The organism is Streptomyces sp. NPDC001985 (assembly GCF_040296845.1).
In the GTDB taxonomy this organism is placed as follows: Bacteria; Actinomycetota; Actinomycetes; order Streptomycetales; family Streptomycetaceae; genus Streptomyces.
On sequence record NZ_JBEOYB010000003.1, the window covers coordinates 114,552 to 172,222 of the forward strand.

Genomic DNA, 57,671 nt, shown 5'->3' on the forward strand with positions numbered 1-57,671 from the left:
CGCCGCGATCTCCTGATGCGCGGTCACCTTGAGGGAGCACACCTGCACACCCGGTGTGGCGAAAGGCTCGTATGTCGTCAAGGAATCTCCAAGTGAAGAGAAAGGCGCAGAGCCGGTCCACAACCAGCAGAGGGACCAGGCATTTTGGCCTTTGAGGCTACCAGCAGACAAAGCAGAAAAGGATCTTCGGACGCAGTCGCCTCGACCCCGCGCCCGCAAGGCCACTGGCCGATGACCGCGCGGATCGCGGCCGAACTTGACTCCGCCATCCAGCAAATGGTTTCCGTGACACCGGCAGGGGTGGTTGCCGTATCGTCGGGGCATGCGAATAGGCCGGCTCTTATCGACGGCGGCGGTTCTGGGCGGTCTGCTGGTGAGCGGGTGCACCTCCTCGGACGGGGCGCCGACCCCGGCTGCCTCCGAGGACGAGTTCGAACCCTCCTACATGCAGCGAATCATGGACTCCCAACTGGACCGGAGAGTCTCCGCACTGAGGGACGGCGTGGTCCACCGCCCCAGGCCGGACCGGCCCCTGGGGATCGCGCCCTGCCGACTGGTGGAGCGGGACCGCGACGCGCGCGTCACCGACAAGGGAGCGGCCACACGCAAACCGGTGTCCGTACCCGCCCTGTACGAACTGCGGTCGCAGCGGCTCGACCCCGGATTCACCGTCAGCATCTACCTCCTGCCCCGCCGGGCCGACAAGGCCGAACTGCTCACCGAGGTGCTGACCGCGGCCCGCGACTGCGGCCCCCGCAGCGTCCACCCCCCGGCATCCACCCTCTCCCGCTCCCAGGCTCCGGTCACCACCGCCGCGCGCACCACCACGGGCAGGCACGGCCCGGGGGTGGCCGTCATCAGTGACGCCCGGTACCGGGCTGCGCCGCCGTCACCCGGGCCCGACTGGAGCACCGGGCCGGACGGCAGGATCGCCCCCGGCTACAGTCCGCCCAACACGCCGAGCAACCCCCTCGCACCGGCCGACGTGTCCCTGGAGTACGGCCAGGCTCTGGTCTACGGCACGAACGGCCGCTTCCTCGTCGAGGTGCTCAAAGTCGCCGGGAGCAGTCCCTCGGACCCGACCCCGGCACCCGGCGAGCAGCCGAGCGCCCCGGCGTACACCGGGGCTCAGGAAATCCTCGACACCCTGCTGACCGGCTTCCAGGGTGTTCCCGAGTAGACACCGGGCCCCGACCGGAGCGACCGATGGCAGGGCAGGGACCTCGTGCCGGTGCCGGGGTCGGACAGGCGCAGCACGCGCACCACGCCGACCATCCGGGCGAGCGCGGCGTCCTCGGCAGCCGGGAGGGCGGGGGCTCGGCGAGCAGCGGCACCGCGACTGCGGGCAGCGCCCGGTCCGCCCAGGCACCGGGGGTGTGGTGGTGGAGATCGACAGGATCGGCGGTGGCGGCCGGCGTGGCGAGCCGGCACCGGCATGTCGGGGGCAGCGCGCTCCGTGACCGCTGCCCCCACCGGCCGGGCACCCGCCCGGGCGCGGCCGAACTGCTGCCGCGAAGGCAGCTGAGGCAGCGAAAGCCGCCGAACCGTGGCGAACAGGGGTTCAGGCCATTCCCGCTCGCAGCGCCGGGGGCTCGACGGCGCTGTTGAGCGCCATGTGCGGACGGCCGCCGGGGTGGAGCCGGTCGCGTGTCGCCGTGGTTGACGGAGGTGTGGTGAAGGCGCGGCCCGGCGGCGGGCGTGTCCGGGCGGAGCCGTCGGTGCGGGCGGGTGGCGGTGCTTGTCCGATGAAGTGATGAGGTATGCGCCATTCCCTGAGCGTTCGACCGGCTTTGGTGTTCTGTTCGATATTTCGGTGGGGCAGGGCTGTGGTCTGCTGTGCCGGGCCTGTCGTGACCGCGTCTCCGCCGCCCCTGGGGCGACTTGGCCTCTCCCACCCGGCACATGCTCCTCCCGCCCGCCCCGCCCCTGGTACAGGGGCGGCCTGTCCGAGGACGGATGGCCCATGACCACGGCTGATCAGAGTCTGGTGAAGATCTACAGCGACCGCGTCTACACGCACACGACGATGGTGCGCCACCAGGGCACGGTGCTCTCCTTCGCACTCGACGACCGGCGCAGAATCGTCTACACGGTCCTGGACCTCTCCTCCTTCGACGAGGAGAAGGGGGAGCTGGACGCGGCGTACTGGTCGGAGAACCCGGTCGAGTTGCCGTTCCCCACAGAGGTGGTGAAGGTCGGCTACGCGGTCGTGGGGGCGACCGTGATGCCGGTGGTGAAGAAGGGCGGCCGGGCCGAGGCGAAGGCGGACGAGGCCCTGGAGCCGGCAGAGACCGACACGTTTCTGTCCTCGACCGCGCGTCTCACGGCGCCCGGCGCGCCGTTCCAGGTCCTCTCCGACGGCTCCCATGTCGTCGTGCTGCGACAGGCGATCGGCCGGGATCACACGGACGCCGTATTCCCTCTCAAGCAAGGGTCCGGTTCCACGGGGGACCGTTCCCGGGTGGATGTGCAGACGGCGGGCGGCGCGCAGGTCGCGGTGCCGGTGGTGGACGGGACGCTGCTGTGTGACCGGTTCCTGCTGGTCGGGGGCGAGTTGAAGCCGGTGTCGGAGGTGCGTTTCAAGCGGAGCCGGCACAAGACGCTTCCGGCGTCGGAGAAGGACAGTCTGGGCGCGTCCGACATGGACGGCAGGCCGTTCTTCGAGCCGACCCAGGGCTGGACCTGATCCGGAACCTGACCGGCGGCCGGTTCACCGCCGTCCTCGTCCCCACCGCGGTCCAGGGCCGGCAGCGGTGGCAGTTCTTCGCCCACAACAAGGTCACCGGGCGGATCGACGCCTTCAGTATCGAACAGACCCCGGAGGGGCTGTTCAACACCCAGGGCAGCCGCTACTGGACCAGCCCCGACCCGCGGTACCGGGGATCGGTGTACGAGCGGCAGCCCGGGATCTGCCCGTTCACCAGCCTCCCGCTGGTCCCCGTCACCCCCGATGTCCCGCACCCCGAGACCGCGCTCCGGTTCAACGGGTCCTCCCACTATCTGAACATGGGGGACGCGCCCGCGCTGAAGTTCCAGGGCCGCGCCTACGCGGTGGAGGCATGGGTCAGGCCGCGGGGGGCGGGCGGCCCGGTGCTCGCGCGCTGGTCCGGCGCCGCGGGCCAGGGCGGCTTCCAGCTGCGGGTCACCGGCACCGGCCAGGTGGCACTGGACCACAGCGGCGGTACTCTCACCTCTCTCCAGAACATCCCGGCGGACACCTGGGCGCACATCGCCGCCTCCTTCGACGGCACCACCGCGACCCTGTACGTCAACGGTGAGTTCGGCGGCGACAAGCCCCTCCCGAGCAACGGGGACGGTTCGGCGCTGCTGCACATCGGGGCCAAGGCGGGCGGCCCGCACTACAGCGGCGTCATCGACGAGGTGCGGATCTGGAACCGGGCACGCGGCCAGAGCGAGATCGCCGACAGCAGCCGCTACCGGCTGATCGGCAACGAACCGGGGCTGGTGGCCTACTACCGCTTCGACGAGGGCAGCGGCACCACCGCCTACGACCAGACCGACACCGCCGCCCACGCCAACCTGGACAGCGCCCCGCAGTGGGTGACCTCCCAGGCTCCCGTCGGCGAACACCCCGGAGTTCGCCGCGACAGTTTCGCCCTCGGCGGCCGTGACATCGTCTCCGGACTCAGCTCCGCTCTCTACTACCAGCAGGAGGACGCGGTCGCCGACCAGGGAGACGCGCCCAAGCCCGCCAAGCGCAACGCGCGGGTCCTGCTGGCCTGTGCCACCCGCCCCTCCGGCAACGCCACGGCCGATGCCCATGTCGCCGCCGTCGATTTCGGCGTCGGCATCGACGGACGCCTCGCCGACATCCCCGATGTCGTCGCCCTCGCCGAACTCGGCCGCCCCGTCGAGCAGACCAGCGACCTGGTCAGCGCCCAGCAGCAGATCCTCACCGGCCTGGAGCAGCAGGCCATCGCCATCGAGAACGAGATCACCGCCCTGACCTCGGAGAAGGCGACCCTGGAACAGGCGATAACGGCATCCAACAACGCCGCCGCCGGCGACCCGACCCGCTGGATCGTCAGACTCTCCAGCGCCTTCGGTGTCCTGGGTCCCTCGAACGGGGGCCTGACACAGGCGACCCTGATCGGGCCCGTGGGCACCAACGCGCCCCACACCCGATGGCGGCTGGTGCGGGCCGGCACGGCCTCCCGGTACGGCAACCCGACCTACGCGCTGGTGAACGAGAGCGCACCGGGCATGGGTGTGCAGACTGTCTACCGTTCCCACCACGGTGCCGAGTTCCAGCCCCTCAACACCTCCGAAGTGCACCAGCAGTGGTACGTCCGCGGCTCATGGAGCACCAGCGTGCAGCTCCAGAACGCCGGGCAGGACGTCTGGATGGGCATCTTCTCCTTCTGGCAGTTCACCGACGAGGGCACGGCGGTCGGTTACACGGTCGAGAAGGTGGGGGTCGTCCCGGACACGACGCTCCAGGCCAAGGCCGACCGCATCGTCGTGATCGACGGGCTCCTCGCCCAGCGCAACAGCGACCTCGTCGCCAAGCGGGCCGAGATCCCGCCCGCCCGCGAGGAACTGGCCCGCCGTACCGCCGCGCTGCTGGGCGAGGCCGACCTGGTCCTGCCCGTCCCCCACATCGCTGTCGATGTGCGCGGGCTGAGCAGCGCGGGTGCGCTGCTCACATTCGCCCGGACCTCCGCCACGCCGTCGGTGATGGACGGGGCGGCCGGCCGGGTCGCGCTCTACTTCCAGGGGTCCAATGGCCAGTTCTTCGCCGCCTATCTCGACACCGGCACGCTGCGGGGCGCGCAGCAGCTGACCGGTGGCGGGCAGACCGTGCTGCTGACCGCCCGGGACCCCGGTGTGGACCTGAGCCCGAGGACCACGAGCATCACCGTCACCGATCACACGGTGAACGGGGCCGCGGTCGCGGAGCTGTGCGATCTGACGGTCACGAGGGGCGCGGAGAGCGAATCATTCCGCGGGCTGCCCCGCGCGGCGGGGGAGCTCGCCGCGGTCGTCAACGGGGCGCCCTCGGAGGGCGTCCCCGTGGGGACGGTGGCCTCGGTCCAGGGCGGTACGGTCACCTTCGCCGCAGGCGTCCCGGTCGCGCTGCCCGCCGCCGGATATCTGCGGATCGGGGGCGCCTGCCACCGGGTGACCAGCGCCGTGGAGCCGGGTGCGACCACGGTGACCGTGTTCCCCGCTCCGGCGGCAGGCGGCACGGCGGGGGCGGCGGGGGCCCTGGTCCGCTACGACATCTCCCTGGCCACGGCCTCCCGCCCCGGCGCCTCACTCGCCGGGGGGTCCCGGTGGATCACTGTCGGAGCGGCCGGCGCCGATCTTCCCGTACCCAACGGCACGGCGGCACCGCGGGCCTCAGGGTACGGCTCCAGGTGGCGGGGGGACTCCCCGGGCCGGGCCTTCGACTTCGACGGCATCGCTCAGCGCCTCACCCTGCCGGACAGCCGGCTGGACCAGGTCGCCACCCCGGCCGGAGACCTGACCGCCGAAGCGTGGATCAACCCCGGCAGGGCACCCGGCGCCCGGGCCCGGCTCCTGCATCTCCACCGGGGACAGACCAAGGCGGCGCTCGCCCTGGTCCCCGGAGACCCCGTACGGGGCGGGATACTGCTGGACGGCACCAACGACGACATCGCGATCCGGGATCTGGACCCCACGCAGACGGCCTTCACCATCGAGTGCTGGCTCCAGCGCACCACCGGCCGTACCGTCGTCGACACCATCGTCGCGAGCAGGTGGACCGGTCTGTCCGTGGGCTTCACCCCGGAGGGGAAGTTCAGCTTCACCGTGGGTTACGGGAGCACCGCGCAGACCCTCACCACCAGCGGTGCCTACACCGACGGCAACTGGCACCACTGGGCGGTCACCTTCGACCGCGCCACCCTGGCGCAGGTCATCCACCGCGATGGCATCGAGGTCGCCCGCCGCACCGCCACCACACTGCCCACGGGCTCGGACTATCTCATCATCGGACGCACCGATGAAGGTTCACCGTACAAGTACTTCTCCGGCGCCCTGGCGGAGTTCCGCACCTGGAGTACGGCCCGCACCGCGGCCGACATCCACGCCGACCGCTTCCGCCGCGTCACCGCAGGCGAGACGGGGCTCAGCGGGGCCTATCTGTACGAGAAGAACCGGCTGGGTATCCCCTATGCCGACGGACAGCCGCTGTTCACCGACATCAGCGGCCAGAACCGCCACGGCGAGGTCGACGGCGAGCCCGCCGCAGCCGACTCCGCACTCACGACCTACCGTGTGCAGGCCGCCGTCGGGGACAAGGCGCGCACCGGACGGGAGAGCTACCCGAGCGGGGAGTGGGCGCATCTGGCGGCGGTGTACGAGCAGTCGTGGGCGCTGCGGTTCGACGGCGCGGCCTGGGCGGAGACTCCCGACGCCGATCAGCTGGACATCACGGATGATCTGACCGTCGAGGTCTTCGTCCATATCGACTCGACCGCCACCCGCCAGGGCCTGGTGTCCAAGGGCCGTCTCGGGGAGGGTACGGACGCCGGCGTCCCCTACCAGCTCTCGCTGCTGGCCGGAGGGAGGCTGGAGTTCGCCTTCGAGGAGCCGGGCCCGGTCGTCAGACGCTTCACCACGGCCACCGCGATCAGCGCGGGGTTCCACCGGATCGGAGTCGTCCGCAAGGCCGGAAGCACGACCCAGGAGGTGAAGGGCAAGCGCACCTTCCCCGTCACCGACGCGTCCGGTAACACCGCGAACCAGGAGTTCGACGTCGTGGAACGGGTCGATGTCGCGGAATGGCAGGACATCCGGGTCGTCGTCGACGGTACCGAACTCGCCCTCGGCACCTCCACACCCCTGCCGGGAGTCACTCTCCCCGAGAGCGGCCGGTACACCGGCCCCGGCCCCCGGGGCAACAGCGGGGCGCTGGAGATCGGGCGCGCCCGCGACGGCGCCGCCGTCCACGGTCTGACCGGCACGATCGGCGAGGTGCGGATCTGGGGCAAGGCCCGGGAGAACAATCAGCTCGGCACTCCCGTCCTGCCCCGCGACGAGGGGCTCGTCGCCCGCTGGACGTTCGAGGAGAACGAGGGCAACACGACCGCCGACCCCGTCGGCGGCCATGACCTCAAACTGCGCCGGGCCCGCTGGGCCCCCGACCCCGACCCGCTCGCGAGCCGCTTCCTCCTCCACCGCAACGGCCGGACCATCCCCGCCGACGTCCCCGTCACCAACCCCCTCACCGACTGGGGCGATGACCAGTTCACCCTGGGCGCCCGGAAGAACAGCGGTACCTTCGGCGACTTCTACACCGGCACTCTCGAAGAGGTACGGCTCTGGCGCACCGCCCGCGCCCCCGAGCAGATCCTCGACAGCCTCTTCACCCGTCTCAAGGGCGACAAGCAGGACCTGCTCGGCTACTGGCCCTTCGACTCCGACTCCACCACCGCCACCACCGATGCCGTCGCGGACCTGTCACTGCGCGGCAACCACCTCGATCCCGGCACGGACGCCACCCGCCCCCGGATCGTCCTGTCCACCGCACCGGTCTCCGCCGACACCGCCGCCGTCCGCTCCGCCCTCGCCGGCGTCCGCACCTTCTTCCAGGAACGCGTTTCCAGCCCGCCGGCCGCCGCGGAGTACGCCGATCTCCAGTACACCCCCGACGGTCAGGCACAGGGTGTCCTCAAACGCGCCTACACGCACACCACCGACGGCGCGTGGCACTTGATCACCGGCTACAAGGTCGGTGACCTGATCACCGAGTGGGTCAGCCAGGTCCAGTTCGATCCCCAGCTCATCGGCTACATCGAGGGCGCGCCCCCGGTCCCCTCGGAGAACCTCACCGGCAAGAGCGACCCCGCCGGAGCCTCCAGCGTCACCTTCAAGGAAGCCGACAAGGTCACCTCCGTCCTCGGCTCCGCCGGCACCGGCCGCTTCGATATGTCCTTCAAGGCAGCGGTCAAGGCCAACGCCAAATGGGGCGCCATGTCGGTCACCGCGCCACTCGGCCTCGGTGTCTCCAACCCGATCGTCTCCATCGAGGTCAAGGGCAGCGTCACCAACGCCACCGACTACGCCAGCACCTGGACGAATGAGGTCACCGTCTCCCAGGCCACCACCGTCGACCGCAACACCACCGCCGCCCTCACCGGCTACTGGGAATCCCCGGCCGGCATCCGCAACACCACCGTCGGCAGGCGCTACCTCCCCGACAACAAGGGCTACGCCCTGGTCCAGTCCGAGACCGCCGACGTCTACGCCCTGCGCCTCGCGCACACCGGCGCCCTGGTCGCCTACCGGATGCTCCCCAACCCGGACATCCCCAAGGACTGGAACATCATCACCTTCCCCATCAACCCCCAGTACACCAAGCAGGGCACTCTCGACGGCGCGATCGGCCTCACCGACCAGGGCGGCAAGATCCTCGACGAGGCCTACCCCACCGCCGCCCAGTACGGCGAATACAGCTACTTCAAACCCCGCGAGGCGTACGCCATCAAACGCCGCATCCTGCGCGAGCGCCAGGAACTGGAGAACTTCTACGCAAGCGTCTCCACCGGCGTCGGCGACCCCGACCCCACCGCCGAGCAGGCCGCGAAGATCCTCAAGAACTTCACCGGCATCACCCCCGCCAAGCCCGACGCGAAACCGGACACCGAATCCGCCGGCGCGTTCGCCAACCGCAACATCGCCAACACCTATGTCTGGACCGCCGACGGAGGCTTCTTCTCCGAAACCACCGGCACCATCGACGTCGTCAACGAAACCGTCTCCGGCTCCTACACCTGGACCAACAAGGTCACCGCGTCGCTGGAGATCAACATCCTCATCTCCGGCGCCGGCGTCGGCTATCAGATGGACGCCACCTTCGGCGGCGGCTACTCCCAGACCCGGCGCCGCTCCCAGGAGACCAGCCGCGGCCACAGCCTCGACGTCATCTGCAAGCCGAACCGCGACCTCCAGAAGTACAGGGCCGACGGAACCCCCGAATACCTCAACGACAAACCCGTCCTGGTCCCCGGCAAGGTCGACGCCTACCGCTTCATGACCTTCTACCTCGCCCAGGACACCACCCACTTCGACGACTTCTACAACAAGGTCATCGACCCCACCTGGCTCGCGAACAGCAACGACGCCAACGCCAACGCCCTGCGCCAGGCCCGCCAGAGCGACACCAAACCCCCCTGCTGGCGCATCCTCCACCGCGTCACCTTCCTCTCCCGCGTCCTGCCTCCCGTCACCAGCGACACACCCCCCTCCCTGGCCAGGGACATGCGCACCATCGACATCCCCAGCAACTACGAACTCATCCGCCGCCTCGACCCCTACGTCTCCACCGCCGCCACCACCCTCCCCTCGCTCACCGACGCGACCCGCACCGCGCTCGCCGCCCACCTCCCGGCTCTCGCTCCCCACGCCCAGCAAATCGCCCGGCTTCTCGCCGCCTACTACGGGGTCACCGAATGACCCCGGGCATGTGACGAGGGACCGCGGAGAGCCGGCCCGGCTGTCGTCGGAGGCAGCCGGGCCGTACCGCGTCACCCTCGCACGGCCCCGGGAATCCGTTCGTCCACCGCGGCGTCGTCCGCCGGGCGCTCGTGACGTGACACGGGGAGGGGAGGTGGTCAGTCGCTGCCCGGCAGGAGCCGTTCCAGGTAGATGTCCAGGGCTTCGGCCGCGCTGGCCGGGGGCAGTGCGGTGGGAGCGGTGACCGCGTCGAACATGAGGCCGTCGACCAGGGCGAGCAGCAGCCGGGCGTCCCGGGCCGGATCGAGAACGAGGTGGCCGGAGGACGGGGCGGGGAATGAGGCGAGCGTCCGCCGCAGCTCGTCGTGGATGGCGCCCAGGGTCGCGTTCTGGATGGCGGCAAGCGTGGGCGAGGTCGTCGCGCGCGCGGCGAAGGCGAGGTAGACGCGGCATTCCGCGAGGCGCTGCGCGTCCAGCGGAAGGAGCTGCCGCAGAGCGGCTCCCATCGCCCGCCGGCGCCCCGCGGCGGACTCCAGGCCCGAGATACGGGCGCGTGTGCGGTCCACCACCTGCCGGAAGGCGAAGGCGAGCATCTCGTCCTTGGTCGAGAAGTAGTACTGCACCGCTCCGATGGACACCCCCGCGGCGGAGGCGACCTCCCGCACGCTGACCTGGTCGAGCCCGCGAGTGGCGGCGATACGCAGCAGGGCATCGGCAAGCTTCACCTGACGCGATTCCTTCATAACGACTACAATACAGTCGTATGGGACATAACCGATTCAATCCATCCAGAGCACTCGGACTGCTCACCGCCACCACGATCGCGGCCGTCCTGGTGTGGGCCTGGTGGCTCATCGACCCCAGCGCACCGCGGGGCGCCGTACTGCCCGCCGCCCTCAGCGCCGCTCTCGCGGCCAATATCGCCCTGACACTGTCCAGCGCACGGTTCAAGCGCGCCCTGGTCACCCCCGTACAGCGGTATCTGATCAACCCGCCCATCCGCCTGTTGCTGCGCATCGGGCTGATGCCGCTGGGCTACGCCCTGCTGGAGACCCGCGGGCGTGTCAGCGGCCGGCGCCGCGCCACCCCGGTCGGCAACGGCCGGCGGGGAGACACCTTCTGGATCATCGCCGAACACGGCCAGCGAGCCGGATACGTACGCAACATTGAGAAGAATCCGCAGGTCCGCGTCAGGCTCCGGCAGGGCTGGCACTTCGTCTGGAGAGACGGCACAGCTCATCTGCTCCCCGACGACGACCCCTGCGCCCGGCAACGGCAACTCGGCCGCCACCACCCCCTGCGCGCCCTCAACGCGGTCGTCGTACGTGTCATGGGAACCACCGAACTGATGACCGTCCGCATCGACCTGCACGACACCCCTCGGCGGAGCGCGCTCGACCCGGACGTGCCGGCGGGCCGGAGGCAAGGGGCGTCCGGCCCGGGGCCCACTTCCCGCCCCAGGGCCGCCGTACCGGCCCGGCACGCGCCCGCCGGGTGAACCCATCGGGCAGCCACAGGGTGTTGAGTGCCACGAGTACGCACATCCCGGGGGGCGTCGGGCTCGTCACCTTCCGCCCCGGGAGCGTTCGGCGCTGTCGGGGCCTGACCTGACGCGGTCCACCGCTCTCCCCGAACGCACAGAACACTGTGCTGGTACGAGCCCTCGGCCGGTGCGGGAGCCTCCCGAGCCAGGCCAGAAGTGCAGGCCGACGAGTGGTGTCACCAACCCGCCGCCCCGAGCCGGCGGCGGTCGCCGACTGCGGTCACGCCTCCGCCCAGATGACCGAGCGCCTCGGGGAGGAGCCCGGCCGGACTTCCCTTGACACGGCCCGCGCCGCGAGCTTCCGCACCGGCAGGGCTGTCCGGACGGGGCCGGGGTGGCGCGACGTGCGGTCCGCCCGCCGAGCCGTTCACGAGCCCCGCCGACAGCCGGTCCGGGCCGTCCGTCATCCGCGTCGCCGGGTGCCATCGGCCGGCGGATCGCGGCACCGTGCACAGCGCGGGCCGCAGCCGAATCACTTGAGTGCGTACGCGCACGCGCTGCTCCCCGGAGCGGTGGAACCGGGCGCCGTGCCTTTCTGTGCAGCTGCGGTCTTTGAGGAGTCGTACGACGAGTTTGAGGCTGATCATGCTTTCGGTCAGCAGTTGTCCGCCGCTGGCGATATCGCCGGCGTGGCGCAGTTGGCGCACGCGGTCCTCGATGCGGGCGGCGCGGCGCTCTTGCCGAGGGCGTCGTGCGTCGGTGATCTGGCCGGCCGCGGCCGGGTCGGCGGTCAGCCACGCCCTCGGCGAGGCGGTCAGCAGGACGAAATGCCTTCCGTCCGCGGTCATGATCCTCCATGCTTCCGGCGCAAACGCGGTGTCCGCCGAGCCCATGCCATGGACTTCAGGCGAGGCTGTCGCTGTCCCGCAAACTGACGTGCGTTGCGCAGTACCGTCCGTGCACACTCCACGCATGGGTGCTGACAGTGTCGTATCGCTTCAGGAGAAGGCTCTGCGGTATGTCGCGGCTTCCTGTGGAGGAGAGCCACTCACCGGAGACCTCCGGGTGACGATGCATTTCCATCCCGACCGTCCCGCAGGGGATCGTCCGACTCTGGCCCGGATGGTGGAAGACGGTGCCTACCGGTCGCAGTTCGTGACCGGAACGAGCAACGGTGGTCTCACCGCCCACCCTGGTGGAGACAGGTGGCGTTGGGAGAGTCGCATCTTTGGCGGTGCGTACGACGATGCTCCGGATGACCAGCGCCCTGTATACGGTGCGCTGAACTACCGCCGTGATCCGGTCGGTGGCGCACCGCGGTTCGGCTCTTCGTACTTCAGACTCACCACCGAGACCCTGATGCGCACCACGTTCTGCTACCCCGACAGTTCCACCGAGCCGTCTGACTTCGGCACAGCGGATCGCTGCTCGCTCATCGGGCTGGCTGAGGTGGGCGGGCTGGACGCCCTGGACGGTCACATCGAGGCACAGATTCACGGACGGGTCAGGTTCGGCTGTGACGTCGAGGCGCTGGTGCTGGACCCGAGCTATCGCGGCACAGAGGTTGAGTCCGCGGCTCATCGCCTTCCGTGCCCCATCGAATGGCACCCAGGTTTTCAGCTCAGCGTGGCTGAACTACGACGTCACTCACACTACCGGGGGCAGGAATACGTCGACCTGGGTGCTGAGATCGCCGTTGACGGCCTTCTCAACCCCAGAGTCATCGGGGATGTCGCCCGCGCTGGCCGGTACAACCTTCAGGACCTCAAGAAGGTCTGGCACTGCCTGGCACGTTTCGGAGTACGCACCGCCCGCTGAGCGGCAATGCCCCTTCGGGGCGTGATGAACAGGGTGATCACGCCGAGCGGAGACCTGACAGAGCGTCACTCGACAGCTTCCAGGGCCGCGAGGTGGCCGGCCGGCTGCCCTGGGCTAGTGCCGCCCGCTGATGGGCGGTGCTCCTGTGGATAGGGCGCCGGGCCCGGTGATGGTGGTCGGCGCTCGGGCTTGTCCCGTCGGACTCCTCGCCGTCGAACTGGGAAACCAAGGGTCTGGTTGGTGTGGGCGGCGGTGAGCCACCGCTCGGGGTCCGGCTCGACGGTGACCGGCTCCCACCACGTGAACCCTCGCGGCGAAGGCTTCTCGGCCGGCGGGTGGACCCCCGGGGCGAACCGGTGCCGGGAGACCGTCTCCACAGCCTGACGCCGGCCATCGGCCCGCTCGTCACGCACCACCGCAACAGCCGGCCCGCGCCGAAGCTGTTCGGCACGCTGCTCACGTTCGGTGTCGTCGCCCCCCGCAGGCATCACCTGGCGCCACCCGCGCCCTGACTGCCCACACTTTCCGTGGAATCCGGTTGTCGAGATCATGCATGTGTGAGCAGTTTCCCTGTCCACTCCCGTTGTTCGGCGGTATCCGGGACGGCGAGGCCCCGGGCTTGTTCGAGCCGGTTCCACGCTGTTTCGGGATCGACACCGTTGAGGATGAGGAGTGCTGCGGCGAGGAGGGACGCCCGTCCAATGCCGAAGCGGCAGTGGGTAACGACGTGTGCGCCCTCGCGGAGCCGTTCGGCGAGGGTGCGAAGTGTGGGCAGAACCGTGGCGAGATCGGGGACGGTGCGGTCGGCTATGGGGATCGCGACGAATTGCAGCTCTGCGGCGACTGCTTCCCGCTCTTCCGCCCCGAGCCCGAGTTCGTCGAGTTCGGGCCGAGTGAGCGCGCATACCAGGATGTCAACGCCGGCGGTGCTCAGCGCGTTCATTTCGTCCGCGAGCCAGTCCATGCCCCGGGGCTTGGCCATGGTGCTCAGTTGTCCGAGGCCGGGCAGGGCGACAGTGAACAGGGATGGTCTCATAAATCAGCAGCACTTTCGATCGGTGGTGTCGTTGGATGACCGGACAGTTGGTGGCAGGGGGCGACCGGCGACCACCGCACTGCCGGGACCGGCCTCCCACCGCCCTTCGCGCGCCCCGCAGACGCTGGACGGGCGATACGGTCGTCGGTGTCGCCGGCACGCCGGCGAGCGCATGTACACCAACCATCGCCCCGGCAAGGGCCGCATCCGTGTCGAGATCGACGCGACCGAGATCCCTGAACCGCTCGCCGAACTCGTCCCGCCCGTCTCCCCCTCCGGGCGGTGCAGTTGGCCGAGAGCCTCACTGCCGCGCACCGCCGCTTCTGTGGTGACGGGCGGGAGCCCGGCGCCGGTGACCGGTGGGCAGGATCGGTTTGACGGCGGCCGTCCCGCCGGCTTTCGGCGGCGTGCGCGAGGTGGTCGACCGGCTCCATCACCGCCGCAGGAAGCCGCCGAGCGAACACACCCGTGGCCTGGCTCGCCGACTGCCGCCGGCTCCGCCACCGACACGAACGAGGGTAGAACAGAACCCTGCTTGCGCCGGCATCGCCCGCACCATCGTCAACTGCGGCGGACACGCCGAACAAGAGGACCTCCTTCGTTCGTGGTTTTCCACGATGCCCGGGAATCTCATTGTCTGCCAATCTATGAGTGACGCCGCACTTCTCATCCGGAGTCGGTCGCCGAGAACGGCCGGTTCCGGGCGTGTTCAGAGAGCCACCGCAGGTGCAGAGATCAGGCCGCGTGCGAGAAATCGACAGGAGGGATGGCAAGGCGTGATTCTCGGACGGTGGACCGGCCTGGAGAGTGTCCCCCGCCGTCCGGCAGCGGCCTGCCAGCACGTGTTTCGGCGCACTGGACGTCCGCCGGCACCACGGCATCGCGAGAATGGCATTCCTGCACGGAACGCCGTGCCATTCCCTGAAGCACCGTGGTGAGCGAACTGGGCCGCGCCGATTCCCCCTGCCCAGTCCGCTTGCCTGCCCACCACCCGCAGAGTCGTCGTCCCCGGGCTCCTTTCACCGCCGGTCCGGGAACGACACGTAACTCGCCTTCCACAACGGATGGCTGGGCCCGGTGCCCGACGCCTGTCTCTCGGAGGGCAGCGAATCGGCCGTCAGGAAACGGGGCGCTCACATCACGGCGGTCAAGCTCCTCCGGCACTGTTCAGCATCAATCGTAGCGACCCGAGAACACCAGTCGCCGGCATGTCCGCAGATGCCCACAGGCCCAACAAATCAATACAGTTGGGGCCACACCCGAACGGGCACCACCACACCTGCCCCGCCACCCGGCCATTCCTCGACAGAATGAACCGGAACTACTCACTCAAGAACAGGAAAAAATGCCGGTGAAACCCTTCTTCCGCAGTCATGCGATACGCTTCCTCGCCATACTCACGGCAATCGCAGCTCTCTTGGGCGGTACGCAACTGGTCTCCGCATTACCTGCGCAAGCCGCCACCAGCCATCACTGGAACGTCATGAACTGGAACATCACCAACCTGGGCAATGGGAACAATATCGCGGCCGCGAATCGGTACCGGTCCATGCTGAGCGAGCTGAGGAATCTCTCCGCCCACAATGTTACCAACGGGTTCATGAGAACCATGACCGAAACCGAGCGTTACGCGGAAATACGGGTGATCGACAACAACAACATTTCGGCTCCCCACCGTCTCACGATTTATGTGCGACTCGACAACCTCTACGTCGACGCCTTCACCGCCAACGGCAGCACCTTCGCCTTCAACGACACTCCCGGTTACTTCGCCACGCGATTCTTCAACGCCTACCCCGGCGGGAACACCCTGGTCAGGACCATGCCCTTCTCCGGGGCCTACGGAAGTCTCGATGCCGATCAAAATCGAGCCAACCGAGATTACAGAGGCCCGAGCTTCGGCGCCGCCATCAGCGATCTCCAGAACATGAACTCCAACAACTTCAGCGCTCGCAAGTTCGCCATGGCGGTCCTCATTGGAGCGGTCTCCGAAGCGGCCCGGTTCGGATGGATCGAAAGCCGAATCGCCATGTCAATCAGCCACAACGGAGAACTCGACGGCACTAACCGCTACTACCACATAGGCGGATTCGGCATCAGCCTGCAGAACAACTGGTCCTCCCTGTCCCGACTCGTCTACAGGGAGCTGAACAACACCGAGCATTACCCGGTTCAGATCAACGGCCACAACTACACCTCAACGGGCATGATCCGCCATGGGTCCAGTACGGCGCCCGCGATCGGTCTGCTGGTGACCTACGGCGGAGCCCGCTGAGGCCCGCCGCCCCGTGAGCCGGCGACGGCTCCCGGCGGGCGGGCTCTGCCGAACAGCAGCCTAACGCTCCGCCACAATCCCGGCGAAACCCACGCGCCCAGCCTGTACCAGGCGCGTGGGCCACTGGTATTGCGTGCTCAGTGCCACCGCAGCCAAGCCGTGCACATCACCGTCGGCACCGTGGTCCGAGTCCCGTCACGGTCTGCGCTCCGACCTCGTGTCGCACCTAGAGCTTGCTGATGCGGCGTTCGACGGTGTTGCGGTACTTGCGGGCCTCCCGGTCGAAGACCGGGAGGCCCGCCGACGTCGCTGTCCCGTCGTTTGGGGTTGGCGGTCTGGTCGGGTCGGCGGGCTGTGGGATCACGGCCCGGATCACGCGTCTGCGCGGATGCCCGCGGATCGCGCGGGACGAGTACGCCTTGTCGGACGGCACGACCACAAGCCGGGTTCCGGGCCGGCTCTGCTCCGTTCCCCCCGGATCTCCGCCAGAACCGGAACGTCCGGAACGCCCCCGCCGCCCTCCCGGTTGGTGCCCGTGACGCTGGGGCCTCGGGACGCCGCACACAAGATCATCGCGTGGCCCCGCCCCTTTCGGGCTCACCCCTCAGTACCCCCAGCTGGCGTAGACGGTGACGTTCTCGCCATTGTCCTTGGCTCCGACGCACACGTCACGCCAGTCGAGCAGCCAGCCGCTGGAGCGGCAGCTCTCCTGCTGGAGGCCCATCGCGCGGAGGATTTCCGGACGGGACAGGCCATCCTCGCTGGTGACCGTCGCGGCGCGCCAGCAGCCGCCGGAACCGCAACTGGTCCCTTCGTTGACCAGGGTGATGCCTGGCGGCAATGAGGGGAGCGCCTTGGACGGCGGGGCGTCCGAGCCTTCGCTGATCATCAGCGCGTACAGAAGGCCGACCACGAGGGTGAGGGCGAACTGCATTCCCAGGAAGCCGATCGCGCTGTCGCGGAGGGAGATCCATTTCGGGGAAGGATGGTTCTCGTGCCGTCCTTCCAGTCTGGTGCCGCAGGCGATGAGCAGGGGCGCGAGAGCTGTGAACACGAGATGCGCATCGGGCCTGGGAGCCTCGATCCAGCCCTGCTGGACGCCGATCAGCAGACTGGCTCCGGCGAGCAGTGTGCCGCCGATCGCGAAGCCGACGGGGCGGGTGCGGGCGATCGTCATCCAGACGGCGGCGGGCGCGACGGCGAAGAGTATCCCCAGGATGATCAGCATGTACGGGGGACGTGCGGCCCTGAGCGCCGGGTTCCGGACGGCCTGGGCTCACCTCGGGCCAGCAGGATGCCGGAAGGGGCGGACGGGCGGCGGCGGTTGAGCGGATGCGTCCCTTTCGATGGCACGGACGGTAGGGGCGGTACGTGTGGCGCAGACCCCCGCCGCGCCCGGGACGGCGCGCGCCGCTCCAGCGGCACCGTCCGGTGGGACGGTCCCGCCCCTCGCCGACGCCGGCCCGGCAACCATGTCGGAGCGCGTCGCCCCGGTCCCGCAATCGTTCACCCGCCGGCCCCTGAGCGCACGCGAGAACATCCAGTTGGGCGCTCCCCGGCGAGGAGGCGATCACGCCGCCACGGCCGCCGCCGACAGCGCCGGGGCCCGGCAGCACGCCCAAGCGGCCGTCGCCGCGACCGGGAAGTCGGGCCGTCCGGAGGTCCCGGCGGAAGCGACCCGGGTGTGCGCGACCCCGCTGCGCCGCCGGGGCCGCGCGGTGGCCGCCGTACGGCTGCTGGAGAACACCATCGCCAGTCTCGGCGCCGGGGCCGGAGCGGCGGGCCGTGCCGCGCGATGAGGCGGCGGCAGCCGACTGGGGGAAGAAGACCTGGGCTGACGTGGAAGGACCGTGGCGGCCCTCGTCCGCCTGGCTCGTTGCGAAGGCGGAGCCGGATTCTCGATGACGCTGCCTTCCGCCCGCACCGGCCCGCTGCGGCGTGGGTGAGCAGCGTGCGGGCCGGGTTTCACCGCTGTCGCCGCTGGACGGGCTGGTTCAGGAGTCGGTGGCCCGCCCGGCGGGGCTGAGTCCTTCGACGGCGAGGTGGAAGAGGCGATCGGCCTGGGCCGCGGGGTTGCTGTGGCGCTCGGTGGCCAGTGCGATGCCGGTGGCGAGAGTGAGCAGGTCGTGGAAGGTGACGTCCGGCCTGACCGCCTTGTCGCGGATGGCTCGCTGGAGCAGGAGCGTGCCGGGCGCCTCGATGATGTCGGCGCAGGAGTGCGGGCCGGGCTTGTCGGTGGGTGGCTCGTAGCTGAGGGTGTCGGCGAATCCGCGAGCGGAGACGGCGTAGACGACGACACCGTGGAGCCACTCCAGGAGCGCGGCGCGGCTGTCGTCGGCCCCGCTCAGCCGGTGGGCGTGCTCGCACAAGCCCTCGATGCGCTCCTGGAAGACGGCTTCGAGCAGTGCGCGGCGCGTGGGGAAGTGACGGCGGACGGTGGCCGATCCGACGCCGGCGGTGCGGGCGATCTGCTCCAGGGAGGCATCGGCGCCGTGCGTGGCGACCTCGGCTTCGGCGACGGTGAGGATGCGCTGGTAGTTGCGGCGGGCATCCGATCGCTGACCGGTCATGATCTCCTCATTTGCTCAACGGCGGGCCCCGCCATATCTTACCGGAAGAGAAACGGCGGGCCCCGCCGTTTCTGTACTCCGGCCCGTGAGGAGCAGCAACCATGCCCACCCACAACGGCACTGTCCTGGTCACCGGAGGTACCGGCCGCCAGGGCGGGGCCACCGCCCGCGCGCTTCTGGCCGCCGACGTACCGGTGCGCGCGCTCGTGCGCGACCCCCGCTCGAAGTCCGCCAGGGCCGTCGAGGCGCTTGGCGCACAGCTGGTGAGGGCTGATCTCTCCGACCCGGCCTCCCTCGGCCCGGCCGTCGAGGGAGTCCACGCGGTGTTCTCGGTGCAGATGCCGCCGATGACCGAGACCAGCGTCGACTTCGCGGGAGAGCTCGCGCAGGCCGCCAACCTGATGGACGCGGCGAAAGCGGCGGGAGTGCGGCACTTCGTGCAGTCCTCGACCAGTGGAGTCGGTGCGCACACCCGGGCCCCCGGCTGGGCCGACGGCCGCTGGGCGGCGCTGGAGGGCTACTTCGACACCAAGCAGGCCATCCTGGAGGCGGTGCGGACTGCGGGCTTCCCCCGCTGGACGGTGCTCAAGCCCGCGTTCTTCATGGAGAACCTGCCCCAGCTGGCGCCCAACGGACCCCGTGGCGGCCTGCTGACGGTGCTCAGACCCGACACCGAACTGGCACTGGTGGCCACGCAGGACATCGGCTCGGCCGCCGCGCACGCCATCGGCAGCCCCGACCGGTTCCACGAAGTGGAACTGGAGCTGGCAGGTGATCTGCTCACGATGGCGCGGATCGCGCGGACACTGTCCGCCGCGTGGGGCGTGCCCGTGACCGTGCCCTCCATGAGCCTTGACGATGCCCTTGCGGCGGGCATGCCGAGGTGGGGCGCCGGACATGACTGGAACAACGAGGTCCTCCAGCCCGCCCGGCCCGAGTTCGCCCGAGCGCTGGGCATCTCGCCCACCACATTCGCCGACTGGGCACACGAGCATCTCTCGCCCGTGTCCCACTCGTGACGGATTCCTTGTCGTTCTTGTCGTAGCGGGTGGCCGGGCCGCCGTGCCGGTGGGCCCCGGTCCGTACCGTACGCCGTTCCGGACCGGGGCCCACGGGGTGTCGGGCCTCGCGCCGTTTCCCGTCCCGTCCCGTCGTGTCCTGCTCGCCGGAGGGTTCCGGCAGTTCTTCCTCCCTCCGGCGGTGATGGAGCGATCACACGGCGACCGTGGCGGGCGGTTCTCCCGGCGGCCCCGGACGCTCCTCCGGTACGGACGGGGGCGCGGGAGGCCGTAGGGGGCGCCTTGGTGTGACGAGCGCTGCTCAGTGCCCCATAGGCGCCGCTCACGGCGGCTGACAGCGTCTGCACCCGGGGCGCGCGGCCCCCTTAGCCTGGATCGCCGGGCCCGACCGGCGGGGAGTGTTCCGCCCGCCATCGCGAGAGCCCGGCCCTCGTGCTCACCTCCCAGGGAGTGCCCCATGTTTTCCTCGCGCGTTTCCGCTGTCGCCGTGGCCGCCGCGGTCCTGCTCTCCGGTGCCGGCACCGGCTCCGGCGCGGTGGCGTCGGTGCCGCCCGTCACCCGTTTCCACGACGGCGGATTCGAGTACCCCAGGGCCCCCGCCGGCCTTTTCACCCCGTACTTCCCGGGGGAGGACATCGGGCCGTGGTCCGTGAGCCGGGGCGCGGTCGACCTGATCGGCGCCGGTACCTGGCAGGCCGCCGAGGGCGATCAGTCGGTCGACCTCAACGGCACCGGCGCGGTGAGCCAGACCTTCGCCACGGCTCCCGGCGGCACCTACACCGTCACCTACGCGCTCGCGGGCAACCCGACCGACACCGATCCCGCCGTGAAGACCGGCACCGTCCTCGTCGACGGCCAGAACGTGCAGGACTTCTCCTTCGACGTCACCGGGAAGACTTACACCGCCATGGGATATGTGACCCGCCGGTTCACCTTCGTGGCGGGCGGCCCCACCACGACCCTCGCCTTCACGAGCACCACCGGCGCGGCCGCCCCCAACGGCCCCGTGATCGACGACGTCTGTGTCGAGCCCCGGCCCCCGGCCCCCTGCCCGTCCTGCGCGTCCGCCTGACGGCCCGGAGCCCGTACGCGCCACGGGCGCCGATGTCAGTGGCGGCTGCCACGCTGGACGGCGTGAACGGTGATGGGCAGCCGCTGCGCGGCCGGGTCCACGGCCGCGACCACGACGACCCGAACCCCGGACGGCCGGTGGCCCGGGGAGGTGGACGACGGCACCGCGCTGCCCGCCGAACACTCCCGATGGCCTGGCGGGCGCACCCGGTATCAGCCGCGCCCCGGCGAACCCCGCGCACCCGGCCCGGGGATCAGCCGCCGGCTCCACCACACCGACGACAACCCCCTGACCGGACCGGCGTCGGCGCCCGGGAGGACATCGCCCTCGGCCAACCCCGGCCAGGTGGCGACAGGGCGGTCCTCGAAGCCGCCCGCCACGCGCCGGCGCCGGCACCGTCCGCACGGCCCTCTGGCGCTGCCGAGGCGGGCACGGGGGGCGACCGCCCACCCGCACAGCGGCGACGACCACGGGCATCGCTCCGGGGAACGCGGGAACCCACACGGGTGGGGCAATCGGCGTGCCATGGTCACATGACGGCTTTTTCCCCACCATAGTGACCCCGGTGAGCAGCGAATCGATCGAAGAGTCAGAGCGGCCGGAGGAGTCCCACCGCCCCGACGGCCGGGACACCTCCCCCGACGTGGTGGTCGTGGTCGTCGGCGTCGCGGTCGTCCTCGGCGTCGTCGCCTGGGCGGCCATCGGGAAGGAGTCCTTCGACAGCGCGTCCAGCTCAGCCCTGGACTGGGTGCTGGGCAACTTCGCCTGGTTGTTCGTGATCGCGGCGGACGCCTTCCTCGTCCTGTGCGTCCTGCTCGCCTTCTCCCGCTACGGCCGGGTCAGGCTCGGCACGGACGACAGCGAGCCGGAGTTCACCAATCTCGCGTGGATCGCGATGATGTTCAGCGCGGGCATGGGGATCGGCCTGATGTTCTACGGCGTCGGTGAACCCCTCACCCACTATCTGGCACCGCCCCCGGGCAGCGGAGTGGAGCCGCGCACCGGCGCGGCGGCGGGAACAGGGCTGGAGTACTCGTTCTTCCACTGGACCCTGACCCCGTGGGCGATCTACGGGATCGCGGGCCTCGCGCTCGCCTACGCGAGCTTCCGCAAGGGCCGCGGCAACCGGCTCAGCTCGGTGTTCGTTCCCTTGCTCGGGGAACGCCGGGCCAACGGCCGGCCCGGTCAGCTGATCGATCTGCTGGCGGTGTTCGCGACCGTGTTCGGGACCGCCACGAGCCTGGGGGTGGGCACCCTCCAGGTCGCGAAGGGCCTCAACCTCACCGCGGGCGTGAAGGACTCGACGACCGTGCAACTGCTCATCATCGTCACCCTGTCCGCGGCCTTCGTGATCTCCGCGTTCACCGGACTCCACAAGGGCGTGAAGTGGCTGAGCACCATGAACATCGTCCTCGCGGCGTGTCTGATGCTCTTCGTGTTCGTGCTCGGACCGACCGTCTACATCCTGGACGCGATCCCGGCGAGCATCGGCGGCTATGTCAGCCAGCTGGTCACGATGGCGACCCGGACCGGCGCCTTCACGGACAGCACCTGGCTGGGCTCCTGGACGATCTTCTACTGGGCGTGGTGGCTCTCCTGGGCACCGTTCGTGGGAACCTTCATCGCGCGGATCTCCCGGGGCCGGAGCATCCGGGAGTTTCTGATCGGGGTGCTGCTCGTCCCGAGCGGGGCCACCGTCGTCTGGTTCTGCGTGATGGGCGGCACCGGTATCCGGCTGGACGCGACCGGCGAGGTCGACATGGCCGCGAAGCTCAAGGACGGCGAAGAGGCGTCGCTGTTCGCGATGCTGGACGCGCTGCCGCTGGGGTCGGTCACCTCCTGGGTGGCGATGCTGCTCGTGATGACGTACTTCGTGACCAGCGCTGACTCCGCGTCACTGGTGATGGGGTCGCTGACCAGCAGAGGCGCGCTGACGCCGCGGACCTGGCTCGTGGTCGTCTGGGGTGTACTGATGGCGGCGGTGGCGGCCGTGCTGCTGGTGGCCGGCGGGCTGAACTCGCTCCAGACCGCGACGATCCTGGTGGCGCTGCCCTTCGTGGTGGTCATGCTGCTGCTGTGCTGGGCACTGCTGAAGGAACTGCGCGCGGACCCCGGCGCCGGACCCGCACGCGGCCAAGCGCTGCACGGCGTACGGGAGGCGGTACGGGCGATGGTCGGCGAGGCGATCTCCGAGGCCGGGCCCGGACGGCACCACCGGCTGCGCCGGATCGCCCGCTCCCGTGGACAGGACGGTACCGACCAGGACGAGTGAGGCACCCGCCGGGCCCCGGGCCGTAATACGGACACTCCCCTTCGGCACGCGTGACGGCCGCGTGGACGCCCCCTGGCCGGGGGTCGCGTCCGCGGCGGGCAGGGCGCTGCTATCAGCCGGCCGTCCCGGCGGCGAAAGGGGCGTCCCGCCAGTGCTCGGCCGCGGGCTGAGGCACCCGACCCGTCCGGGAAGTGAGAGCAGCGGCCTCACACTCCCCCGTCCGCCCGCGCACCCGCACCCCGACGGCGTGGGGACGGTCGGTGGCGGCTTCGACCAGGTGGGGGGCGATGCCGACGCCGGTGACCCGGTCGGCTCCGAGGCGGGTGGCCGCGAGAGCGGCGGCGCACCCGGTGCCGGTGGTGACCCGTGTGCGGGGAGCCGTCGGCGAGGGAGGCGAGCCGGGACCGCCGCGGAGGAACCTCCGGGCCGTCCCGCCCGGGAAGATCGTGCTGTGTCCCACCTCCGGCGGGTGGGTGAACCCTCTCCGCGCATCGGAGTAATCGGCAGGCCGCTTCGGCTAGTCCTTCTGGATTTTCGCCGATCCGCTTCCGGTTCTGAATATCAGCAACCCTATACCCAGAAAAATGATGGGAGCAGTCATGATGAGAGTGAATTCTGCCCCCGCAGCCAACAGGGCAATGACCGATATTGCCATGACCAGAGTCAGGCCGAGTATCACCAGCCCAAGTATTCTGACTATTTTTGCAGTACTGTGATCCACGTGATGCTTCTCCTCCCACCTGGCGTTCACTGCGAGTGAGTCACCTGCGTCACCTCTGGCGCCATTTGATGAAAGCGATGACGAACGCGACGAAGAGAAGCCCTGTCAGGGCTACTGGAAGTTCCATCCCGTCGGGAATCCACGACCCTTTTCCCTGATTTTCTGCGATGTGAAGCACTGGACCTCCGTGTGTCGAGCTCGTGGGGCCGGTGGAGGATATTGACTGCCTCCACCGGCCCCGAACAGAATCCTACGACCAGGCCTGCGTGGTCTGATCTTCGGCGAAGTTGCCTGCGGCATCACCAACAAGTGCGCATCCCGGTGCGGCGGCCGCTCCGGCCGGCCCCACGGAGATCACCGCCCCGGCTGTACAGGCGCTGGCGACCGCTCCGCCCGTTGCCCACCCGAAACCGATGGACGCGGCCTGTCCCCACTCACCGTCTCCGAGAGCGCTTCCGAATGCCTGGGCCGTCTTGACATCTCCCCACGGTGTGACCGCTTCAGCGATGTCGCCGAAACTGAGGAGTCCGGTGGGGTCGATGCGGTTGACGGGGTCGCCTTCGGCGTAGAGGTAGGGGTTCTTCTCCTGGCCGGAGGGGTCGGGCTGGGTGAAGCGGCCGATGTGGGGGTCGTAGTAGCGGGCGGCGTAGTGGTAGAGGCCGGTGGGGTCCTGGTAGCCGCCGGCGAACCGGTAGGGCTGGGGGACGGTCTCGGCGGTGGTGGCGCGTTTCACGCCCCGGGGGCTGTAGGCGTAGGTGTTGACCTTCGTCCCGGCTCCGTCGACGAGTGCGACGACGCTGCCGACCGCGTCGGTCAGGTAGTAGTGGGAAGTGCCCCCGGTGGTCATGGAGTTGAGGGTGCCCCCGGGTTCCCGGTTGAATCCCCGGTCCACGCCGGCGGTGCTGGTGGCCGAGAGGCCCAGCGGACCGTTGTGGAAGAAGGTGTTCCCGAGCCGAATCCGCTCGCTCTGGTCGGTGGAGCCGTACTGCCCGGTGTAGGTGGTCGCGCCGACGGTGAGCGAGGTGAGCTGCGCGTAGTCCGACCACTGCTCGGCGGTGCGGGCGTCCTCGGGGGTGGAGGCCCCGGAGGTCTCGTTCCCGGCTCCGTCGTAGGACCAGCCGGCGGTGGAGCCGTTCTTCGCGGTGATCTGCTGGGCGTCGTTGACGGTGTAGGTGGTGCCGCGGGGGCAGCCGGGGTCGGTGCCCTGCGAGGTGAGGTTCCCGGCCAGGTCGTAGCAGTACTGCCAGGACGCGACGAGGGCCGTGCCCTGTTCCTCCTTGGCGTAGGAGAACCGGCCCGCGCTGTCGTAGCTGTAGGTGGTCTTCAGTCCGGCGACCGCGTCTGTGCGGGTGCGGATCTTGCCGCCGTCCTTGGTGCCGTTGAGGTAGGAGTAGTCCAGCTCGGTCAGGGTCCCAGCGGGCGAGGTGGCCTTGATCTTCTGGGGGCGGCCGGAGTTGTCGGGGGTCACGGTCTGGACGGTTCCGCCGGGATAGGTGGTCTTGGTACGGGTGTCGTTGCGGTTGTACTCGAAGGTGGTCGTCCTGTTGCCGGTCGGTTCCTTGAGCGCGGTCAGCTTGTTGACGGCGTTCCAGGTGTAGTCGGTGACGCCGGCGGGGTCGGTGTAGGTGTCGACGTTGCCCGAGGGGGTGTAGGCGAGCTGTGTCTGGGAGCCGTTCTGCAGGGTGCGGACGGTCTCCCGGGACAGCGGGTCGAACTCGTAGCGGATGACGCCGCTGCCGTCGGAGCGCAGGGTGATGTTGCCGTCGCTGTCGTACTCGTACCGCACACTGGCGTTCGCGGTGGTGACGGTCTTGGTGCGGTCGCGGTGGTCATAGGTGTACGTGGTGGTGGTCCCGCGCCCGTCGGTGACGGTCAGCGGGCGGCCCAGCGAGTCGTAGGTGTAGGTGCTGTGGCCGAGCGGCGCGGGCGGGGTGACCTTCTCCAGGTTGCCCTGGCTGTCGTAGCGGAAGGCCGTGGAGACCGACTTCGTGGCGGTCATCTTCACGGTGGCCTTGCAGCGCTGCCCTTCGAACCCGCCGCAGGTCGGTGTGGCGGGGTTGTGCTCGAAGGTCCGGGTGCCGCCACCGGTGCCGGTCACGGCGACGGAGGTGGTGTTGCCCGCCGTGTCGTAGGTGTAGTCGGTCTTCTCGTCGTCGGCGGTCGTCATCGAGCCGGGGAGGTCCGCTCCGGCGATCGTCTGATAGCCCGTCATGGACGCGGTCGCGCCGGTGGGCAGCTTCGCGGAGGTGGGGTTGTTCCGCCCGTCCCATCCGTAGGCGGTGACATTCCCGGCGGCACCGCTGACGCCCATCGCGTCGGTGGCCGTCGCCACGTTCCGGTTGGCATCGAATGTGGTGGCACGGTTGCGGCCAAGAGCGTCGGTGACCTTGGTGACCTCACCGTCGGCGTTGTGTTCGTACTGGGTGGCGTGCTGTTCCGGATCGGTGACCGTGGTGGTCCCGGCGGCCTGCGGACTCGCCGCGGAGTAGGCGTAGGTGTACGTCGGGCCGGTGTGCCCGGAGCCGTTGAAGGCGGTGGCCCGCAGCATGGAGGTGACCCGGTCGGCGCTGTCGTAGGTGAACACCGTGACCCGGCCCTTGGGTGTGGTGATCTTCGTCAGTCGCCGTGCGGAGTCATAGTCGAAGACCGTGGCCTTGCCCTCGGTGTCGGTGGTCTTCGCCAGATCGCCCGCCGGGTTCAGGTCGAAGACCGCCGTGCGGCCGGTGTGGTCCTTGGCCTGCCACTGGTTCGGATACGTCTTCACCAGGTCGACCCACCGGCCGGAGCGCGTCTCGGTGAGCTTGAAGCCCTTGTGCTCCGTGCCCTGGTCGTGCTGGGTGACGGTGATCTTTCCCTTGTTCCGGTCGGTGACCTCGGTCAGTGTTCCGTGGGTGTTGTAGGTGTCCTTCGCTCCGGACTTGCGGCTGGTGAGCGTGTAGGTGCCGTCCGTGTTCTTCTTCAGGTCCTTCGAGTAGCCCGTCGGCGTCGTGAATCCACCGCCCGAGGCGGGGGTGAAGCGGACCGTGTCGCCGGTCGTGTCATAGAGGACGACCTCGCCCGTGGATATCTTGAGATAGCGCTCGTACCCCTGCCACCAGCGCTGGGACACCTTGCCCCACGGGGCGTCCAGCGAGTTGTAGGTGCGCGTCAGACGGAGGCGCTGGCCCACCCCGGCGATGTCGAAGTCCGTACCGGCCAGCATCAGATTGCCGTTGGAGAGATTGATCCGGGCGACCAGCGAGTCGGTGATCCGGAAGTCGGAGATCCGGTGCCAGGGAACCGCCCCCTGGCCCTCCGGCTCGAACGGGGTAGCCGCACCGGCCCGGCGTGTCTGCGCTGCGCCGCCGCCGGCGGCGACCCGTTTCCCCTGCTCCGCCCGCCACGCGGCCAGCTCCGCCGGGGCCGGGGCCTGGTTCTCGTTGGGCACCGGCCGGTTGGAACCGACCTTGACCGGAGGAGAGGTCAGAGGGGGATCGTTCTTTCCCCAGACGGACGACGGTCCGGGGTCCGTCGGGGCGGCCAGCGCGGGGAGCGCCGTGACCGTCAGGGAGAGAGCGGCGAGACCGGAGACGAGGAACAGGCCGGACCGTCTGCGGGCACGCCGAACGGGCGTGCTCAAGGCACGTGAACCCATGAAGGCTCCAGGAGGGGAGGAGGACGGGCGACCTCACGGCCACCCGGAGGGCCACACGCTGACACAGCGCCTTCACAGAAACTCCGGCCGTTCCCCCGAAGAGCGCAGCTATACGGTACGGAATGAGCCCCTTTGAATCTGTTCCCTGTCAGCGCGTCAGCAGCTCTGCACGCAGGGGAGATCCACCCTCGCGAGAGTCGGCAGAGCCTTGCGTCAGGGCACGAAGCCGGCTGAGAACATCTCCCCATTGAGGGGATATCACGTGAAGAGTGTGCGTACGCCTCTCGGTGCACATCACCCGCTCCCCCACCACGCGACACCAGGGAGGGCCGGAGCGCGGAGGGTCTTCAACGCCCCTCGACCCACCTCCCCGGGGGCGATGTCACGCTCCCGCCGCCGCACCCACCCCGGCAGCGGCGACCGGCAGTGCGGCACGGGCGCGCGGGCAGGCCCGGCCCTGCGATGGGTGGCGAAGGGGATCGCCACGGACCGGGGGTGAGCGGTACGGTCCGCGAACGGCCCCGGGGCCGTTTCCCGGCAGGTCTCTCGGCGGGCCGGCGCTCCTCACACGGTCCGGCCCACGGTCTTTCGCCGTCCCTGGGCGCCGCCGTCCGTCCGCAGCGGTTCGCGCGGTCATGGGCTTCGGGGAGGGCTGCTCCGGTTCACTGACCGGCGGTGGCCTGCTCCGCTGTCCCGCAGCCGGGGTGTCCCCATCCGGCGCCGACTCTGGCGATCCTGCTCCCGGCCGTGTAGGCGGCACCGCAGGAGCAGCGGCCGGCGAACTTCGCGGTGATGGTCCGGGCACTCCTGTTCGAGCCGCTGTTCCTCTTCCGCTGGGCCCCGGCCCGTCGCGCGGGCCGGGGCGGGGTGGTCCGTTCCGGCGCGGGGACGGGCAGGGCGTGGCCGAGGGCGGTCCCGCCGGCCTCCTGGGTGGCGGCGGCGTCGCTCGCGGCCTGGTCGGCGAGTGCGTTGAGCACGTCCCCGCCCTCCTGGTGCGCGGGAACGTACACGAGGTTCACCTCGCGGCCGGCCAGGAGGGCGTCGATCCGTTCGACCAGATCGCGGTTGGCGACCGGGCCGCCCCCGGCGGTCTTCCATCCGTTGCGCTTCCAGCCGGGCAGCCACTGTGTGACCGCCTTCATGGCGTACTGCGAGTCCATCCGCACCTCCAGCGGCGTGCCGGAAGGAGTGGACTCCAGGAGGCGGAGCAGCGCGGTGAGTTCGGCGGCGTTGTTGGTGGCCGTGCCCAGCGGGCCGGACTCCCAGCGCTGCGGCAGACCGCGCGCGTCGGCCACCACCCAGCCCCACCCGGCTCGGCCGGGGTTCCCTTTCGACGAACCATCGGCAGCGGCGACAATACGATCACTCATGCCCCCGATCATGCCACCCGGACGGGCACGGCCCGCCGCGCCTGACGAACCCCGCCGTCCGCGCGGTTCGCCGTTCACGGCTCCAGCAAGACCACGATCTGCCTCCGAGGTACTAGGTCGTCTCTTTCGGATCGTGCCGGGCTCGCGAGCCCCGGCACCGCGCCCCGCCGCGTTGTCGTCAGTTGCCGACGCTCCGCGTGTGCTCCCTCTTCCGCCTCGCGATCCACGGCACCGGACGCCGCTCACCGATCCGGCCCGATCCGAAAGAAACTCCCCAGGGCCTGTTGCGAAAGTGGATCTTGGTTGTGAATGATCACGTTCTGTGGGACGCGGGGATCTGACGAATAGCCAGTGGACCCGGCTTGAGCCGTTGCTGCCGCGGGGCATCGAGCCGGGCCGTCCGCCGGTGTGGACGCGGCGGCAGGTGATGGACGGCATACGGTGGCGGACCCGGACCGGCGCCCCCCTGGCGGGACGTGCCGGAACGATACGGCCCGTGGGACCGGGCCTACGACCTGTTCCGGCGCTGGCAGCGGGACGGTACCTGGGCCCGCATCATCACCCGGCTCCAGGCTCAGGCGGACGCGAAGGGCCTGATCACCTGGGACGTGAACGTCGACTCCACGGTTTGCCGGGCCCATCAGCACGCCGCCGGAGCGGTGAAAAGGGGGATCTCCAGAAGGAACCGCCCGGCGGAGTCTTCAGCGAGCCGGGCGACCACGGGCTCGGACGGTCGCGAGGCGGGCTGACCAGCAAGATTCACCTTGTTGTCGAGCAGGGCCAGAAGCCACTGTCCATCGTGATCACGGCCGGACAGCGTGGGGATTCACCGCAGTTCGAGCCGGTACTGGAGGCAATCCGGGTACCCCGGCTCGGCCGGGGACGGCCACGCAAGCGTCCGGACCGGGTGCGGGCCGACAAGGCGTACGACTCCCGCAAGAACCGCGCCTACCTGCGTCGACGAGGAGTCAAGGCAACAATCCCCGTCCCGGAAGACCGGGTCCGCGACCGCAAGAACCTCGGCGCTCGCGGCGGTCGGCCACGGAAATTCGACAAGACCGGCTACCGCGAACGCCACGCGGTCGAATGCGGGATCAATCTCCTCAAACGCCACCGCGCAGTGGCCACCAGGTATGACAAGTTGGCCGTCCGCTACGAGGCCACCGTGCTGGTCGCGGTCTTGAATGAATGGCTATGACCAGCAGCGGAATCGTCCTCATCGACCACCTTGTAGCCGGCCACAGAAGGCCAGCGGACCGTCAGCACCACGGACTCTTCCTCCGCGAACCAGGAGTGGTCGACGCCCCGGCCCCACACGACGTAATCCCCCTGACGGGCCAGGAGAACAGTGCGTCCGGGCAGTTCCACCCGGAAGCGCCCGCTGATGAGGACCAGCAGGGCAGTGCGCTCCTCGCCGGTCACCCACTGGGCCCGCTCATCGCCCTGCGGGTGGACGCCCCATTTGATCTCCACGGCCTCGCTATGCCGAGGATCAGAGGCGTCCTTGAAATGCCCCAGCAGCCACCCCCGGTCCAGTGCCGCGTCACTGCCCGCATTGCCCACATACACACTGTCGGTCATGACTCTGGAAGGTAGCAGCCGGCCGAATCAACACTCACAAGAGCAACAAGAACTACTTTCGCAACAGGCCCTAGTCGAGCTCGGACGTGTCATAGATACGGGTCATGCCGTCGACGGTGAGCGCCAGTTCCGCGCCGTTCCCGCTCAGGGCAAGGGCGTCGATCGGCTTGTGCGTGTCGAACGACCAGTCCTTGGCGCAGCGATCCCACCCGTGGGCGGTCGCCCCGAGAGCGCTGGCGAGCCGTTCACCGGTGTTGTCGATCGCCCACCGCTCCCCCGGCATGTCGCCGCACCTGCGCTGTTTCACACCCGATTCGTACACGTCAATGGTCCTTGAGTCACCGAGAATGGTGACAAGTACTCCGCTCTCGCTCACGGCACCCCCGTAGTACTCCCCGAGATACACGCCGCCGTGCACACCGAGATCACTGTCGGCCCGCGTGTCCATGAAGTAGGTGTCCACTCCGTTGATCCCGAACTGATAGCGGCCGCGAGCCGCGGTGTCCACCACCGAGTAACTGTTGATTTCCTTGTCTGTTATGCGTTCCGACCGGTTCCAGGGGATCTTCCACTCCCGGGGAGACTGATTCTCATCCTCTCCGAACAGCAGGACCCCATCCCTGTTCACCTCGATGCTCATATCGAAGGTGTACTCGTCCTCGCCGTAGTCGTAATCGGTCCAGTCGACCAGGCCGCTGATTCTCCGCTCCCAGACCTTCTCACCATTCTCCGTGTCCCAGCGTCGCACGATGCCATCCCTGTCGGCGGTGACAAGGGTCCGCGTGCCCGCCGGACCGAAACTCATCGCGTCGATCCTGCCGGTGGACAGGGTAATCCGGGAGGGATCACCCGGAACAATCAAGGTGATCAGGAGGAGAACGACCGCCAGAGCGCCTCCCGCGCTCGCCAGTCGAATACGTCGCCGGCGGACAAGGTGAGCTCGGGGAACGAGGGCGCGGTCGCGGGCGAGGGAGCGGCCGGCGAGGCGTTCCTGGAGATGGATGTGGCGGAACTGGTAGGTGCCGCCGGACTGGCGCAGCAGTTGCCGGTCGCGCGCGTCGGACAGGAACCGCACGAAGTTCCAGGGCACCTTGCCCCCCGCGGCGAGAAACACGCGGAGGAGGGCGAACTTCGTCCAGGCGCGGTGCAGGAGCATCAGCACGGAGAAGACCGTGCCGAGCAGCACGGTGGCCGCGAGGACGCGCGGGAGGGAGTCATAGGCTCCCGTCTCGTCTGTCACCCGGGCCAGGATGTCGGTGAGCCGGGGCTCGCCGGCCCAGCCCATGAGCGCCAGAAAGACGACGAAGGCCAGGGAGACCGAGGTGACCAGCAGGGGGACCGCGGCAGCTCCGAAGATGACGCCGGCGAGTCCCGCGCCCACCAGGGCGGAGTTGCGGTCCTGGTGCAGCAGTCCCACCGGAGTCGCGCGGGCGGACCCCTCGGGCGGTGTGTTGAGCCACTGGTGGACGGCGAAGGCCGCTCCGACGGCCAGCGCGGCTCCCGCGGCGAACGCGGCCATCTGGGACAGAGCGACCACATCCGCGGTGGTCCACCCTTCGCCGTAGGTCGTCATGACAGCTTGTGTGCCGAGGACCATGACGGCCGGCGCGGATGCCAGAGCGAAACCCGCGCCGAAGCCCGCGCACAGCCGTCGCAGGGAGCCGCGCCGGGCGAAGGAGACCCGGCCCGGGGGCCGGTCCGGTGCCGCGTACCAGGTCAGCATCGCCAGTACGGCGACTCCCGCACCCAGAACAGCCGCGTAACCGACATCGCCTCCCAGGAGTTTCTGCACCCCGGCCGCGAGAAGCATCGTGAGCAGACCGAGGCTGAGGCCCACCACCAGCCCGGCCCACCGGGAGAAGAGCCGGCCGCTCATGCGCCACCACGCGAGGTCCCGCTCCCCGTACCCGTGCAGGTGGGTGGCGAGGAACGTCAGATACCGCTCCGCCTGTTCCGCGTTCCGCTGCCAGGTGTCATCGTCCGGTACGGGGAGGGAACCCGGTGCGGGGGCGTAGGCGGCGGGGATGATGTGGTCGACGAGGTGGTCCTCGACCCCGTGCCGACTGTCGAAGTCGAGGAGTTCGGCTGGATCACGGCCGCAGTTCCGGTAGACGGAGCGGGCGAGGGTGAGTGTCAGAGGGGTCGACAGCGCGGTGGCCGCGGCGCCCTCGGGGTGCTCGTCCAGTCGGGCGTAGACCGGTCGCCAGTCCACGCCCTCCGGCCAGTCGACCTCTGCCAGGTAGTTGACCGCGTCCACCACGGGCACCGCCGCCACCTCGACCACCGGGGCGCGGCGCAGGGGGGCCGAGCCGCCTTCGATGACGTCCTGATACTCGGTCGACCGGCAGGTCAGCACGAGACCGCGGCCGTCGCCACAGGCCGCGTTGAGGGCGCGGACGGCGTTTCGGCGGGCCGCTTCGGGGATCTCGTCCAGCCCGTCGAGGACCGGAAGCAGCATCTGCCGGCTGAGGAGCAGACGAGGGGCGTGGGTCTGGCCGCCGTAGTACTGGGCTGCCAGGGTGTCGGTGATCCAGTCGTCGAGGGATTTGTTGACAGGGTCCCAGGAGGAGACGGACAGCATCACGGGGACAGGGCCCTGGGGAGCGCGCTGGGCGAGGAGGCCGAGGGTGAGCATGAGGGCCAGTACGGTTTTGCCGCCGCCCGGTTCTCCGAGCACCACGAGCCGTCCGCTGGGGATACGCCCGTATCCGTCGGCGAGTTGAGCGCAGGCGGTGGAGAAGTCGCCTTCCAGACGTCCTTCGAGGGACATGCGCAGAACGCGGCCTGTCCGGGTCCCGAAGATGGCCTCGGCCCGTGCGGCCACCTGTCTCTCGGTGGCGGCCCAGGACAGTGGAATCACCCGCGGCTCCCGGAGCTCGCGGGCGGTGGCTTCCTCCGTCCACTGCCCCGACACACTGTCCGCCAGTTGGTCGGCCACTTCCCCCGCGTCCCGGGGTGGAGCGGGTGGCGGCAGGAGCTGGAAGACGGCCGCCCCGAGGGACCCGAGTCCGGCGAACGTGCTCGCGATGGCCATCAGCTGTTCGACGCTGCCGAACTCGGCGTCTCGCGCGCCCCACGCCAGGAGGAGCGATGTACAGGCCAGCACCGCGATCAGCACGACGCGGAGCCACGTGCGCCGAGCGGGGTGGGGAGTTCGTGTCACCGACAACAGGATGCCCCAACAGCGGTGCGGGCGTGGCGGTTTCCCGGACAACCGGGACCGGTCGCCTCAGCCGTGCGTACGCCCGGGGGACCTCGGCCGCCGGCCCTGCGGCGGGTTGGGCCCGCGCCCTTCCGAGAGGCGCTGACCAGCGGGCTGCCGCCGGTTGCGGGCAACCGTGGGAGCCGCGGAATGGGCCCGCTGCGCGCCTGCCCGCGCGGAGCGGTTCATGCGCGATTCGCGCGGATCATCTCACTGAGCGGTACGTCATGGGGCGGGCGCCGTGCTTCTGGCAGCCGGAGCGGCTATAGCACCCCGATTCCCGGGTGGCCCCGCCGTCCACCTGGCTGAACGCCCTCTCCCCGGCCCGCTCGGTCGCCACGCGCCGCGTCGAGCCCGCCGTCCCCACTACGATTCACCGCCTCGCCGAAGCCCCGGCGGTCGAGGGCCGGCGCCCGGGCCCCGGTCGCGCCGTCAGAAGCGGCGGCGCGACCGGGACGCGGTTCAGTTGATCGGGCCGAAGATCTCGGTGCGGTCGAAGTCGGTGTCCATGTCGTCCAGCACCGCTCCGATCTGCTTCTCCTCGTACCTGAAGTGCGTCTCCATGACCGCCTCGATGCCGTCCAGGTGGTGGTGCGCCACCTCCGGGTCGGCCGAGTCGGCCAGTGCCTTCCGCAAGCCGCCGATGAGGTGCTCGATCATGTTGTGGTCCTGCGTCAGCTTCGCGACCACCGGCGCCAGGTCGGGTCGCGCCCGTACCAGTTCCGGGAAGAGCGAACCGTCCTCGGCGCGGTGGTGGCCGGAGAGGGCAGCGCAGAACCCGTGGCAGAACAGCAGCAGGTCGGTCGCGGCGGCGTCGGGGTCGCCGCCGTCCAGTCCCGCCCGGGCCAGTGCCAGCGCGGTGCGCAGCTTGCCGTGCACCCGCCGCAGTTCCCCGCCCCAGGCGGTGACGCGGTCAGTCGACACGAACGTCCTCCCGTCGCGGCCGGGCCGCGCGCGCGGTCGTCCAGGACGCGGTGCGCGGCTCGCGCGCGGGGAACTCGCGCGGCGGGAGTTGCCGGAAGCCGCCGCCGGGCAGGACGAGGACGGCGGGCCGGGGGCCGGGGAACCGGTCCTCGGCGGGGTGGAGCGTGATTCTCTGTGACATCGGAGTGGGAATGGCCGGAGCCACCTTTCGATACGGCGCCTCCATGCCTGACGATCCGTCCGCCATCGGCACGCGACGCTGCCCGGAACTATAGCCGCCGGGTCCCGATGGGGGTTGCGTCGCGCCGCCGCGACGGCGCCGGGGCGAGCGCCGGCCCTCCGGGACACGGCACCACCCGCGGGGACACGGTGGCCGCGCCGGCCGGACCCGTGCCGATGCTCGTGCTGCCGCCGTCCGTGCCGCCGTCCGTCACTGCCCGCGGCCGGGAAGGGGCCTTCCGCTACACGGGGATGGCGCGGAACATCTGGCCGTAGTTGCCCAGGTCAGGGTTGACCATGACCAGGTCGCCCTGGGAGTTGCACACACACTGAATGGCTTTCCGGACGGAGTAGTTGACCAGGTTGACGTACTGGCTCGTGTCGTAGTCGACCCACCACTGCTCGTCGTCGGCCGCGTTGCACTCGACGGTACGGGGCTTGGCCTGTCCCCAGCTGTGCGTGTAGGCGAGGCAGCGCCCGGTCTGTGTGCTCTGGAGCTGCCAGCCCCGTGGACCGCTGTACACGATCCACTTCTGATAGGGGTTGCTGGTACCGCAGTCGTGCGTGTAAGCGTTGCCCCACATGTCCGAGTCGAGACACTCGTTGTACATGTACATCTGGAACCGTATGGCCACCGGGTTCGCGGAGGCCGGGGACGGCGCCAGGGCGATGGTCGCGCAGAGGGCGGCCACAACGGCGCCGATCCGGGCCCCGAGACGCGTCGTTCTTCTTCGCGCCGGCGCGGGGCGGTGGACGGGAAGCTCGGACATGTGGGGGGCTCCTTCTCCTGGTGGGTGGCGCGGGCGGAATGATCACCGCGCACCTCGTTCAATGGTTGACATGACTGCGACACGGCTCGGGTTGCCTGGCCGGCGATGAATGACTTGATCATGGTCTGCGGTCCGAAAATCGCCGTCCGGGGACGGGCGGGGGGCCGGGTGGCACCGCACGACTCGTGCTCCCCGGACCCGGACCCGGACCCGGTCCCGCCGCACGGCAGCGGCGGCACCTTCTCCACCCCCGGACCGCGGCGCAACAGCGGCCAGACCTCGACGGCGATCTGCCACCCGCGGGGCCTGTTCCCGCCGGTCGACGCCTGGACCGAGCGGTGGGTCCGCTCCTCGGCAGCCGCGGCGGCCAAGCCTCCGCGGCCACGGTCCGCCGGACCGGAGGCGACACCACGCCGCCGCCGAATTGCCGCGGTGACACAGCCGCGAGGCATAATGGACGAATGTTTCCCGGGCCCATGCGGGAGAGGTAATTTCCGCGAGCCGTCGGGGCAGTTGGGCTTGACAGGTTCCCCGGGGAATGACTATCCATATCCAACGCCGCAGCTCCGCATACCCGCGAGAAGCGCGTGAGCGGAACCCAGAGAAATCACACGCGATCCGTCTCGGATCTGCACAGTTGAGCGAGAGGATTCACATGGCACCCCCGCCAACCGCCACCGCTTCGAAGCGACCACCGGTCAAGCTGTCCTGGGATCAGGTACTGGCATGGCGGATGCACCAGCACCACCTGGTCGAACGCGTCCCGGCCGAGAAGGTCTTCGACGTCACCAACGACATCTGCCTGCTCCACGCGCAGTTGCTGAGCTCGGCGGAGCTGTCCCTCTGGGCGCGGATCGACGGCCTGGAGGCCAACTGGCTGGAAAACGCTCTCTGGGACGAACGGAAATTCGTCAAGACATGGGCGATGCGCGGAACCCTGCATCTCATCCCCGCGCGTGACTACCCGAATTGGCAGGGGGCCCTGAATGGCTATCAGCACTATCTGAAACCCAGCTGGCTGCGCGGTTTCCGTGTCACCGAAGAGGAAATGGACGCATTACTGCCCGCCATCAGCAGCGCGCTGGACGGCGGCTCGATGCTCACCCGGGAGGAACTCGCCGAGGCCGTGGTGCGGAAGACGGACTTCCCCTCCCTCGGGGAGAAGCTGCGGGACAGTTGGGGGGCGCTTCTGAAGCCCGCGTCCTTCCAGGGGCGGCTGTGCTTCGCTCCCAACAGGGACCGGAACGCCCAGTTCACCACCCCGGATCTCTGGCTGGACGGCTATCAGCCGGTGCCTCCCGAGGAGGGACTGGAGCTGATGACGCGTCGCTATCTGCGCGCGTTCGGTCCGGCCACCCGGGAGGACTACGCGCGCTGGAGCGCGCACACCCCCGCCGCCGCGGGGCGGATGATCAAGAGTCTCGGGGACGAGGTCACCGAGGTGGAGGTCGAGGGCTACACCGCGTGGATGCGGACGGAGGACGCCGCGGCGGCGGTCGAGGCCGGGCCGGGCGGGACCGTGCGTCTGGTGCCGGCCTTCGACCCCTGGGTGATCGGCGCCTCGCGCAGCGTCGACGCGCAGTGCCCCGACGCGTTCCGGGAGCGCGTCTACCGCAAGCAGGGCTGGATCTCCCCGGTCCTGCTGGTGGACGGGCGGATGCACGGCATCTGGAACGTCGAGAACAAGGGCGGGAGGACCTCCGTCACCATCGAGCCGTTCACGGATGTGCCGGCGAAGGTGCGCAAGGCCGCCGAGGCCGAGGCGGCGCGCCTGGCCGGATTCACGGGAGGCCGGCTGGAACTTTCCTGGGGATGACCGGATCAGCGAAAACCAACAGGCGCCGGACTCGTTCGGGCGCAGAAGGGGCTCGGGACTGAGATGGGAAAACTGGATGGCAAGGTCGCGATGATCACCGGGGCGGCACGGGCACTGGGCCGTTCCCACGCGTGGTCCTTCGCGCGGGAGGGCGCCGATCTCCTGCTCGTCGACATCTCCGACGCGGCGTCCCCCGGCCCGTATCCGATGGCGACGCGGCAGCAGTTGGAGGAGACCGCCCGGGAGTGCCGCCGTGAGGGTGCGCGGGTGCTGACGGCGGTGGCCGACGTACGGGAGCGGCAGCAGGTCGCCGACGCGGTCGAGGCGGGGCTGGCCGAGTTCGGCGCGCTGGACGTCCTGGTGAACAACGCCGGTGTGCTGGGCCCCGGTGGCCGGCCCGCGCACGAGCTCACCGAGGAGGAGTGGCTCTTTGTCATCGATGTCAATCTCAACGGTCCCTGGCGCTGCGCGCACGCGGTGCTCCCCCACATGGTCGCGAACCAGTCCGGTTCCGTCATCAACATCGCCTCGACCGGCGGACTGGTGGGCCTGGAGCGCTTCTCCAGCTATGTCGCGTCGAAGCACGGGGTGATCGGACTGACCAAGGCGATGGCGCTGGAGTACGGCCGTCACGGCATCCGGGTGAACGCGGTCTGCCCCAGCACCATCCGGGCCGATCGCGGGCTGGCCGCGAGCACCGCCGCGGTGGCGCTGTCGCTGGGCTCCACCCTGGCGGAGTACGAGCGGCGGTCACTGGCGCAGCATGCCCTGCCCGAGCTGGTCAGCGCGGAGGATGTGGCGGAGACCAGTGTCTGGCTGGCCGGTGACGCGGCTGCCGGCATCACCGGCGCGGCGATCACCGTGGACGCGGGCTTCACCGCACGCTGAACGTCGTCTCCCTCCCCGGGCGGCCGGGGAGGGGGACGGCGTTGAGCCGGCGGCGGGGGCCTCGGTGTCAGTGGTCCGGTCCGGCCCCGGCGATCTCCTCGATGGCCGCGGCCATGCCCACCAGGTCGGGCTGCTCGAAGAGCACGCTGATCGGCAGCCTCACGCCCAGCTCCTCCTGGATGCGGGCGATCAGCCGCACCGCCATGAGCGAGTGGCCCCCCAGGTCGAAGAAGCTGTCCGTGGCGCTGATGTCCTCCTTGCCGAGGACATCGGCCCAGACGGCGGCGAGCGAGCGTTCGTGCGCGGTGGCCGGGGGCACATGGGGCGCCCCGCCGCTCTGCCGCCTCCCGTCGGCGTCCGGCAGTGCGCGCCGGTCGAGTTTGCCGTGGGGGGTGAGCGGAAGCGCGTCCAGGAGGACGAACCCGGCGGGAACCATGTACTCGGGCAGGGTCGAGCGGAGGCCGCGGCGCACTCCGTGCGCGGTGGTGCCGGCCCCCGGCTCGCCGACCACGTACGCCACCAGGGTGGAGGCTCCGTCCGGCTCCTTCCGCGCGATGACGGCGGCCTCGGCCACCCCCGGGAGGCCGCGGAGCGCGGCTTCGACCTCGCCGGGCTCGATGCGGTGGCCGCGGATCTTCACCTGGTCGTCGACGCGGCGCAGATAGACCAGTTCACCGCCCGCGACCCGGCGTGCCATGTCCCCGGTCCGGTACATGCGGGCACCGGGGCGTCCCGCGTAGGGGTCGGGCAGCATGCGCTCGGCGGTGAGCGCCGGGGCGTCGTGGTAGCCGCGGGCCACTCCGGCGCCGCCCACGTACAGTTCGCCCGGGATACCGGGCGGGACGGGTTCCAGGTGCTCGTCCAGCAGATGGAGGCTCAGGTCCGCGAGGGGCTCCCCGATGACGGAGCCCAGGTCGTCCTTGAGATCGGTGGCACGCAGGCGGCGGTGGGTGACGTGCACGGTGGTCTCGGTGATCCCGTACATGTTCACCATCCGGGGCCGGTCGTCGGAGAACCGGTCGAACCACGGTCCCAGGGACGCCGGGTCCAGGGGCTCCCCGCCGAAGACCACCAGCCGCAGCCGGGGGCACGGGGTATCCCTCGCCAGGAGGACCTGGCTGAGCTGCGCGAACGCCGACGGGGTCTGGTTCAGTACGGTGACGCCCTCGTCGGCGAGCAGATCGGCGAACGCGTCGGGGGCCCGTGTCACCCAGTGCGGGACCACGACGAGCCGTCCGCCCCGCAGCAGTGCGCCCCACAGCTCCCAGACGGAGAAGTCGAAGGCGTAGGAGTGGAACAGGGTCCACACGTCGTCGGGACCGAACCCGTGGCCCTCGGTCGCCGTGAACAGCCGGGCGACGTTGGCGTGGGGGACGACGACGCCCTTGGGCCGCCCGGTGGAGCCGGAGGTGTGGATGAGGTAGGCGGCCTGGGCGGCGTCCACCTGGACGGCGGGGTCGGTTCGCGGCTGCCGCTCCAGCTCTCCCCGGTCGTCGTCCAGGCAGAGGACGGGCGGGCGCCGGGCGGGCAGCCGGGCCGATGCGGCGCGGTGGCTCACCACGGCCACCGCGCCGGAGTCGGCCAGGGTGAACTCCAGCCGCTCGGCCGGAGCGTCCGGGTCGAGGGGTACGTAGGCGCCACCGGCCTTCAGCACCCCCAGGAGGGCGACCACCAGGTCCAGGGAGCGTTCGGCGCACACCGCGACCCGCTGCTCGGGCCGCACTCCCCGGGCCACCAGGGCGTGCGCCACCCGGTTGGCCCCGGCGTCGAGTTCCGCGTAGGTCAGTTCCCGGCCCTCGCAGCGGACGGCGACACGGTCGGGGCCGCCGCGGGCCCGGTCGGCGAAGAGTTCGTGCAGGGGACGTCCGGCGGGAGCGTCGGCCGGTTCCGCGGGGGCGGGGCTCGGCCGCGCCGTCCGCTCCTCGGGGGAGAGCAGGGACAGCCGGGACACGGGCAGGTCCGGTGCCGCCACCGCGGACTCCAGGACGCGGCCCAGGTAGTCGGCCATGTTCCGTACGGTCTCCGGCTCGAAGAGCTCCTCGCTGTGCGGGAGGAACCCCACCACGTCGCCGTCCTCGACCCACAGCTCGGCCATGAGGTCGAAGTGGGTGGCCGCTCCGTCCATCTCGAAGTACTCGGCGTCGACACCCGGTATCCGCGGTACGGGTGCCTGGGCGTCGCGCAGGCTGAAGGAGGTCTGGAAGATGGGGGTGTTGCTCAGGTCCCGCTCCGGCTGGAGTTCCTTGACGAGCAGCGCGAACGGCAGCGACTGCCGGGCGTAGCCGTTGACCGACGCGGTACGGGTGCGCCGGAGCAGCTCGCGGAAGGTCGGATCGTCCGCGACGTGCATCCGCAGGGGCAGCCAGTTGAGGAAGTAGCCGATGAGCGGATGCACCTCGCTGCGGCCCCGGCCGGCGATCGGGACGCCGACGACGACATCGGACTGCCGGCTGTACCGGGCCAGGACGGCGGTCCACGCCGCGAGCAGGGTGATGTGCAGGGTCGCGGACTCCGACCGGCCGAGGGCGCGGACCCGGTCTATCAGCGCGGCGGGATAGCGCACATGGCAGAACCGGCCCTGCGCCCGCCGGATGCGGGGGCGGGGGTGATCGGTCGGCAGATCGAGGGCCGGGGGTGCTCCGCTGAGGTGGTCGCGCCAGTAGTCGAGGATGTCCCGCAGCCTGTCCTCGCGCATCATCCGGCGCTGCCACTGGGCGAAGTCCGCGTACTGGATGGGCAGTTCGGCGAGCCCGGCGGCGGGTCCCCCCGACTCCTCCTCGTACAGGGCGGCGAGTTCCCGGAAGAAGATGGCCAGCGCCCAGTGATCCGAGACCGCGTGGTGCTGGATGATCGACAGCACATGGTCGTCGTCGCCGAGACGGTACAGCGCCGTTCGGATCAGGGGGCCGGCCGCCAGGTCGAAGGGCTCGATCACCGAGGCGAGGATCGCGGAGCGGGTCCGCGCCTCCGGTTCGCCGGTGTCCGCCATGTCCCGCAGCGGCAGCGGCACCGCGAGATCGTGCCGGACGACCTGGTGGGGGCCGTCCGGGCCTGCGTCGTCGAACACGCTGCGCAGCACCTCGTGCCGTCGTACCACCGCGGTGAGCGCCCGTTCCAGGGCGGCCGGGTCGAGGGGGCCGCGCAGTCTGAGGGCCGTGGGCGTGTTGAAGACCGTCCGGTGCGGTTCCAGGCGGTCCATGAACCAGACCCGTTCCTGTTCGAACGAGGTCGGGACCCGGTCCATCCCGGCGGGGCGCGGGCGGATCGGCTCCTCGGCGGGTCCGTCCGGCTCGGGGACGAGCCGTTCCAGCAGCTCGCGCTGGTACGGGGTCAGTCGGTCCAGCCGGTCCTGCAGGTCGTCTGCGGACATGGTGCGGTCATCTCCTCACGCTCGACAGCATGTCACTGATGGAACATCAGTTCGGCACCGCCACCTCGTACTCCCGGGGAACCTTGGCACCGATGCGGTGGATCGACCCCATCACGATCCAGATGATCGTCGACAGGACCAGCAGCCCGGCCAGCACCAGGCACACCACACTGCCGAAGACGGTCGCGAGGACGCCGGCGAGCGCGGCCCCCAGCGCGTTGGCGCCCCACACCAGGGGAAGCGAGATGCCGTTCAGACGCCCCATCAGCGGCAGCGGTGTCACCGACTGGAGGATGGTCAGCAGCCCGACGTTGAACAGGGGGACCGGGAAGAGCGTGAGCACCTGGGACACGATCAGGATCGTCAGCGGGGCGCCCAGTGCGGCCAGCGGCAGAATCAGGATGGCGACACCCAGGACGGCGTGGCCGACGATGAGCGTGGGGCCCATGCCCCACCGGTTGTTGAGGGGTTGCGCCAGCAGCGCGCCCACCACCATCGCGGCTCCGCCGACACCCATGGCGAGCCCCAGATCCCGGGCGGAGAGCCCGAGATCGCGGTAGACGAAACTGAAGAGCGTCGCCGTCATCATGGAGACGGCGAAGTTTCCGCTGGTGCTGATGACGAGCAGAAAGCGGTAGAGACGGGTCCGGGTCACCAGGGTGAACCCCTGGCGCATCTCCAGCCAGACCGCCGCCAGACCGCGTTCCTGACCCGCGGCGGTCCGGGGTTCCTCCCGCTTGTCGATGAACAGCAGGGTGATGGTGGCGACGACGAACGACAGGGCGTCGAACATCACCGCCCTGGCCGCCCCGAATCCGGCGATGAGAACGCCGCCGAGCGATCGGCCGAACAGAATGGCCGCGGATTTGCTGAACTCGGTCTTGGTGTTTCCCTCCACCAGATCCTCGCGGTCGATGAGCGAGGGGATATAGGCGTGGTAGGAGATCTGGAAGACCACATCCATGGAGCCCTTGAGCACCGCGGCGACATATATCTGCTCGATGGTCAGGACATCGAGGGCCGCCGCCACGGGGAGCCAGCCGAGAATGAGGGCCCGGGCCATATTGGAGACGATCATCAGCATGCGGCGTGAGACCCGGTCGGCCCAGACGCCGACGATCGGCCCGAGCACGACGTAAGGTATCCACTGCAATGAGATCAGGGCCCCGACGGTCGCCGCACCGGCTCCGAAGACAAAGACGGCGAGCGAGGGCAGAACAATGACCGTCACTTCACTGCCCAGGAGAGATACACTCTCCCCGGACCAAAATAGCATGAAGTTCCGGTCACGCCATAAGCGTCCCTTGAAGAATTTAGCCATTTCCATCCCTGTGTAGCGAAGCCGTCCGGGTTCCCCCGTTTTCGCAGCCGCCCGATTCAGCGCGCCCCCGGAATCGCATGGCGCGCCGAGCGGGTCCGGATGCTCTCACACCGGAATTTCCCTGTGCAGCGCCTCACCTTCCTCTGTCGGGTCGACCGGCACAATCCGCCGTTCACGCGGACACGGGAATGCGGCCGTTCAGCGTCCCCGGCGGTTCACCGCGTCTCGCCGGCGAGACCGGAGGGACGGACGGGAGCACCGGCGGCCTCACACCCAGGTCGCGGGGTCGACACCGAAGCCCAGCTCCACCCGTCCGCAGAGGGTGTAGGACATGTCGGGCTCCAGGAGCTTGTGCGTGGCCAGCGTGTTCAGATCGCGCTGGGCGCGCTGGAACGGGGAGTCCAGGAACTGGCCGCGTCCGCCGAGGGCCTCGCACAGCCGGTCCGCCGCGGACCGGGCGGCCCCGACCACATAGCTGGCCGTCCGGCGGCAGGACGCCCGCTCGGCGGGGGTGTAGGTGCCCCCCGCTCCGTAGGTCCGGGTCAGACGCGTCACCGTCTCGTCGAGCAGCAGCCGGGCCGCGCGGAGTTCCGCACCGGCCCGTCCGATCCTCAACTGCGCGCCCCGGGTGTCCTCGGGACGGGCGTTCCCCTGGGCGGCGATCCTCTCCCGCAGATGGTCCCGGAGGTCGTCGGCCAGGGCGAGCGCGGTCCCCAGGGACACGGCAGCGGCGGCGAGGACGAAGGTCGGGATGAGCGGACAGCGGTAGAGGGGGCTGTCGTGCACGGCCGCGCCGGGGGTCGTGCCCTCCACCATGTCGAGCATGCGCACCGACCGCCGTTCGGGCACGTACCGGTCGGTGACCTCCATGTCGTTGCTGCCGGTCGCCCGCATCCCGCTGGTGTGCCACACATCGCGCACGGCCACCTCCGACATCGGCAGGAGGAAGACCCGGGCCTCGGGCCCGCCGCGTGTCTCGGCCAGGGCGCACATCATCGCCCAGTCGGCGTGCATCACCCCGCTCGCCCACGACCACCGGCCGGTCAGCCGGTATCCGCCGGGAACGGGCCGGGCCCTCCCCTGCGGGGGAATCGTGGCGGGTATCAGACCGTAGGGCCGTTCCGCGAAGACCTCCCGCTGGGTCTCCTCCGGGTACATCGCGACCATCCAGTTGTGCAGCGCGTAGTTGAACATCACCCATGAGGTCGAGGCGCAGCCCCGCGCCAGCTCCGTCGTGGCGCCGACCAGTGTGCCGAAGTCGAGTTCCCGTCCGCCGAACCTGCGGGGCACCAGCAGTTCGGGCAGACCGCTCGCGACGAGATCGGCGACCGTCTCCTCCGGCAATTCCCGCAGTTCCTCCGCATGACCGGCCCGCTTGGCGACGGCGGGGGCCAATGCGCGTGCCGCCGCGAGCAACTCTTCCCGCGGGTTCTCCTCGACGTTCCCCGGATTCTCGACCTGAGCCATGGTGAACCCTCTCCGAAACATGGATGGACTTCGCTCCCGGCCCGGCGCACAACAGCCGGCGGGCCGCCTTCCGCGTGCGTGCTCCTTCCCCGGCGAACGGCCCGCCGCCGCGGACGGGCACGCGGACGGTTCACCGAGTGGCCGCCGGCCCGGTGGACGCGTCCGGCGCGTTCACGGGGTCCCGACCGATGACGCCCGGAGTGGCCCGGCGACCGGTCGCCGAAGGCTCTCCTAGCGAGATGCGAAGGGAAAGTCAGGGACGGGTGTCATGCTCACTCCAGTACTCCTGCCCGTCAACTGTTCATGATGGAGAGGGTGAAGGTATGCAGGTCTCCGACCTCCGAACACCAACCCCGACAACAGGAAACGAACCCGGTTCGAGCACGGTGAACTCCGCGGGAGCGAATCAGCCAACCATTTTCCAGATCGGAAGGGAAACGCTCCCGCGGAGCACCGGAATGCTCTTCAGATCAGACATTCCCTTCCAGCGCTGGATAAGGATCGGCAGGCAGCTCACACGGATATCGGAGTCCTCCGGCTGGTGGCTGGGGGATTGGCTGGTCTACGGCGAGAACTCCTACCCGGACCGCTACAGGGAGGCCGTCAAGCGCACCGCCCTGGACTATCAGACGCTCCGCAACTACGCCTGGATCGCCCGGCGGTTCGACCAGTCCCGCCGCCGGGCGGCGCTCAGTCTGGGGCACCACATGGAGGTCGCCGCGCTCACCCCGGCGCAACAGGATCTGCTGCTCCTCAGAGCGGAACAGGAGGGCTGGTCGCGGAATGTCCTGCGCAAGCAGGTGCGCCTGGCCAAGGGGGCGGACCCGGCCCCGCTCCCCGCCCCCGCCACGGCGCCCGCCCTCACAGCCCGCGCCGAGCACCCCCCGGGCAGCGCCGCCGACCCGGAGCGGCCGGAACGGGTGGTCGCTCTGCGCACCACACCTGACCAGCGCCAGCGCTGGCACCGTGCCGCTGAGCTGATGAACACCGATCTCACCGAGTGGGCCGCGGCCGTGCTCGACGGGGCCGCGCAGACCGTACTGGAGAACTAGGGAGTCTCTTTCGGATCGGGCCGGACCGGTGAGCGGGGTCCGGTGCCGTGGATCGCGAGGCGGAGGAGGGAGCCCACGCGGAGCGCCGGCGACCGACGGCAGCGCGGCGAGGCGCGGCACCAGGGCTCGCGAGCCCGGCACGATCCGAAAGAGACGACCTGGCGGCACCCGCCGGCCGGGGCCGGGTCCGCCTCCGCGCCACCCCCTCGCGGGGAGCGGAGGGTCAGGGCGGATCACCGGCCCCGGCCGCCGGGACGGACCGGTCCGCCGGGAAGGACCGGTCCGGGACGGGCTCGGCGGCGTCCGATGACACACACTCGACCAGGACCAGCCCGGCGGCCGTCGGTGTGGCCGACCGCACCGACAGGCCCGCGGCGGCGGCCAGTCCGCCCACCTCGTCGAGTGTCCGCTCCCGCCCTCCCATCAGGGTCAGCATCCGCAGATCCACCAGCGTGGCCTGCTCCTCGGCGGGGCCCGCCCCCAGAATCCACTCCACCAGGAGGACCCGGCCCCGCTCCCCGCCGGCCCGGGCACACCGCCGCAGGATCGTCAGCGCCCGCGCGTCGCTCCAGTCGTGCAGGACGTTCGCCAGCACATACACGTCGCCGCCGTCCGGCAGCGGGTCGAAGAAGCTGCCCTCGACGACATCGCAGCGGCCGTCCAGCCCCGCCGCCCGGATCAGCTCCCGCGCCTTCGCGGCGGTGTCGGGCTGGTCGACGAGTGTGCCCCGCAGCCCCGGGTGGGCCGTCAGCAGCCTGCGCAGCAGTTCGCCCCTGCCGCCGCCCACGTCCACCACGTGCCGCACCGACGCCCAGTCGTAGCCGTCGGCCACCCCCGGCCCGAACCACTCGGCATTCGCCGCCATGAGCGCGTCGAAGGACGCGACCCGGTCCGGGTCGGCCCCGATGTCGTCCCAGAACGGCTGCCCGTACAGGCCCTCGTAGACGGGGGCCCCGGTGCGGACGCTGTCCAGCAGACCGGTGAAGGTGAGCTCCATCCGGCCCGCCATGCCCTGGAGGTCGAGCCAGGGGTGCAGCCCCATGGGCGCGTTGGAGCGCAGCAGATACGCGGGCGGGTTCATCGCGTACACATCACGCTCCGGCTCGGTGAACAGTCCCCGGCAGGTCAGGAAGCGCAGCAGTCTGCGGAGGGCGTCCGGTTCGGCGCCCGCCGCGGTCGCCAGCTCGGCCAGCCGGGTGCGGCCGGAGGAGATCAGGTCCGCCAGCCGGAGCGTCGCCGCGACCCGGATGGCCATGGGGGTGGCGAGGTCCGCGGAGGCGATGAGGTCGAGCGGCTTCGACGGGGTGCGGTCGTTCATCCCCGGGCCCTCTCCCCGAAGGCCGACGTCAGATCGCGGACGGTCGGGTTCTCGTACAGCAGGCTGACCGAGTGGTCGGTGCCGAAGAGGTCGTTCACCCGCGTCATGATCTGAAGGGCGCGCACGGAGTTCCCCCCGAGTTCGAAGAAGCCGTCGTCCCGCCCGACCCGGGGCACCGCCAGCACCTGGCTCCAGGCGGCGGCGACGCCGCGCTCCCGCTCACCCTCGGGGGCGGAGAACCGCCGCCGGGCGAAGGACTGCCGGGCGGCCGGGAGCAGACCCGCGTCGACCCGCCCCTGGGCGTCCCTGGGGAGCCGGGCCATGACAGCCACGCGGTACGGGCCCACCGGGCCGAGCGCCGTGCGCACCGCCTCCACCAGCGTGTCCGGGTCGGCCTCCGGGTCGGTCGGGGCGATGGCGACGACCATCTCGCCGGCCTCCAGCTGTGAGTGCTCCAGCGCGCGCTGGAAGTGGGGTTGTCCCGCGTCCCCTCCGATCAGCACATACGGCTGGTCCTGGGCGAGCGCGGCGAGCAGCGACGCGATGCCGCGCTCCGGAGCGATGGTCAGAAAGCCGCGCCGCCGCGCCGCCGCCGCGGTCGGCGCCCCCGTGTTCATCCCCGTGCCCTCCCACATGCTCCACGCGAGGCAGCGCACCGGCCGGCCCCGGGCCGCCCAGCTGTCGCCGAAGGCGTCGAGCGCGCTGTTCGCGGAGGCGTACGCGACGAAGGAGCTGCCGCCGAAGAAGCCGTTGACCGAGGAGAACAGGACGAGCAGCGCGCCGGGACGGTCGAGGAGCAATTGTCGCAGGGCCCAGGCGCCGCCGACCTTCGGGTGGGCCTGGTCGAGGAACCGGTCCACCGACTCGCGCGGCACGGTGTGCTCCTCCAGCCGGTCCCACTGGGCGGCCACCGGCTCGCCCGCGAGGTGGAAGACGCCATCGAGAGGGCGGCTCCAGGCCGCTTCGGCCGCGGCGACGGCGGCGCTGAGCCCCTCGGCGTCGATGGTGTCCGTGACCGCGTAACGGACATCGCCGAGTTCGCCGAGTTCCGTGTACCGGCGGGTCGCCTCGTCGTCGCCGCCGAGGGTTCGGCGGCCGACGACGAGGAGCCGGGCCTGATGGGCGGAGAGCAGATACCGCGCGACCTCGAAACCGATGCCGCCGAGTCCGCCGACGAGAAGGTAGACGCCCCGGGACCTGATGGTTCCGGTCGCGGCGAGCCCATCGGGCTCGGGGACCTCCCGGAGGCGGGGTGCCACGCGGGCGCCGTCCCGTTCGGCCACGATGGTCTCCGTCGCGGGGAGGCCCAGTTCACGGGCGACGGCCGCCGCCGCGTCGCTCACCGAGTCACCGCTCAGGTCCAGTTGGCCGACCGCGCGCAGACACTCCTCCTCGGCCGCGGTGCGCACGACTCCCGCGATGGCGCCCTTGCACCAGTCGACCCGGTCGTCCTCCCGCACCCGGTGCGCTCCCGAGGTGACGACGAGGAGCCGGGTACCGGCCGCGCCGGCCGCGACGAGCGACTGGAGGCACCACAGCACACTGATCGCGCCGCGGTAGAGGTCGTCACGGGAGTCGTCGGCGTCCGGAGGCTCGGGCCAGCGCGGCAGCGCCCAGGCGTGCACCACGGCCTCCGGTGCGGCGCCTTCCCCGGCCAGCGTCTCGATCAGACGGACGCAGTCCTCGCGTGCGGAGGGCCGGAGGGTGAAGGTGTCGGCGCCGGTGCGGGCGAAGGCGTTCCCCCGCCGGACGGTGACGACGCGGGTGCGGGGGAAGCGGTCTCCGAGCGCCGCCGCCAGCTCTCCCCCGCTGTCCTCGAACAGCAGCAGAGGTCCGCCGCCCCCGGTGCTCGCGGACACGGGCGCCGGCACCGGCTGCCAGACCTTGGTGTACGTCCACGGGCCGGGGTCGTCCGGGGCGGCGGCGCCGGTGGCCGCGACGGACCCCAGGCGGTCGTCGAAGCGGCCGGCGAGCAGCGCGTCCCTGAGCGCCCCGCGCTGAATCTTGCCGCTCTCGGTCTTGGGGAACTCCTCCTCGGGAACCGGCACGACCAGGTCGGGCCGGAGACCCATCTCACGGGCCAGGGCGACGCCGACCTCCCGCGCGACGCGGGTGTGCTCGGCCGGTTCGGAGGAGAGCGGGACGTAGAACACGGCGACCCGGTCGGTGCCGTGGTACGGATCGGAGATGCCGCAGGCGGCCACACTGGAGACCTTCACTCCGGGGACCCGGCCGGCGACCGACTCGATGTCGTGGCTCGGATAGTTGCCCCCGTTGACGATGATCAGGTCCTTCGCGCGGCCGGTGAGCGTGAGCCGGCCGTCCTTCAGGAAGGCCAGGTCCCCGGTGTCGAACCAGCCGTCCTCGGTGAAGGACTCACGGTTGGCCTCCGGGTTGCCGTAGTAGCCGTTCAGCACCGTGGTGCCACTGACCTGCAACCTCCCGACCCGGGACTCGGGCAGGACCCGGTCGCCGTGGTCGACGATCCGCAGCGACACCCCGGCGATGGGCGGCCCCACCTCCGTGAAGCTGACGGCGTGCGGGGCGTCCGCCGTCACGAACGCGAGGTCTCCGTCGAGGGTCCGCTGATCGATGCTGACCACCCCGGTGGTGTCGTCGTCGCGGTCCATGCGCGCGTAGGTGACACCGGAGGAGGTCTCGGACATGCCCCAGCAGGGGACCATGGAACCGCCGGACAGCCCGTGGGGGGCCAGCAGCCGCAGGAAGCTCCGGGCGGTCCGCGCGACCACCGCCTCGCCCGCGTTGCAGATGTTGCGCATCGACGAGAGGTCCCAGCCGCCCTCGGCGATGGCGTCCGCGCAGTCGTTGACGAGGGCGAAGGCGAAGTTGGGGGCCCAGGTGTTGGTGGCACCGTACCGTTCGATCCAGTCGAGCCACCGGGTGGGACGGCCGACGAACGCCGATGTCAGCGCGTTGACATGGGCGCATCCCAGGAAGACATCCCGCACGTTGTACATGACGATGCCGCCGACGTGGTCCAGCGGCATCCAGTTCAGGGACACCTCATCGGGTCCGAAACCGTTCGCGACGGCCGTCGCCCAGGTGCGCGCCGCGATGGTGCGATGGGGGTGCTGGACGCATTTGGGCACCCCCGTGCTGCCCGAGGTCAGCAGGTTGAGGGCGATGTCGCCGGGTTCGGCCGGATGGATCTCCGCGGCCGGCGGGGACTGTTCGAGCCGCTCCAGTGCCGCGGTCCGCACCCCGGCCTCGCCCCAGAGGCCGGCGAGCCCGGCCACACCGGGCAGCAGCGCCTCATCGGTGACGATGAGCGGATGGTCCAGGAGCTGCCAGGCGCCGTGCAGCCGGCGGGTGGTCGCGTTGTGCTCGCGGTAGGTGGGGGCCGCCCCGACCGGGGTGGGCAGAAAGCCGCCGAGCACACAGGCCCAGAAGGCGGTCACGAAGTTCCGGTTGTCCTGGAACTGCAGCAGCACCGACTGGCCGGGAGTCAGCCCCTCGGCGCGCAGCCCGCCGAGCACCCGGGTGGCCTCGGTGAGCAGCCGGGCGTAGGACTGGTGGTGCTCGGTTCCGTCGGAGCGGACATAGGTCGTGCCGCGCTCCCCGTGGTCCCGGGCCGCGCGCACCAGGGCCTGGGGCAGTGTCGCCGGCCAGTCGTCGGCGGGTGCCGGGCCGGTGCCGTGGGCGAGAGCGGGGCGGGGGTCGCGGCCCACCTCGGGGACGGGGGCCGCCGGGCCGGGTCCGGCGACCGCGCCGCGCCGGCGCAGCCGGACGATCACCTCGGCGTCCGACACCCCGGGGACCCGGCGCGCACGGCCCGTCAGTTCGGCCAGCAGCTCCGGGTCGGGCGGTTCCGTCGGGGCGGATACGAGAGCCATGGATCAGACCTCCAGTTCGGGGACGCCGAGCGCCGAGGTGATCAGACGGGACAGCTCCGCCGGCGCCTCGTCGAGGAAGAAGTGCCCTCCGCTGATCGGGTGGTGGGTGAACGGTCCGGTCGTGTGGTCCTCCCAGGCGGTGAGATCCCCGGTCCCGAGCTGCTCGTCCCGGTCTCCTCCGATCACCGTGACGGCACAGTCCAGGGGCGGTCGCGGACGGTACGCGTACCGCTCCCACAGCTGGAAATCGGCGCGTACGCCGGGCAGCAGCAGCTCCATCATGCGGTCGTCGGCCAGGACGTCCGGTGCCACACCGCCCTGGGGGCCGAGCCTGCTGCGGAACTCGGCGTCGGGCAGGGTGTGCAGCGCGGTCGCGTGCCGCTCGGCCAGGTGGGGAGCGGCCTGGCTGCCGAGGATCAGATGCGGGATCCGCAGGCCGTGACGGGTCCGCAGCTCCCCCGCGACTTCGAAGGCCAGCAGCGCGCCCGCGCAGTGGCCGTAGAGCGCCACCGGGGTGGTGAGATACGGCTTCAGGGCGATCGCCAGGGTGCGGACCAGCAGATCCAGCCGGGTCAGCGGCGGGTCGAAGACCCGGTCCTCCCGGCCGGGCAGTTGAACCGCCACCACTTCGACCGTGTCGGGAAGGAGCGCGGGCCATGCGGTGAAGACGGAGGCGCCCGCGCCGGCGTACGGCAGACAGACGAGACGCCAGGACGGACGGGTGCGGGGAAACCGCCTGATCAGAGGGGAATCAACGCTCAGCATCGCCGAACCGTTCGCGCGTCATCTCCGCGATCTCCTCCTCGGACCGCCCTTCGACCTCGGCGAGCGCCCTCAGCAGCCCCTCCTGCCGCGACCGCTGGGCGACCACCGCCCGGTCGACCGTGGCGGCGACCCCGGCGACAGTCGGGTCCTGGAAGAAGTCGGCCACGGGCACCTCGACGCCGAACGCGGCCCGGAGCCGGGGAATGACCCGGAGCGCCTCAAGACTCGTACCGCCGATGGAGAAGAAGCTGTCCCGCAGACCGACACGCGCCGCCGCCAGCAGCGGGACGAAGACCTCGCCCGCCACCCGGCGCTGGGTGGGAGTCCAGTCCCGCTGGTCGACCTCGTCCTCGGTGGCCTGGAAGGCGACCGGTGGCAGGTTTCTGACGTCGAGTTTGCCGCTCGGGGTGAGCGGTATGGCGTCGACGAGGCTCACCAGGGACGGCACCATCGGCCGGGGCAGCTTCCCGGCCACCCACTCGCGCAGGCCTTCGGAGTCGACGGTGGCACCCGGCAGGGGCGCCACGTGGGCGACGAGCACTGTCTCGCCGGCGGGGGTGTGCGCGGTCACCACGACGGCCCGGCTCACCTGCGGGTGCGCGTCGAGGACGGATTCGACGGCCCGCAGCTCGATGCGGATGCCCCGCACCTTGACCTGCCGGTCGACGCGCCCGCGGAAGACCAGGTCACCGTCGGGTGTCCAGTCCGCCAGATCGCCGCTGAGATACATCCGCGAGCCGGGAGGGCCGTACGGGTCGGGGCGGAAGCGCTCGGCGGTGAGGTCCGCGCGGCCCAGATAGCCGCGGGCCAGTCCGTCACCCGCGATGGCCAGCTCTCCGGGCACCCCCACGGGCAGCGCGGCGGACTCGCCGTCGAGGACGTAGGCGCGGTGGTTGGCCATCGCCCGGCCGATCGGCGGTGAGGTGTCCCAGACCCCGGTGCAGTGCTTGGCCACCACGGTGACGGTGCACTCGGTGGGGCCGTAGCCGTTGTGGAAGGCACGTCCGCCGGCCGCCCAGGCGGTGGTGAGCTCGCCGCTGAACGCCTCGCCGCCCACGAACGCGACCCTGAGCGCGCGGTACCGCTCGGGCTGGAGCAGGCCCATGACCGCGGGCGGCAGGTCGATGACGGTGATCTCCTGATCGATCAGGACACGGTCGAGCGCCTCGGTGGAGCGCTTCTCGTCCTCGGTGGCGAGGTAGAGCCGGGCTCCGCTGAGGAGGGCGCCGAAGATCTCGAAGACGGAGACGTCGAATCCGAGGGAGGCGAACTGGAGCACCCGGTCCTCGGGGCCGAGGGCGAACATCTCCTGGACGGTCCGGATGAAGTTGGTGGCGTTGCGGTGTTCGATGAGCACGCCCTTGGGCCGGGCCGTGGTGCCCGATGTGTAGATGACATAGGCCAGGTTCCCCGGTGTCACCGGCACGGCCCCGGGCGTGGGTCCGGCCGCCGGCCGCGCGGGCCCGTCGAGGTCGACGACCTGCCAGGGCCCCGGTGGCACCCGGTCCCGCAGAGCGCTCCGGGTGATCACCGCGGTCGCGGCCGAGTCGTCGAGGACCATGCCGATCCGGTCGTCGGGGTACGCCGGATCGAGCGGCACATACGCTCCGCCGGCGGCGAGGACACCGAGCAGCGCCTCGACCATCCACGGTCCCCGGTCCACCAGGACCGCCACGCGGTGCTCGGGCCCGACTCCGGCGCCGCGGAGCTGTCCGGCGAGCCTCTCCACCCGCTCGGCCAGCTCTCCGTACGTCATGGTTCCCGTGCGCCAGACCAGGGCCGGCGCGTCCGGGCGGAGCCGGGCCCGCTCCAGGAAGGTCTCGTGCAGGAGGGCTTCGCCGCGCGGGGTGCCCGGGGGGTTCCAGGCGGTGGTGACCTGCCTCCGCTCGGCGGGGGATGTCATCGGCAGTGCGGTGTGCCGTGATCCGGGCGCGGCGAGTCCGGCCCGCAGAAGGCGCTCGTAGTGGTCGAGCAGCTGGGCCGATCCGCGCTCGTGGTACAGCGAGGTGGCGTACTCCAGTGTGAGCGCGGGCGCCGCGGGGTCGAGCCGTACGCGCAGGAGTGCCTCGAAGGTGCCGCCCCCGGTGGGGATCTGCTCCAGGCCGATCTCCAGCCCGGCGGCCCGGCGGCTGGGCCGCGGCGCGGGGTCGACGGCGAAACCGAGCTGGACCAGGGGGAGGCGGGAGGCGTCCTGGTCGAAGCCGGCCGCGTCGAGTATCCGCTTGAAGGGCACCGCCGCGTGCTTCCTCGCCTCGTCGAGCGCCGTGTGGCACCGGGCCGCCAGCTCGGCGAGGCCGTGCGATCCGGCGCAGTCCAGGCGCAGGGGGAGCAGATTGCCGCAGTCCCCCACCACGGTGTCCGCGCCGCCGGGTCCGACGCGCACCGGTGTGCCGATGACGAGGTCGTCCTGCCGGGTGTACCGCGCCAGCAGGATGCCGTAGGCGGCGAGGAGCACGGCCTCCGGGGAGACCGCGAGGCCGGCGGCGAAGGTCTCCACGGCGGCGAGGAGTGCGGGGTCGAGGTCGCGGGTGACCTGGTCCGACGCGAGGTCGAGCGTGCCCGGCCTGGTGTGACCGGTGGGCAGTTCGGTCGGCTCCCAGCCGATGAGCCCGTCGCGCCACCAGTCGGCCGACGCGGCGCCCGCCGCCCCGTCGACGAACCGCCGCTGCCAGGAGACGAACTCGTTGAAGCCGCCGGCCGGCGCCGCGGGGGCCGGGGCGCTCCCCCGGGCCCGGGCGGCGTAGCAGTCGGCGAGCCGGTCCCGCAGGATGCCCAGCGACTCGGGGTCGGCGACGAGGTAGTGGGTGACCACCATCAGCAGATGCCGGTCGGGGGCGAGGGTGAACAGCCTGGTCCTCAGCAGGGGCCCGGTCTCGAAGTCGAGCCCGTAGCGCAGCTCATCGGCCAGCGCCTGACCGAGGTGTTCCCGCCGCCGGCCGGCGTCCAGGTCGCTGATGTCCTCCGGGCGGAGATCCGGTGCGCGGTGGGACAGGACGCGGCGGTCGGGCACCTCCCCGGCGGGGAAGACCGAGCGCAGCACCGGGTGCTGCTCCAGGATGTCGCCCACCGCGCCGCGCAGCGCGCCGTGGTTCAGCTCGCCGGTCAGGTGGAGATGGAAGGCCAGCTCGTAGCCCGCGTTCCTGCCGATCCGGTTGAGCACGCACAGCTGCTCCTGCCGGAACGAGAGGAGGTCACCCGGGGAGTGTTCGGCCACGGTCTCGCTCAGGCGTTTGAGGAAGCCTCCCCGCCTGCTCTCCGGAACCCTCTTCAGCCGTTCGATGATCTCGTTCTTCTTCTCCATCTCACCACTCCACGTATAGACGGGGCGGGCATCGATGCATAACTTCGATCGTCACACCGGGATTCCATCGGACGCAAGACAGAAGGAGAGGCATGGATTTCACAGTGCCGGAATCAACCAACCGCATCCGCAGCGAAGTTCGGGAACTGCTGGAAAGCGATCTCCTGCAATCCGAGCTTCGGTCCATCGCCGATCGCGAGGACGGTCTCGACGGCGACGCCCGGGAATCGTATCGCCTTATGGGCGAGCGCCGGCTCCTCGCCGCAGACTGGCCGCCGGAGTACGGCGGACAAGGTCTGGGATTCACCGAATCCGCCGCCGTCGTCGAGGAGATGGCCCGAAAGGGCATTCCGCTCAGCCTCTACTTCATCACGGTCCAGATCGTCGGGAGACTGCTGCTGAGCCGGGGCACCGCCGAGCAGAGGGAACGCCTGCTGCCCGCGATCGCGCGCGGCGAGCTGTTCGCCTGCATCCTCTTCACCGAGCCCGGCGTCGGCTCCGACCTGGCCGCGGTCACCACGCGCGCGGTGCGCGACGGGGACGGCTGGACCCTCAGCGGGCACAAGCGGTTCAACCTCAAGACGTCCTACGCCGATGTCGCGCTGTGTGTGGCCCGCACGGAGCAGAACACCAACCGGTACGAGGGGCTGACCCTCTTCCTCGTCCCCCTGGACCACCCCGGGGTGCGGGTGCGGCCTCTGCGGAGCCTGGCCGACGAGCACTTCCACGATGTGCTCCTCACCGGTGTCCGGGTCGGCCCCGAGGCCGTCGTGGGCGCCCCCAACGCGGCCTGGTCCCTGATCAGCGCCATGTTCGCCGGCGAGCGCAGCGGCTTCGACTACTACGCCCGCGGCCTGGGGTGGATCGAGAGGGCGGCGGAGATCCTGCGCTCCGGCCCCGCTGACGACCACGCCCGTGTGGGGCTGGCCCGCCACTGGGCCCGGCTGGACGCGGGACGGCTGCTGGCCCTGCGGGTGCTCCAGCGGCTGCACGAGGGGGAGCCCGACACCACCGAGGCGTCCCTCGCCAAGTGGTACTGCAGTCAGACCGCCCAGAGCACCGCGTGGTGGGCGGCGGAGACGCTCGCCGGGGCGGGGGACGATCCGCTGCTGGCCCCGGCCAGCCGCGAGGCGGCCGGCATGACCATCTCGGGCGGTGCCTCCGAGGTGCTGCTGGAGACCATCGTGGCCGCGCGGCTGCTGGACAGCTCCCCGGGGGAAACCCCGGGGAGGGCGGCTCCCGTTCCGCTGGAGCCGCCCTCACCGTGACGCGCCGGCCCCGGCGGGACGGGGGTCCCACGGGTACGGGTACGTCCACACGCCCCGAGGGGGTCGTGTGGACGTACCCGGCCGGCCGGCGGCCGTCACCCCTGGCGACGGCGCAGACTGAGCGGGCGGAGATCGACCCAGACCTCCGCTATGTGCGCGAGGCAGTGCTCCTTCGACCCCGTCACGCCCTGGCTCCGCCATCCATCGGGAATGTCGCGGTCGCTGAGCCAGATCGAATACTGCTCCTCGTGGTTCATCACGACGTGATAGGTCCGGTCATCCTGATCACCCACCATGCTGGGCCATTCCTCTCTCTTGTCCGGTGCTTCTTTACGGGAATCGTTCCCGTGCCCGGCCGGAATCATCAGTAATTGCCTCGTGAAGCTTCCCGCAGCGGTGGTGCGCCGGATCGCTTCCGGGAGTCACACGGACATGTCGAGTCCACCCGAACAGGTGGAGATCCGCCGTCCCGGGTCAGCGGTCACCTCTTCCAGCAGGGTCCGCAGTTCGACGAGCCGGCGCATTCCGGTCTCCCTCCGCCAGAGTGCCGTGTTCATTTCCAGCCCCAATTGCATCCGGTCCTCCTGGGAGAGCGCGTGGAACGACATCTCGTAACGGGATGTCTCATGGCTGACGAAGTCGTAGCCGATCCGGCAGCCGGGGAGGTCCAGGGGGAACCACCCGGACAACTGGAGCTCGCAGGCGATGGTGAACAGCGGCAGGCGGTTCGGGCGCCGGGCCGGACGGACCGCTTCGACGATCTTGGACATGGGAAGCGTCTGGTGCTCGTACGCCTCCAGCAGCGCGTCCCTGACCCGGCGGACGAGCCGGCGGAACGTCGGGTCTCCCGAGCAGTCGACGCGCAGCGGGACCGCGTTCAGGAAACAGCCGATGAGCTGCTCCGACCGGGGCATGCCGCGGTTCTCGCAGGGGACGCCGATGACGATGTCGTCCTGGCCGCTGAGCCGGTGCAGCAGCGCCACCACCGCCGCGACATAGGCCATGAACGCGGTCGCCCGCTCCTCGCGGGCCACGGCTGTCAGCTCCGTCAGTGTCCGCGCCGACGCCGGCTCGTAGAGGTAGTCGCCCTCGAAGGTGAGGGTGTCCGGACGCGGGTGGTCGACGGGCAGCTCCAGTTCGGCGGCGCCGCTCAGGGTCCGCCGCCAGAACCCTGTCAGCCGGTCGCCCTCGGGGCCCGACAGATGCTCCCGCTCCCAGGCCACATAGCGGGAGAAGGGGAACGGGAGCGCGGGGAGCCGGTGCGGACGGCCCTCCAGACGGGCCCCGTACACCTCGCTCAGCTCCCGCATGAACACGGTCATCGACACCTCGTCGGTGAGGAGGTGGTGGAAGACCAGGGCCACCAGGTGTTCGGTCGCGGTGATCCGGGCGACCCGGGCGAGGAGGAGGGGGCCCTCAGTGAGGTCGAAGACGTGGTAACCGGCATCCCGGCGGAACTGTTCGACGGCGGTGTCCCGCTCGGGCCCGGGGAGCGCGGAGAGGTCGGTGAGCGGCACGGGCAGCGTCAGCTCCCCCGCGACGCGCTGCATGGGCTCGCCGCCGACCTCCACGAAGGTGGTGCGCAGCGTCTCGTGGCGGGCGACGACCTCGTTGACCGCGTCCCGCAGCGCCGCGACATCCAGCGGGCCGTGCACGGAGACCACCAGCGGCACCGTGTGGGTGAGCCGGCCGGGCCGGAGCTGCTCCATCAGCCAGAGCTGGAGCTGGGAGTGGGAGAGCGGGGCCAGGAAGGACGCTTCGGAGGGGGCGGGGCCGGGCGCCGCGGCCAACCCGGGGGAGGACGCGGCCGCCAGATCCTCCTCGTCCACCAGTCCGGTGAA

The 57,671-nt window shown here is 70.6% G+C and carries 37 protein-coding genes and 2 pseudogenes (2 of these 39 cut by a window edge); 15 read left to right on the plus strand and 24 right to left on the minus strand.

What is annotated here, in order from left to right; translation table 11 throughout:
• Window positions 1-81: the 5' end (the start) of a hypothetical protein gene (locus ABT122_RS02160; protein WP_351543923.1), read on the minus strand. Its footprint begins 432 nt before the window's first position; only the first 81 of its 513 coding nucleotides appear in the window; the start codon lies at window positions 79-81; its stop codon lies off the left edge, out of view.
• Between the two features lie 241 nt (window positions 82-322).
• Between ABT122_RS02160 and ABT122_RS02165 the strand changes: the two genes are divergently transcribed.
• The 3 genes from ABT122_RS02165 to ABT122_RS02175 all read left to right on the plus strand — a co-directional run bounded on the left by ABT122_RS02165 (window position 323) and on the right by ABT122_RS02175 (window position 9,444).
• Window positions 323-1,180, plus strand: coding sequence for a hypothetical protein (locus ABT122_RS02165; RefSeq protein WP_351543926.1), 858 nt, complete (start codon window positions 323-325; stop codon window positions 1,178-1,180).
• Between the two features lie 783 nt (window positions 1,181-1,963).
• Window positions 1,964-2,686 carry a hypothetical protein gene (locus ABT122_RS02170; protein WP_351543929.1) on the plus strand — a complete coding sequence of 241 codons (723 nt, stop codon included), beginning with the start codon at window positions 1,964-1,966 and terminating at the stop codon, window positions 2,684-2,686.
• Window positions 2,687-2,886: 200 nt separating this feature from the next.
• A complete protein-coding gene (locus ABT122_RS02175) occupies window positions 2,887-9,444 on the plus strand; it encodes a LamG-like jellyroll fold domain-containing protein (protein WP_351543932.1) in 6,558 nt (2,185 codons plus the stop codon).
• 158 nt (window positions 9,445-9,602) lie between these two features.
• Here ABT122_RS02175 and ABT122_RS02180 read toward each other — a convergent pair whose 3' ends face one another.
• Window positions 9,603-10,169 carry a TetR/AcrR family transcriptional regulator gene (locus tag ABT122_RS02180; protein ID WP_351543935.1) on the minus strand — a complete coding sequence of 189 codons (567 nt, stop codon included), beginning with the start codon at window positions 10,167-10,169 and terminating at the stop codon, window positions 9,603-9,605.
• 257 nt (window positions 10,170-10,426) lie between these two features.
• On the opposite strand from ABT122_RS02180, the pseudogene ABT122_RS02185 reads away from it, so the two are divergent.
• A pseudogene (locus ABT122_RS02185) lies at window positions 10,427-10,819 on the plus strand (nitroreductase/quinone reductase family protein); the annotation flags it as partial.
• Between the two features lie 344 nt (window positions 10,820-11,163).
• On the opposite strand, the gene ABT122_RS02190 reads toward ABT122_RS02185, so the two are convergent.
• Window positions 11,164-11,775 carry a hypothetical protein gene (locus tag ABT122_RS02190; RefSeq protein ID WP_351543938.1) on the minus strand — a complete coding sequence of 204 codons (612 nt, stop codon included), beginning with the start codon at window positions 11,773-11,775 and terminating at the stop codon, window positions 11,164-11,166.
• 124 nt (window positions 11,776-11,899) lie between these two features.
• Between ABT122_RS02190 and ABT122_RS02195 the strand changes: the two genes are divergently transcribed.
• A complete protein-coding gene (locus ABT122_RS02195) occupies window positions 11,900-12,745 on the plus strand; it encodes a DUF3626 domain-containing protein (RefSeq protein ID WP_351543941.1) in 846 nt (281 codons plus the stop codon).
• Between the two features lie 547 nt (window positions 12,746-13,292).
• Here ABT122_RS02195 and ABT122_RS02200 read toward each other — a convergent pair.
• Entirely contained in the window at window positions 13,293-13,781 is a 489-nt protein-coding gene (locus ABT122_RS02200) for a protein-tyrosine phosphatase family protein (protein WP_351543943.1), read from the minus strand.
• Window positions 13,782-15,132: 1,351 nt separating this feature from the next.
• Here ABT122_RS02200 and ABT122_RS02205 point away from each other — a divergent pair.
• Window positions 15,133-16,056: a ribosome-inactivating family protein gene (locus ABT122_RS02205; RefSeq protein ID WP_351543946.1), complete on the plus strand. Its 924-nt coding sequence runs from the start codon at window positions 15,133-15,135 to the stop codon at window positions 16,054-16,056.
• A 226-nt stretch (window positions 16,057-16,282) separates the two neighbouring features.
• Here the strand turns inward: ABT122_RS02205 and ABT122_RS02210 are convergent, their stop codons facing one another.
• Together ABT122_RS02210 and ABT122_RS02215 are read right to left on the minus strand one after the other, a co-directional pair.
• Window positions 16,283-16,420 carry a hypothetical protein gene (locus ABT122_RS02210; RefSeq protein WP_351543948.1) on the minus strand — a complete coding sequence of 46 codons (138 nt, stop codon included), beginning with the start codon at window positions 16,418-16,420 and terminating at the stop codon, window positions 16,283-16,285.
• Between the two features lie 240 nt (window positions 16,421-16,660).
• Entirely contained in the window at window positions 16,661-17,284 is a 624-nt protein-coding gene (locus ABT122_RS02215; protein ID WP_351543950.1) for a hypothetical protein, read from the minus strand.
• Window positions 17,285-17,429: 145 nt separating this feature from the next.
• Here ABT122_RS02215 and ABT122_RS02220 point away from each other — a divergent pair, with 145 nt between their 5' ends.
• Complete coding sequence (locus tag ABT122_RS02220; RefSeq protein WP_351543952.1) at window positions 17,430-17,855, plus strand: hypothetical protein; 426 nt, start codon at window positions 17,430-17,432, stop codon at window positions 17,853-17,855.
• A gap of 195 nt (window positions 17,856-18,050) precedes the next feature.
• On the opposite strand, the gene ABT122_RS02225 is transcribed toward ABT122_RS02220, so the two are convergent.
• Complete coding sequence (locus ABT122_RS02225; protein ID WP_351543955.1) at window positions 18,051-18,626, minus strand: TetR/AcrR family transcriptional regulator; 576 nt, start codon at window positions 18,624-18,626, stop codon at window positions 18,051-18,053.
• 101 nt (window positions 18,627-18,727) lie between these two features.
• On the opposite strand from ABT122_RS02225, the gene ABT122_RS02230 reads away from it, so the two are divergent.
• From ABT122_RS02230 to ABT122_RS02240, 3 genes are all read left to right on the plus strand, one after another.
• Window positions 18,728-19,645 carry an NmrA family NAD(P)-binding protein gene (locus tag ABT122_RS02230; RefSeq protein ID WP_351543957.1) on the plus strand — a complete coding sequence of 306 codons (918 nt, stop codon included), beginning with the start codon at window positions 18,728-18,730 and terminating at the stop codon, window positions 19,643-19,645.
• A 457-nt stretch (window positions 19,646-20,102) separates the two neighbouring features.
• Complete coding sequence (locus ABT122_RS02235; protein ID WP_351543960.1) at window positions 20,103-20,717, plus strand: choice-of-anchor C family protein; 615 nt, start codon at window positions 20,103-20,105, stop codon at window positions 20,715-20,717.
• 565 nt (window positions 20,718-21,282) lie between these two features.
• Window positions 21,283-22,989, plus strand: coding sequence for a BCCT family transporter (locus ABT122_RS02240; protein ID WP_502976081.1), 1,707 nt, complete (start codon window positions 21,283-21,285; stop codon window positions 22,987-22,989).
• Between the two features lie 517 nt (window positions 22,990-23,506).
• Here the strand turns inward: ABT122_RS02240 and ABT122_RS02245 are convergent.
• The 3 genes from ABT122_RS02245 to ABT122_RS02255 form a co-directional block, all read right to left on the minus strand.
• A complete protein-coding gene (locus ABT122_RS02245) occupies window positions 23,507-23,710 on the minus strand; it encodes a hypothetical protein (protein WP_351543963.1) in 204 nt (67 codons plus the stop codon).
• 250 nt (window positions 23,711-23,960) lie between these two features.
• Window positions 23,961-27,257 carry an RHS repeat-associated core domain-containing protein gene (locus tag ABT122_RS02250; RefSeq protein ID WP_502976082.1) on the minus strand — a complete coding sequence of 1,099 codons (3,297 nt, stop codon included), beginning with the start codon at window positions 27,255-27,257 and terminating at the stop codon, window positions 23,961-23,963.
• A 749-nt stretch (window positions 27,258-28,006) separates the two neighbouring features.
• Window positions 28,007-28,726, minus strand: coding sequence for a ribonuclease H family protein (locus ABT122_RS02255; protein WP_351543968.1), 720 nt, complete (start codon window positions 28,724-28,726; stop codon window positions 28,007-28,009).
• 310 nt (window positions 28,727-29,036) lie between these two features.
• Between ABT122_RS02255 and ABT122_RS02260 the strand changes: the two are divergent.
• Window positions 29,037-29,912: pseudogene (locus tag ABT122_RS02260) on the plus strand (IS5 family transposase).
• On the opposite strand, the gene ABT122_RS02265 reads toward ABT122_RS02260, so the two are convergent.
• The 5 genes from ABT122_RS02265 to ABT122_RS02285 form a co-directional block, all read right to left on the minus strand.
• Window positions 29,867-30,295 (minus strand): cupin domain-containing protein, encoded by a 429-nt coding sequence (locus ABT122_RS02265; RefSeq protein ID WP_351543970.1) that lies wholly within the window; start codon window positions 30,293-30,295, stop codon window positions 29,867-29,869. The pseudogene ABT122_RS02260 and the gene ABT122_RS02265 overlap by 46 nt on opposite strands.
• A 70-nt stretch (window positions 30,296-30,365) precedes the next feature.
• Window positions 30,366-33,458 carry an NACHT domain-containing protein gene (locus tag ABT122_RS02270; protein ID WP_351543971.1) on the minus strand — a complete coding sequence of 1,031 codons (3,093 nt, stop codon included), beginning with the start codon at window positions 33,456-33,458 and terminating at the stop codon, window positions 30,366-30,368.
• 501 nt (window positions 33,459-33,959) lie between these two features.
• Window positions 33,960-34,421, minus strand: coding sequence for a hemerythrin domain-containing protein (locus ABT122_RS02275; RefSeq protein ID WP_351543973.1), 462 nt, complete (start codon window positions 34,419-34,421; stop codon window positions 33,960-33,962).
• Window positions 34,411-34,602: a hypothetical protein gene (locus tag ABT122_RS02280; protein ID WP_351543974.1), complete on the minus strand. Its 192-nt coding sequence runs from the start codon at window positions 34,600-34,602 to the stop codon at window positions 34,411-34,413. Before ABT122_RS02280 ends, ABT122_RS02275 begins: the two co-directional genes overlap by 11 nt.
• Window positions 34,603-34,882: 280 nt before the next feature.
• Complete coding sequence (locus ABT122_RS02285; RefSeq protein WP_351543976.1) at window positions 34,883-35,410, minus strand: RICIN domain-containing protein; 528 nt, start codon at window positions 35,408-35,410, stop codon at window positions 34,883-34,885.
• Between the two features lie 655 nt (window positions 35,411-36,065).
• On the opposite strand from ABT122_RS02285, the gene ABT122_RS02290 reads away from it, so the two are divergent.
• The gene (locus ABT122_RS02290) at window positions 36,066-37,226 is read left to right on the plus strand and encodes a winged helix DNA-binding domain-containing protein (protein ID WP_351543978.1); all 1,161 of its coding nucleotides are present in this window, start codon (window positions 36,066-36,068) and stop codon (window positions 37,224-37,226) included.
• A gap of 63 nt (window positions 37,227-37,289) precedes the next feature.
• Complete coding sequence (locus tag ABT122_RS02295; RefSeq protein ID WP_351543980.1) at window positions 37,290-38,114, plus strand: SDR family oxidoreductase; 825 nt, start codon at window positions 37,290-37,292, stop codon at window positions 38,112-38,114.
• Window positions 38,115-38,181: 67 nt separating this feature from the next.
• Here ABT122_RS02295 and ABT122_RS02300 read toward each other — a convergent pair whose 3' ends face one another.
• The 3 genes from ABT122_RS02300 to ABT122_RS02310 form a co-directional block, all read right to left on the minus strand.
• Window positions 38,182-41,484, minus strand: coding sequence for a non-ribosomal peptide synthetase (locus tag ABT122_RS02300; RefSeq protein WP_351543982.1), 3,303 nt, complete (start codon window positions 41,482-41,484; stop codon window positions 38,182-38,184).
• A 46-nt stretch (window positions 41,485-41,530) separates the two neighbouring features.
• Window positions 41,531-42,811 (minus strand): MFS transporter, encoded by a 1,281-nt coding sequence (locus ABT122_RS02305; RefSeq protein WP_351543985.1) that lies wholly within the window; start codon window positions 42,809-42,811, stop codon window positions 41,531-41,533.
• 261 nt (window positions 42,812-43,072) lie between these two features.
• A complete protein-coding gene (locus ABT122_RS02310; protein ID WP_351543988.1) occupies window positions 43,073-44,272 on the minus strand; it encodes an acyl-CoA dehydrogenase family protein in 1,200 nt (399 codons plus the stop codon).
• 458 nt (window positions 44,273-44,730) lie between these two features.
• On the opposite strand from ABT122_RS02310, the gene ABT122_RS02315 reads away from it, so the two are divergent.
• On the plus strand, window positions 44,731-45,324 hold the full coding sequence (locus ABT122_RS02315; RefSeq protein WP_351543991.1) for an LmbU family transcriptional regulator: 594 nt from the start codon (window positions 44,731-44,733) through the stop codon (window positions 45,322-45,324).
• 223 nt (window positions 45,325-45,547) lie between these two features.
• Here ABT122_RS02315 and ABT122_RS02320 read toward each other — a convergent pair whose 3' ends face one another.
• The 4 genes from ABT122_RS02320 to ABT122_RS02335 are packed head-to-tail and all read right to left on the minus strand — an operon-like array spanning window position 45,548 to window position 54,562.
• Window positions 45,548-46,642 carry a methyltransferase gene (locus ABT122_RS02320; RefSeq protein ID WP_351543994.1) on the minus strand — a complete coding sequence of 365 codons (1,095 nt, stop codon included), beginning with the start codon at window positions 46,640-46,642 and terminating at the stop codon, window positions 45,548-45,550.
• Entirely contained in the window at window positions 46,639-50,496 is a 3,858-nt protein-coding gene (locus ABT122_RS02325; RefSeq protein WP_351543997.1) for an SDR family NAD(P)-dependent oxidoreductase, read from the minus strand. The genes ABT122_RS02320 and ABT122_RS02325 overlap by 4 nt, the downstream gene beginning before the upstream one ends.
• Before the next feature lie 3 nt (window positions 50,497-50,499).
• Window positions 50,500-51,261: a thioesterase II family protein gene (locus ABT122_RS02330; protein WP_351543999.1), complete on the minus strand. Its 762-nt coding sequence runs from the start codon at window positions 51,259-51,261 to the stop codon at window positions 50,500-50,502.
• Window positions 51,248-54,562 carry a non-ribosomal peptide synthetase gene (locus tag ABT122_RS02335; protein WP_351544001.1) on the minus strand — a complete coding sequence of 1,105 codons (3,315 nt, stop codon included), beginning with the start codon at window positions 54,560-54,562 and terminating at the stop codon, window positions 51,248-51,250. Before ABT122_RS02335 ends, ABT122_RS02330 begins: the two co-directional genes overlap by 14 nt.
• A gap of 92 nt (window positions 54,563-54,654) precedes the next feature.
• Here ABT122_RS02335 and ABT122_RS02340 point away from each other — a divergent pair, with 92 nt between their 5' ends.
• Window positions 54,655-55,830, plus strand: coding sequence for an acyl-CoA dehydrogenase family protein (locus tag ABT122_RS02340; RefSeq protein ID WP_351544004.1), 1,176 nt, complete (start codon window positions 54,655-54,657; stop codon window positions 55,828-55,830).
• A gap of 95 nt (window positions 55,831-55,925) precedes the next feature.
• Here ABT122_RS02340 and ABT122_RS02345 read toward each other — a convergent pair whose 3' ends face one another.
• Window positions 55,926-56,126 (minus strand): MbtH family protein, encoded by a 201-nt coding sequence (locus ABT122_RS02345; RefSeq protein ID WP_351544007.1) that lies wholly within the window; start codon window positions 56,124-56,126, stop codon window positions 55,926-55,928.
• Between the two features lie 126 nt (window positions 56,127-56,252).
• A protein-coding gene (locus tag ABT122_RS02350) for a condensation domain-containing protein (protein ID WP_351544009.1) crosses the window boundary here: on the minus strand, window positions 56,253-57,671 show its end. The gene runs 1,728 nt beyond the window's last position; 1,419 of the gene's 3,147 nt are visible here — the last part of the coding sequence; its start codon lies off the right edge, out of view; its stop codon occupies window positions 56,253-56,255.

Coding starts and splice junctions, on each gene's coding strand:
- ABT122_RS02165 (WP_351543926.1), top strand. CDS start 323: ATGCGAATAGGCCGGCTCTTATCGACGGCGGCGGTTCTGGGCGGTCTG.
- ABT122_RS02170 (WP_351543929.1), top strand. CDS start 1,964: ATGACCACGGCTGATCAGAGTCTGGTGAAGATCTACAGCGACCGCGTC.
- ABT122_RS02190 (WP_351543938.1), bottom strand. CDS start 11,775: ATGACCGCGGACGGAAGGCATTTCGTCCTGCTGACCGCCTCGCCGAGG.
- ABT122_RS02195 (WP_351543941.1), top strand. CDS start 11,900: ATGGGTGCTGACAGTGTCGTATCGCTTCAGGAGAAGGCTCTGCGGTAT.
- ABT122_RS02200 (WP_351543943.1), bottom strand. CDS start 13,781: ATGAGACCATCCCTGTTCACTGTCGCCCTGCCCGGCCTCGGACAACTG.
- ABT122_RS02215 (WP_351543950.1), bottom strand. CDS start 17,284: ATGCTGATCATCCTGGGGATACTCTTCGCCGTCGCGCCCGCCGCCGTC.
- ABT122_RS02225 (WP_351543955.1), bottom strand. CDS start 18,626: ATGACCGGTCAGCGATCGGATGCCCGCCGCAACTACCAGCGCATCCTC.
- ABT122_RS02230 (WP_351543957.1), top strand. CDS start 18,728: ATGCCCACCCACAACGGCACTGTCCTGGTCACCGGAGGTACCGGCCGC.
- ABT122_RS02235 (WP_351543960.1), top strand. CDS start 20,103: ATGTTTTCCTCGCGCGTTTCCGCTGTCGCCGTGGCCGCCGCGGTCCTG.
- ABT122_RS02255 (WP_351543968.1), bottom strand. CDS start 28,726: ATGATCGGGGGCATGAGTGATCGTATTGTCGCCGCTGCCGATGGTTCG.
- ABT122_RS02265 (WP_351543970.1), bottom strand. CDS start 30,295: ATGACCGACAGTGTGTATGTGGGCAATGCGGGCAGTGACGCGGCACTG.
- ABT122_RS02280 (WP_351543974.1), bottom strand. CDS start 34,602: ATGTCACAGAGAATCACGCTCCACCCCGCCGAGGACCGGTTCCCCGGC.
- ABT122_RS02285 (WP_351543976.1), bottom strand. CDS start 35,410: ATGTCCGAGCTTCCCGTCCACCGCCCCGCGCCGGCGCGAAGAAGAACG.
- ABT122_RS02290 (WP_351543978.1), top strand. CDS start 36,066: ATGGCACCCCCGCCAACCGCCACCGCTTCGAAGCGACCACCGGTCAAG.
- ABT122_RS02295 (WP_351543980.1), top strand. CDS start 37,290: ATGGGAAAACTGGATGGCAAGGTCGCGATGATCACCGGGGCGGCACGG.
- ABT122_RS02300 (WP_351543982.1), bottom strand. CDS start 41,484: ATGTCCGCAGACGACCTGCAGGACCGGCTGGACCGACTGACCCCGTAC.
- ABT122_RS02305 (WP_351543985.1), bottom strand. CDS start 42,811: ATGGAAATGGCTAAATTCTTCAAGGGACGCTTATGGCGTGACCGGAAC.
- ABT122_RS02310 (WP_351543988.1), bottom strand. CDS start 44,272: ATGGCTCAGGTCGAGAATCCGGGGAACGTCGAGGAGAACCCGCGGGAA.
- ABT122_RS02315 (WP_351543991.1), top strand. CDS start 44,731: ATGCTCTTCAGATCAGACATTCCCTTCCAGCGCTGGATAAGGATCGGC.
- ABT122_RS02320 (WP_351543994.1), bottom strand. CDS start 46,642: ATGAACGACCGCACCCCGTCGAAGCCGCTCGACCTCATCGCCTCCGCG.
- ABT122_RS02325 (WP_351543997.1), bottom strand. CDS start 50,496: ATGGCTCTCGTATCCGCCCCGACGGAACCGCCCGACCCGGAGCTGCTG.
- ABT122_RS02330 (WP_351543999.1), bottom strand. CDS start 51,261: ATGCTGAGCGTTGATTCCCCTCTGATCAGGCGGTTTCCCCGCACCCGT.
- ABT122_RS02335 (WP_351544001.1), bottom strand. CDS start 54,562: ATGGAGAAGAAGAACGAGATCATCGAACGGCTGAAGAGGGTTCCGGAG.
- ABT122_RS02340 (WP_351544004.1), top strand. CDS start 54,655: ATGGATTTCACAGTGCCGGAATCAACCAACCGCATCCGCAGCGAAGTT.
- ABT122_RS02345 (WP_351544007.1), bottom strand. CDS start 56,126: ATGGTGGGTGATCAGGATGACCGGACCTATCACGTCGTGATGAACCAC.